Below are 57,490 nucleotides of genomic sequence, written 5' to 3' on the forward strand. Positions count from 1 at the left end.
GCCGGGCTGGTCCAGATGGAAGAAGGGAATGGTCAGCAGCCCGATCGTCGCGGCACCGAGGAACGCCGTGGCCAACGGTCCGTAGGCCAGAACGGCCAGCGGAGGCACCGCGCCGAGCAGGAAGCCGATGTCCACCGGAACGGATTCGGTGAGGGAGGCCGCACCGACCCCGACGAGCAGCAGCACGGGCAGGACCCGCACCCAGCGAGGCGGCGGGGCCCCACGCAACCAGCTCCGCCGGTACGCGCCGGTCGCCGTCTCCCTTGGCTTCACCACACCACCAGGCTCCTATGCCGGAGTACGCCGCGCACTCCACGGCAGCCGCCGCGCCGGTCCGGGGGCGGGCTGTCAGCAACGGAGAACCCGGGGAGAACGAAGCCGCTCCGGGGAGCGGCCGGGGAGCATCGACCGCACGGAGCAGCGTCACCGCGAAAGCTCCAGAAAAAGCAAAGCCGCAGGTCAGGCCACCCTCTGTAGTCACCTCTTCAGGTCGGCGCATTGAGGGCGCGAGGGATGCCGGCACCTGATCGTCGTCACTTCTCCCGGTATTTCTCGTCGGCCACGAGCACGGAGGTGAAGGAGACCGGCAGGCCGTCCTCGTCCCTCGTCACCTCCTGAGAGGTATCCCGAGTGAAGGCCAGAGTGACACCGGGCATGTAGGGGGCTCGTGGGACGGAAGCCACGCCGCGGGGCGGATCGAGGACGAACTGCATGAGGGGGCCTTTCCGGTGGGGGCGGATCGTGAGTTCTACGCGCTGTGGTCAGCACCAATCTCAGCACGGGATGGGTGAGAACAGGTGCTGACATGGGACTTCAGTCAGCACGAGGCTCAATCGTCCGGGTCTTCCCCCGTGTTCATGGCCGGCACTGGTGCGGCAGGCCGGCCACAGGCTGCGGACAACCCTTTGAAATTCTCCATTCAGGATCTTGCTACCTGTTCAACCCTATGCGAGATTCGGCGCACGCAGCACTGTCAACGGCTGCGCTGCGTCCGGGCACACCGGAATCGCTGCGGGAGAGGTCTCACCATGCCGGTCCAGCACATCCCCGGGGAGCGACTCTCGATGGAGACTCGCACCATCGAGGTCATCCCTGACGCCGAGCGGCACGGCACGCCGCGTAGCCAGTTCACCTTGTGGTTCGGCGCCAACATGCAGATCACCGCGATCGTCGACGGCGCGCTGGCCGTCGTCTTCGGCGCCGACGCGCTGTGGGCGATACCCGCGCTGCTGATCGGCAACCTGCTCGGTGGCATCGTGATGGCACTGCACTCCGCGCAGGGACCACGGCTCGGCGTCCCGCAGATGATCTCCAGCCGCGCCCAGTTTGGCGTACACGGGGCGGTCCTGCCGCTGCTGTTGGTGATCCTCATGTACCTCGGCTTCGCCGCGACCGGCAGCGTCCTGGCCGGCCAGGCGCTGTCCGAGATGCTGCACATCGACAACACGGACGCCGGCATCCTCCTCTTCGGCGCGCTGACCGCCGTGGTCGCGGTCACCGGCTACCGCCTCATCCACATCGCCGGCCGCATCGCCACCGTCGTCGGCGTGCTCGGCCTCGGTTACCTGCTGGTGCGGCTGTTCACGCAGTACGACGTCGGCGCGCACATCGGGAACAAGGGCTTCGAGACGGCGACCTTCCTCCTCGCCGTGGGGCTCGGCGCCGGATGGCAGCTGACCTTCGGCCCGTACGTCGCCGACTACTCGCGCTACCTGCCGCGCGACACCAGTACGCGTGCGACGTTCTGGTCCACGTTCGCCGGCTCCGTCATCGGCTCCCAGTGGGCGATGACGCTGGGGGCGCTCACCGCCGCCGTCGCCGGCAAGACCTTCCTCAGCGACCAGGTGGGCTTCCTCGGCGACCTCGCCGGGCCCGCGGCCCTCGCCTTCCTGATCTACCTGGTGATCGTGGTCGGCAAGCTGACGGTCAACTGCCTCAACGCCTACGGCGGCTTCATGTCGATCCTGACCACCGTCACCGCGTTCGACGGCCGCTCACGCATCTCCGCCGCCGCGCGCGCCGCCTACATCGTCGGCTTCACCGCGGTGTCGATGGTCATCGCGCTGGCCGCCAGCGACGACTTCCTGAGCAACTTCAAGAACTTCGTGCTCCTGATCCTGATGGTGTTCACCCCGTGGAGTGCGATCAACCTGGTCGACTACTACCTGGTCTCCCGCGAACGCGTCGACATCCCCGCCCTGTACGACCCGGACGGCCGCTACGGCCGCTGGAACGTCACTGCCCTGACCTGCTACGTCGTGGGGGTCGCGGTCCAGATCCCGTTCCTGGCCACCAAGCTGTACACCGGCGCGCTCACCAAGAGGCTCGACGGAGCCGACATCTCGTGGATCGTCGGGCTCGTGGTCACCGCGGCCCTGTACTGGCTGTGGGTGCGGCGCACGGCCGACCCGCCCGCCGAGACCGTCCACCCGGCCGTCACGGAGGCCGGCGACACGGCTGCGCCCGTGGGCTGACCCGTACTCACCCAACGGGCGCGACATGCGCCCCGAGGGCGGCGGCGTCGGGCGAGAGCGGTGCGACCGTTCGGCCCGACGCGTCGCCGCCCGCGCCTCACCCCCCGGGTCTGGCCGACGGCCATGACGCGCGACTCGGCCCCGTCCACCGGCCGGCCGCCTACCGCACCCGCCGGCGACACGGACTCATGGGTACGTGCAACGGTGCCTGGCGGTCCTGCCGGACCGCCAGGGCATTTAACGACTCATCGCACCGGGGTCATCCGTCAGAGAGTCGCCAGGGGGCAACGACCAGAGGGCGCTGACACAGCTGACTCACTTCTTGGAGTGTGCGTCGAAGAAGTCCCAGATGAGATCGGTCGCGGTGATGCCCGTCGCTGCCTCGCCCATCCTCGGGTCCTTGCTGCCCGGCCAGTTGTGGCCCATGTCCGGGAGGCGGTACGTCAGGATCTCCGACGTGTCGCGGCACGTCGCCCGCGTGCGCGTGTTGGCGCCCTTGACCGTCTCGGGTCTGCCCGATCTGCAACCCAGGCGTGCTGACCAGGACTTGATCCCTTGCTCGAACTGCTCGTAGTACGCGTCACGACCGCCGACGAAGGTGGCCACGGACACCGGGGTCTTCGGCACGTACGCGGGATTCTGCGCGGCCGTGCCGATGTAGCCGCCGCTGACCGGGGCGATCGCGGCCAGCGTGCCCGGGAGCTCGACGGCGAGTCTGAAGGACATGTCCGCGCCGTTGGAGATGCCGGTGGCGTAAAGGCGCTGAGGGTCGGCCTTCCACGTGTCGACCAGGCGCTTCGTCATCGCTCCGATGAAACCGACGTCGTCCTCGCTGCCACAGCAGACGAGGGCGTTGTAGCCCTGGTTCACTCCGTTCGGATAGGCGACAAGGAAGCCTTCTTCGTCGGCCTTGGCGTCGAAGCCCGTCAGTCGGGCGGCGTACGCGCCGTCGGCCGGGTAGGGGTGCATGACGACGACCAGAGGGAGTGGCTTGCTCGGCGTGTAACCGGGTGGCGCGTGGACCGTGTAGACGCGCTCCTGTCCCTTCCAGGTCATGGTGACCGTCTGATCGCCGGGACGTGGCACTTCCTTCGCCTTCGCCTTCGCCTTCGCCGGCGCCGACTGCCTACCGGAGGATGTCGGGGACGTCTCCCTTCGGCCGCCGTCGTCATCGGTGGTCGAGCCGCAGCCCACCAGCGGGAACAGCAGGGCCAGGGCGGCGATCCGCAAAGGGCGTAAGCGCATGGGGGCATGGTGGCAGCGGCGCGAGGGGTGGTCCAGAGGAACGGACGGTTCGGCGCGCAGGGTGTCTCGGTTCGTTCGATCAGCCTCCCGGACACGCACCCAGGAGAAGGTATATGCGTCGACAGCGTCCTTCGGTACAAGCAGCGTGGCCGCCCGTGACGAGCAGTGAGCTGTGGACCCGGGCGACCGCCGACCGCTACGACGTCGAGGAGACCGAGACGTCCTCGGCCCCCGTTCTCGGCCGCCGTTCTCGGACCGACTCTCGTCTTCCTCGCCGAACTCGCCGGAGACGGCCGGGCACTGGAGTTCGCCATCGGGACCGGACGCGTGGGTGTCCCGCTCCGGGAACGCGGCGTGCAGGTGGTGGGCATCGAGCTGTCCGAGCACATGGCAGCGGTGCCGCGGCGCAAGACCGACGAGGACACGCTCCCGGTAACCATCGGAGACATGGCCACCACGGTCGTTCCCGGCGAGTTCACCCTGGTCCATCTCGTCCACAACACCATCACGAACCTCCTCACGCAGGACGAGCAGGTCGAGTGCTTCCGCAACGCCGCACGCTCCGCGAAGCACATCTCCGTGTGGCGCAAGCCGACCTGAGGTCGGCCACCGGGCCGTCCACCTGAGCCGTACCTGCCCATCCGACTCGTGGGAGAAGGAACAGGGCCGACAGCCGCGCGCGACGTGACGCACAGAACGCAGATCCTGCGAGTTCGCCGGCATTTCGATCATGCGAACTACGCGCGTCGACCTGCCCGTACGCCGTTGACGGCCCCCTCCGTCTCGGCAAGACTCCTGGCCCATGCAGCCCCTGCGTGACCGCTCGGTCACCCGCGTCCAGCGCCGACACGTGGACCTCGTCCGTGTCGCGAGCGCTGTCTGTCGCTGCCCCTGACCGGCCGCTCTTCCACTCGCCCCGCACCCACGCTTCCTCCGCTCGCCCCGCCCGCCGGGCCTCGGAGGCATGCCTGCACGCCCTCCTGGAGACCTGTATGTCCACGCCCCTGTCCCGCCGTGCCCTCGGCGGGGTCGCCGCCGGTGCCGCGGCCGCCGCCGCTCTCGGAGCCACCGCGTCCGCCGCACAAGCGGCCCCCGCGGCCGACCCGCGGGAGCGGCCGTTCCGAGCCGCGCAGCCGCGCCGCCACTCACGACGGCCCAACATCCTCTTCATCCTGGGCGACGACCTCGGCTGGGCCGACCTCTCCTCGTACGGCTCCCCGCACATCCGCACCCCCCACCTGGACCGTCTCTCCCGCGAGGGCGTCCGCTTCACCGACGCCTACTCCGGCTCCGCGACCTGCTCCCCCACCCGCTTCAGCCTCTACACCGGCCGCTACCCCGGCCGTACGAAGGGCGGGCTGGCCGAGCCGATCGCCGACAAGTCCGTCGGCCTGGACCCCACGCATCCGACGCTCGCCTCGCTCCTCCGCGACTCCGGGTACGCCACCGCCCTCATCGGCAAATGGCATTGCGGCTACCTGCCCGACTACTCCCCCACCCGCTCCGGCTGGGACGAGTTCTTCGGCAACTTCGGCGGGGCCCTGGAGTACTACTCCAAGCTCGGCCTCGGCGGCGAGTACGACCTCTACGAGGGCGATGCCGAGTACAAGGACCTGCGCTACTACACCCGGATCCTCACCGAGCGGGCCGGCGAGTACGTCAGCCGCGACCACGACAAGCCCTGGCTGCTCAACCTGAACTTCACCACCCCGCACTGGCCTTGGATCGCCGACGGCGACAAGGAGGCGAGCGACGAGATCGTCCGCCGCATCAAGGCCGGAGACCGCTCCGCCCTCTGGCACCAGGACGGCGGCTCCGTCAGCAAGTACAAGGAGATGGTCGAGGACCTCGACCGCTCGATCGGGCAGGTCCTCAAGGCGCTGAAGCGCTCCGGCCAGGAGCAGGACACGCTCGTCTTCTTCGCCAGCGACAACGGCGGAGAGCGCTTCTCCTACAACTGGCCGCTCGCCGGGAACAAGGGCTCGCTCCAGGAGGGCGGCATCCGCGTCCCCTCGATCCTGCGCTGGCCCGCCAGGATCGACGGCGGCCAGGTCAGCGACCTGCCGGTGTTCACGCCCGACTGGACGGCGACCCTGCTCGACCTGGCCGGAGCCCGCCCCCATCCCGCGTACCCCCTCGACGGCACCAGCCTCGCCGGACACCTGCTCCGCGGCGCCGATGTGCCCGAGCGGGATCTCTTCTGGCGGGTGCGGGGCGAGCGGGCGCTGCGCCGCGGCGACTGGAAGTACTACCGGGGCAAGACCGGCCGCGACCAGCTCTTCCATCTGTCCGAGGACTCCCGCGAGCAGGCGGACCGGGCAGCGTTCGAGCCGGCGCGGCTCGGCGAGCTGCGGGCAGCCTGGGAGCGGATCGACGCGGGGCTGCTCCGCTACTGAGCCGTGCCGACCCGTGCTGCCGGCAGGTCGGAAACCCGGTGCACACCCAGCCGCACGCTCAGTGGAGCACTTCGCGCTCCCACTGGCCGTGCGGCTGGGTGTGCAGACGCCAGTAGTGCTCGGCGATGTCGTCGGGGTCGTACGCCGTCCCGGGTGCGACGACTCCGCCGACGGTGACCGTGGCGACGTGCACACCCGACGGCCCGTACTCGGCGTCGAGCAGTTCGACCAGAGCCCGCACCCCGGCCTTGCCCAGGGACAGACTCACGTACTGCGGCTTCATCTCGGGCATCCCTCCGGTGACGACGAAGGTTCCCCGTCCGCGCCGTGCCATCCCCGGCAGGATGTGTGCGGCGGCGGTGAGGGCGCCGAGCACGTTGACCGCGTAGGTGTCCGCGTGGTCGCGGAGCGGGAGTTCACCGACGGCGTCGGGTCGGATGACGGCCGCGTTGTAGACCACGACGTCCGGTTCGCCGAGTTCACCTGCGGCGGTGTCCAGGGCGGCGCGCAGGGCCGTCTCGTCGCCGGCGTCGGCGGTGAGGGGCACGGTCCGCACCCCCAGAGAGCCGATGGACTCGGCCGCCGCCACCACCGTTTCCTTCGTCCGCGCGATCAGGGCGACCGGCAGCCCCTCCCGGGCGAACCGCCGCGCCACCGCCTGCCCTATCCCCGGCCCCGCCCCCACGATCAACGCTCCCGCCATGACGGCTCCTTCTCCTCCGAGTGCAACGACAAGGAGGTCAACTCCGTTCGGCCACCATGTCTTCCCCGGGCGCCGTCGTGCCGCGCCGAGTGGGCCGTACGAAGGGTGATGCAGGGATTTCTGATGCTCTCTGTCACCGTGCGGGTAAAGGGGACGGGAAGTGGTGACCGACGCACTCATCGAGTTCTGCAAGGAGCCCGCCCGGCCATGCTCATCGATCTGACACGACGCACCGCGCTGGTCACCGGCTCCACCCAGGGGATCGGCGCCGCCATCGCCACCGGTCTGGCTCGGGCCGGAGCCCGTGTCGGCGTCAATGGACGGACCGAGGAACGCGTCGAGCAGGCCATCGCGAGCATGCGGGCCGAGGCCCCCGACGCGGATCTGGTTCCGGTGGTCGCCGACGTCGCCACCGAGCAAGGCGCGCGGCTGGCCGCCGAGGTGCTGCCGCACGTGGACATCCTGGTGAACAACCTCGGCATCTTCGGCGAGGCCGACCCGCTGAAGATCAGCGACGACGAGTGGCGGCGCTACTTCGAGGTGAACGTCCTGGCCGCGGTGAGGCTCATCCGCCAGTACCTCCCCGGCATGAGCGAACGCGGCTGGGGGCGGATCCAGAACATCGCGAGCGACTCGGCGGTGGTGATCCCCGCCGAGATGATCCACTACGGCATGTCCAAGACAGCCCTTCTGGCGGTCACGCGCGGCTTCGCCAAGCAGGCGGCGGGGACCGGTGTCACCGCTCCGGTCGGGATCAGGTCGTTGCGACTCCGCTACGAGCCAGCGTGAACACCCCGAGGACGATCAGGGCGATGCCCGCCAGCTGGGGCAACAGCCACCAGCCGGCCCGTACGTGCTCCTCGTACAGCAGGACGCCGAGGCTCAGGCTCACGGTGGCGTCGCCGAGAGTCAGGGCGGGCTGCGAGGCGACGAGCGGACCGCCCTGCATGGCGTGTTCGAGCAGCAGGAGGGCCGCGATCCCCGCCGCGCAGAAGGCATAGGTCTGCCAGGCCGTCAGGAAGGCGCCGATGCCGCCGTCGCCGAGGATGTGCATGGACGTCTTCATGAGGGCGGCGGTGAGCGCGTAACAGATCGCCGTCGCGGCGCCCAGACAGCCGGCCCTCGCGCGGCCGGGCGGCCTGCGGAGTCCGATGACGGCGAGGGCCACCACGGCGACGGCACAGGCCACCAGGACCGGTACCCAGCGGTCCAGTTCCACACGGGTGCGGTTGCCGGTGGGCGAGGCGGCCACGAGCGCCACTCCGAGGCCGAGCACGACCCCTGCCACGGCAGCCCAGAGCCGGGCGGGCAGTCGTTCGCGCGTCAGGAGGGTGGCGATCAGCAGGGCGAGGGGAAGTTCGAGTACGAAGAGCGGCTGCACGAGGGCCAGCGGCCCGGTCGCGAGGGCGGCGGCCTGTCCGACACCGGCGGCGATGACGGCGAGGATGCCGGCCAGCCACAGGGGGCGGTGCAGCAGGTCGAGGATCAGTCCGGGCCGGAAGGAGTCGGTCTGCGGGACGGTGAGCGCCGCACGCCGCTGCAGCACCGTGGCCAGCGCGTTGCTGAACGCGGCGAACAGCGAGAAGAGGACCGGCAGGACGACGCCCATGGCCCGATCCTCACCGGAGCGGCGGCGGGCCGAGGGGCGACACCGACGGACGCCCGTACGGAGGACCCGGTCGGGCCAACGCTCGGCCGGCACGCTCACCGGGGCCGGGCCCCGAGCAGCGGCCACGCAGGGGACCGTGACGACGTGGGACCGGCCCGGCGTGCGGGCCGGTCCGCGGCGGGCATCGCCGAGGTGGCCGGGCGGGCCGGTCCGCGGCGGGCATCGCCGAGCCGGCCGGAACGATCACGACGGTCGTCGCACCGAACCCCTCACTCTCGCCACCGTGGGAGGACCGGCCGCCTCAGGGAGAGACCCTGTCCTGGAGGGCCGACTGCCAGGCGGGGGCGGGGGTGGTGGGCTTGCTCTCGGGGCGGCGGCCTCCCTGGGCGAAGAAGTCGACCAGCGGCAGCAGGGCCGCGCCGACCGTGACCGCCTCCGGGCCGAGGGTGCCGAGACCGATGCCGGTGCGGCTGGCCGGGTACTTGAGCGCGTACTCACGCGCGTGGCCGGACACGGTTTCGAGGAAGCGGGCGCCGAGCTGGAGTCCCGCCCAGCCGCCGACCAGGATGCGCTCGGGCTGGAAGAGGTTGATGAGGTCGGCGAATCCGGCGCCCAGGTACTCGGCGGTCTCCTCCAGGACGGCGACCGCGGTGGCGTCGGGCTCCGCCTCCGCCTCCGCCGGGTACGCCGCCGCCAGCATCGCCGTCAGCGCCGTCTCCTCGTCCGCGCCCGCCGGGGGCACTCCGCCTGCCTCCCGCCACCGCTCCAGGAGGGCTTCGGCTCCCGCGTACGCCTCCAGGCAGCCCTGGGCGCCGCAGCGGCAGCGGCGCCCCCGGACCCGTACCGTCAGATGACCCCACTCGATCGCCCGGCCCGGCCCCATCGGGTCCGTGACCACGCACGCGCCGACGCCCGAGCCGAAGAGGACCACCACGGCGCTGCGCGCGCCCCGGCCGGCGCCGAACCACATCTCGGCCTGGCCGAGGGTCTTGGCGCCGTTGTCGATCCAGTACGGCACGGACTCGGGCAGGTCGACGGCGGCGCGGAGGAGGCGTTCGAAGGGGACGGCGTCCCAGCCGACGGTCTGGCCGTGCACGACGGCTCCGTCCTCGGTGGTGCGGGCGACGATGCCGGGGACGCCGACGCCGACGCCGATGAGGCGGTCGGCCGGTACGTCCGCGAGGCGCAGCACCTCGGCGATGCCCTCGCGGAGATGGTCGACGACGAGATCGACGTCGTAGCGGGCCGTGCGGGGCCCAGAGCAGGCCAACGGGCGTTCGGTGCGGGCGAGTTCGGTGAGAGTGAGGTCGAAGAGCTCGATCCTGACCCGGGTTTCGCCGATGTCGACGCCGATCATGAAGCCGCTGGCGGGAGTGATCCTGACGAGGGTGCGGGGGCGCCCGCCGGCGGAGTCGACGCTGCCGGCCTCCTCGACGAGGCCGTCGGCGACGAGTTCGGCGACCACGTTGCTGACGGAGCCCGAGCTGAGTCCGGTCGCCGGGCCGAGCATGAGGCGGCTCATCGGTCCGTCGAAGTACAGCCTGCGCAGAACGGCGGTGCGGTTCTCGCGCCGCAGGTCACGCACCGTGCGGCCAGTTCTCGCGTGCACTTTGGTCCCCGTCTCTGAAGTCGTTCGTTGCAACATACCCGCAGTACAAGCCTTGACGCGACCTTCTCATGGGGTTTAACTCACATCCTAAATTAAGCCGATGTCACGGCGAGGCCTCCAGTCGCCCACCACATCGGCCATCCCCTCGTCCCCGAAAGGGCCCAGGAGCCATGCGCAGAGTCAGAGCCGCTGTCACCGGTGTCGTCACCCTCTCCCTCGCCTTCACCGCCGCCGCCTGCGGCGGCGGTGAAGGGAGCGAGTCGGCGCCGAAGACCCTCACCTACTGGGCCTCCAACCAGGGCGCCAGCCTGGAGGTCGACAAGAAGGTCCTGCAGCCCGAGCTCGACCAGTTCGAGAAGGAGACCGGGATCAAGGTCAAGCTGGAGGTGATCCCGTGGTCCGACCTGCTCAACCGGATCCTCACCGCGACCACCTCCGGCCAGGGCCCGGACATCCTCAACATCGGCAACACCTGGAGCGCGTCACTCCAGTCCACCGGCGCCCTCCTGCCCTGGGACGCGAAGAACCTGGAGGCCATCGGCGGCAAGGACCGCTTCGTCGACTCCGCACTCGGCTCCACCGGCCTCCCCGGCCAGGACCCCGCCGCCGTCCCGCTCTACTCCATGGCCTACGCGCTCTACTACAACAAGCAGATGTTCAAGGACGCGGGCATAGCCAAGCCGCCGACCACCTGGGACGAGGTGATCGCGGCCGGCAAGAAGCTCAGCAAGGACGGCAAGGCGGGCATCGGGGTCGAGGGCTCCAACCTCTCCAACAACATCCACCAGGTCTTCGTCCTCGGCAAGCAGCACGGCGCCGACTTCTTCACCGCCGACGGCAAGCCCGACTTCACGTCCGACGGTGCCGTCGCCGCCGTCAAGCAGTACATCGACCTGATGGCCGTGCAGAAGATCGTCGCCCCCGGCAACGCCGAGTACGCACAGAACCAGTCCCTCAGCGACTTCGCCAAGAACAAGACCGGCATGGTCCTGTGGCAGACCCCGTCGCAGACCTTCTCCTCGCAGGGCATGGGCCCGGAGGAGTGGGGCGTGGCTCCCGCCCCGGTCCCGTCGGGCAAGCCCGGTCAGGGCGCCCAGACCAACTCGATGGTCGCCGGCATCAACATGGCCGTCTTCAAGAACACCAAGAACCTCGACGGCGCGCTGAAGTTCGTGAAGTACATGACGAGCGACGAGGAGCAGATCGTCCTCAACAAGGCGTACGGCTCCGTCCCGCCGGTCAAGAGCGCCCAGAAGGACCCCGGCTTCGGCGCCCCGTCGCTCGCCGTCATCCGCGACACCCTCGCCACCAGCGCCGCGGCCCTGCCGCAGGTGCCCGAGGAGTCGCAGTTCGAGACGGTCGTGGGCACCGCGGTCAAGGAGCTGTTCGCCGACGCCGCCGCCGGCCGTCCGGTCACCACGGAGTCCGTGAAGGCCAAGCTCGAAAAGGCCCAGCAGCAGATGCCCAAGAAGTAGGCCGCCGCACCATGACCGAAACCGCCGTCGCTCACCCGACCGAGCCGGCGGTGCGCAAGGCCACACCCGGAGAGGCACGCGCACCACGCCGCTCCGGGCGTCGCCGCATCGCACTGCCCTACCTGCTGCTCCTGCCCGCCCTGCTCCTCGAACTCCTCGTCCACCTCGTGCCGATGCTCATGGGCATCGCCATGAGCTTCAAGGAGCTCACCCAGTTCTACATCCGGAACTGGGGCGAGGCTCCCTGGTCGGGTTTCGACAACTACACCGTCGCGATCGACTTCGACGCCCCCGTCGGGCAGGCGCTCCTCAAGTCCTTCCTGACGACGTGTCTGTTCACCCTCCTCTCCGTGGGGTTGTGCTGGTTCCTCGGAACGGCAGCCGCGATCTTCCTCCAGGAGAACTTCAAGGGCCGCGGCTTCCTGCGGACCCTGTTCCTGGTCCCGTACGCCCTGCCCGTCTACGCCGCCGTCATCACCTGGGCGTTCATGTTCCAGCGGGACAACGGCCTCATCAACCACGTCCTCCACGACCAGCTCGGCATCGGCGACAGCCCCGCCTTCTGGCTCATCGGCGACAACGCCTTCTGGACCCTGCTCGTCGTCTCCGTGTGGAAGGGCTGGCCCTTCGCCTTCCTCACCGTCATGGCCGGCCTGCAGAACATCCCCCGGGACATGTACGAGGCGGCGGCGCTCGACGGCGCCGGCGTCTGGAAGCAGATCCGGCACATCAACCTGCCGTCGCTGCGCTCCGTCAACCAGGTCCTCGTGCTCGTCCTGTTCCTCTGGACGTTCAACGACTTCAACACGCCGTTCGTGCTCTTCGGCAAGGCGGCGCCCGAGTCGGCGGACCTGATCTCGCTCCACATCTACCAGTCGTCCTTCCAGACCTGGAACTTCGGCACCGGTTCGGCCATGTCCGTGCTCCTGCTGCTCTTCCTCCTCGTCGTCACGGGCGTCTACCTCCTGCTCACCAGCCGCGGAAGGAAGACCTCCGATGTCTGAGCACGCATCCCGACGCGCGGCTCCGCGCTCCCCCATGGCGGCGCCCCGCTCGTTCCTCTGGACCCGGCGGATCTTCCTCACCCTGCTCACCGCCTTCGTGGTGCTGCCGGTGTACGTCATGGTCTCCAGCTCCCTGAAGCCGCTGGAAGACGTGTCGGGGAAGTTCGAGTGGATCCCCTCCGGGCTCACGCTCCGCCCGTACGTCGACATCTGGGAGACCGTCCCGCTCGCCGACTACTTCGTGAACTCGATCGTGGTCGCGGGCGCGGCCACGGTGTGCTCGGTGGTGGTCGCGATCTTCGCCGCGTACGCCGTCAGCCGCTACACCTTCCGCGGCAAGCGGGTCTTCACGGTCACGGTGCTGTCCACCCAGATGTTCCCCGGCATCCTCTTCCTGCTGCCGCTCTTCCTCATCTACGTCAACATCGGCAACGCCACCGGCATCGCCCTCTTCGGCTCCCGGGAAGGCCTGATCCTCACCTATCTGACCTTCTCGCTGCCGTTCTCCATCTGGATGCTGACCGGCTACTTCGACTCGATCCCGCGCGAGCTCGACGAGGCCGCCAAGGTCGACGGCTGCGGGCCGATCAGCGCGCTGTTCCGCGTCATCGTCCCGGCCGCGTCCCCGGGCATCATCGCCGTCGCCGTCTACGCCTTCATGACCGCCTGGGGCGAGGTCCTCTTCGCCTCCGTCATGACCAACGACACCACCCGCACCCTCGCTGTCGGTCTCCAGGGGTACGCCACCCAGAACGACGTCTACTGGAACCAGGTGATGGCCGCCTCCCTCGTGGTGAGCGTCCCCGTCGTCGTCGGCTTCCTCCTCCTCCAGCGCTATCTCGTCGCCGGCCTCACCGCAGGTGCGGTCAAGTGACGTCCCTCTCCATACCCATCACGAAGAGGTTCCCCGTGTCCGAATCCACCGACTCCCGCACCACGCTCGACCTGGAGGCCTTCCCGCCGGACTTCGCCTGGGGCACCGCGACCTCCGCCTACCAGATCGAGGGCGCCGTCGCCGAGGACGGCAGGGCTCCGTCCATCTGGGACACCTTCTCCCGCGTCCCCGGCGCGATCGACAACGGCGACCACGGCGACACCGCCTGCGACCACTACCACCGCTGGCCCGAGGACATCGCCCTGATGAAGGGCCTCGGCACCGACGCCTACCGGCTCTCCGTCGCCTGGCCGCGCGTCCTCCCCAACGGCGACGGACCCGTCAACGCGGCCGGACTCGACTTCTACGACCGGCTCGTCGACGGACTCCTCGACGCCGGCATCACCCCCTCCGTCACCCTCTACCACTGGGACCTGCCGCAGGCCCTCCAGGACCGGGTGACGGACAGCCACGGGGGCTGGACCGAGCGGGCCACCGCCGAACACCTCGCCGCCTACGCCTCCGTCGTCGCCGAACGCCTCGGCGACCGCGTCACCCAGTGGGCCACCCTCAACGAACCGCTCTGCTCCGGCTGGATCGGCCACCTGGAGGGGCGGATGGCCCCGGGCCTCACCGACCTCACCGCCGCCGTCCGCGCCTCGTACCACCTGCTCCTCGGGCACGGCCTCGCCACCCAGGCCATCCGCGCCGCCGCCCCCGGCGCCCGGATCGGCCTGGTCACCAACCACTCGACCGTCGCGCCCGCCTCCACCCGGCCCGAGGACATCGCCGCCGCCGCCCGCGCCGACGGCCACACCAACCGCTGGTGGCTCGACCCGGTGTACGGCCGCGGCTTCCCCACCGACATGCGCGAGCTGTACGGAGTCGAACTGCCGGAGCAGCCCGGGGACCTGGAGACCATCGCCGCCCCGCTCGACTGGCACGGCCTCAACTACTACTTCCCGGTCACCGTCGCCGACGACCCGACGGGACCCGCCCCGTACGCCCGCGAGGTGCGCCTCCCCGACGTCCCCCGCACCGGCATGGACTGGCAGATCGACGCCGGCGGCCTGGAGGCCTTCCTGCTGCGGCTCACCGAGGACTACGGCATACGGAAGCTGTACGTCACCGAGAACGGCTCGGCCTTCCCCGACACCGTCGGCCCCGACGGCGAGGTCCACGACCCGGAGCGCACCCGCTACCTGGAGCAGCACCTCGCCGCCTGCGCCGGCGCGCTGCGCAAGGGCGTCCCGCTCGCCGGGTACTACGCCTGGTCGCTCCTGGACAACTTCGAGTGGGCCTACGGCTACGACAAGCGCTTCGGCCTCGTCCACGTCGACTACGCCACGCAGCGCAGGACCGTGAAGACGAGCGGACGCCGGTACGCGGACATCGTCCGCGCCCACCGCGCGGCGAACGCGGGCTGACCGGAAGCCCCTTCGCGATCCCCCGGAAGGCCGCCCCGGCACCACCGGGGCGGCCTTCCGGAGTCTCCACCTCCTCTCCCTCACCGCCTCCACCCCTTCCCTTCGCCAGGCATCCCCTTGGAGGAGTGCCCCCATGACCGCCAGCGCCGCGCCGTCCCCTCCCCCGGGGGCCGACAACGCCGACGAGCTCGCCGCCGAACGGCTCCGCCACGTCCTCGACCCTGCGACGGTCGTCCGGGGCACCGCCCTCACCGGTGGTCTCTACAACTCCGCCCGGCTGCTCGAACTCTCCGACGGGCGGCACCTGGTGCTCAAGACCGCGCCTCCGGCGAGCGCCCCCGCCCTCACCCACGAGCGGGGCCTCCTCGGCACCGAGGCCCTCTTCCACCGTCTCGCCGCCAGGACCGGCGCCCGGGTGCCCACCGTCCTGCACCATGAGCCCGCCGGTCCCGGCACCCCCGCCGAGTGGCTGCTCCTCTCCTACGTCGACGGCACCACCTGGGACGCAGCCCGCGACCGGCTCACCCCGGCCGATCGAGCGGGGCTGCGCCGTCAGCTGGGAGAGGGCCTGGCCCGGATCGCGACCGTCACCGGTCCCGCGTACGGATATCCGCAGCCCACCGCTGGGCTGTCGGCTCCCGGCTGGCCGACCGCGTTCACCGCCATGCTGCACGCGGTCCTCGCCGACGCGCACCGGTTCGACGTCGCCCTGCCCGCCCCCGCCGGGTTCCTCGCAGGGCTGCCGGTACGGTTCGGCCACCGGCTCGCCGAGGTGCGCCGTCCCGCCCTCGTCCACTTCGACGCCTGGGAGGGCAACGTCGTCCTCGCCCGGACCGGGAACGGCCCGTGGCACCTGAGCGGACTGATCGACGGCGAACGCGCCTTCTTCGGCGATCCGTTGGCCGAACTCGTCGGACTCGACCCGCTCGGCGCGGCCGAGGACGACGCCGACCTCCTGGCCGGCTACCGCTCCGTCACCCCCGCGCTGACCCTCGACAGCGGCGCCCGTGTCCGCCTCGCCCTCTACCGGGTCTATCTCACCCTCGTGATGCGCGTGGAGTCCGTCCCCCGCGCCTACGGCGGGGATTTCGCGGCCTGGCTCGACACCTGGTCCGCCGACCGCGTCATGGAGCAGCTCGCCGTGCTCGACGCCCTGGAGGCGTGACGTGCGGGGGCCGATCGGCGGGTACCGTCTCCGTGCTCACCGGGTCCCGCAGCACCGTCACCGCGACCGTCGCCGGGAGGGTCAGGTGGACTCGCGTACGACCAGCACCGGTTCGAACACCTTCGCGGCCGTCTCGGACCGGGCGCCGTCGAGCTGCTCGACCAACAGCGTGGCCATCGCGGCCGCCATGCGCTCCACGGGCTGGCGCACGGTGGTCAGCTGCGGCTGTGCCTTCCGCGCTGCCACCGAGTCGTCGAAGCCCACCACGGCCACCGTGCCGGGGACAGAGACCCCCTGCTCACGCAGGTACTGACAGGCTCCCTGGGCCATCAGGTCGTTGGCGGCGAACACGGCGTCGATCTCCGGGTGGTCCTTCAGGAGTCTGGCCATGGCGCGCCTCCCGCTGTCCACCGTGAACCGGCCCCGTACGACGGGAACCGACGTCACCCCGTGCGCCGCGAGCGCCTGACGGAAGCCGTCGAGGCGTTCGTCCGCCGTGGGTGCGGTGACGGGTGCGGCGATGGTGGCCGGGCGTCGCCGGCCGGTCGCCCACAGGTGCTCCGCGGCCAGCCGCGCGCCGGCGGGGTTGTCGAGGTCGACGTAGCCGCACCGCTCCCCGTCACGGGGGCGGCCGAACAGCACCGTGGGAAGGCCCGCCGCCACCAGCATCGACGGGAGCGGGTCGTTCTCGTCCAGCGGCACGACCAGGGCTCCGTCGGCGCCACCCTGCCGCAGGTACTCCACGAGTTGGGCCCTGGCCTGTTCGGACTCGGCGACGAGCAGCACCGGCTGGATCGCGCGGCGGCGCAGGACGGGCAGGACACCGTCCACCACGCGCCCGAAGAACGGGTCGGAGAACACCCGGGCGGTGAAGGACCTCCCCGTGGCGGAGAGCACCAGGGCCACGGTCCCGGTGCGTCGTGTCACGAGGGAACGGGCAGCCTGGTTGGGCGTGTAGCCGATGCGGGCGATGGCTTCGCGCACGCTCTCCTGGATGTCGGGGGCCACGTTGCGCACGCCGTTGACGACGCGGGACACCGTCGCGCGCGATACCCCCGCCTCGCGTGCGACGTCTTCCAGAGTCGGTCCTCGATTCCCCACCTGCGCACCTTAACGGTGCCGTGTGTCCGGTGGGAGGACGGTCCACGCCTGGCTGGAACCGGTTGGCGTCGACACTTAATGAAAGCCAAAAGAAAAGTCGTGCCATACGCCTTGACCGTCAACTCGCCCTGCGGGCAAGGTTTCGGGAGAGCGCTCTCCCACGTTTCCCCCATGTATCCAGAGGAGACCCCATGTCTTCCGTCGGGTCCCCGCCGGTCTTCCGGCGACCCGCCTCACGCGTCCGCCGGGCCACCGTCGGCGCACTTGTCACGTCACTGGCCGGCGGCCTGCTCGCCCTCGGTCCCGCCACGACGGCACAAGCGGCCCCCACCCTGCTCTCCCAGGGGAAGCCCGCGACCGCCTCCTCCACCGAGGGCGGCGCCTTCTCCGCCTCCGCCGCCGTCGACGGCGACCTCACCGGAACCCGCTGGGCCAGCGCCTGGCAGGACGCCCAGTGGATCCAGGTCGACCTCGGCAGCAGCGCCACGCTCAGCCACGCCGTCCTCAACTGGGAAGCGGCGTACGGCAAGAGCTACGACATCCAGGCCTCCGAGAACGGCACCGACTGGCGGACCGTCACCACCGTCAGCGCGGGCGACGGAGGCACCGACAACGTCACGCTCTCCGGCACCGGCCGCTACATCCGCATGAACGGCCTCACCCGCGCCACCGGATACGGTTTCTCCCTCTGGGAGTTCCAGGTCTACGGCACCACCGGCGGCACCGGCCCGACGCTCCCCGGCGGCGGCGACCTCGGCCCCAACGTGCACGTCTTCGACCCGTCCACACCGGGCGTCCAGGCGAAGCTGGACCAGGTCTTCCAGGAGCAGGAGTCGGCCCAGTTCGGCAGCGGCCGGCACGCCTTCCTCTTCAAGCCCGGCACGTACAACGGCCTCAACGCCCAGATCGGCTTCTACACCCAGATAGCCGGCCTCGGTCTGCGCCCCGGCGACACCACCATCAACGGTGACGTGACCGTCGACGCCGGCTGGTTCAACGGCAACGCCACCCAGAACTTCTGGCGCGGCGCGGAGGGCCTGACCCTCAACCCGGTGAACGGCACCGACCGTTGGGCCGTCTCGCAGGCCTCCTCCTTCCGTCGCATGCACGTCAAGGGCGGCCTGAACCTCGCGCCGAACGGCTACGGCTGGGCCAGCGGCGGCTACATCGCCGACTCCAAGGTCGACGGCCAGATCGGCAACTACTCCCAGCAGCAGTGGTACACGCGGGAGAGCTCCATCGGCGGTTGGTCCAACAGCGTCTGGAACCAGACCTTCTCGGGCGTCGAGGGTGCTCCGGCCACCTCCTTCCCCGAGCCCCGCTACACCACGCTCGACACCACGCCGACCTCCCGCGAGAAGCCGTACCTCTACCTCGACGGCAACGAGTACAAGGTCTTCGCCCCCGCCAAGCGCGTCAACGCCCGCGGCACCAGCTGGGCCAACGGCGCCCCGCAGGGCGAGTCGATCCCGCTGAGCCAGTTCTACGTGGTCAAGCCGGGCGCCACCGCCGCCACCATCAACCAGGCGCTGGCCCAGGGCCTGCACCTGCTGTTCACACCGGGCGTCTACCACGTCGACCAGACCATCAACGTGAACCGCGCCAACACCATCGTGCTCGGCCTCGGCCTCGCCACCATCATCCCGGACAACGGCGTCACCGCGATGAAGGTCGCCGACGTCGACGGCGTCCGCCTCGCCGGCTTCCTGATCGACGCCGGCCCGGTCAACTCGCCGGTCCTGCTGGAGCTCGGACCGCAGAACTCCGCCGCCGACCACACCGCCAACCCCACCACCGTGCAGGACGTGTACGTCCGCATCGGCGGCGCGGGCGCGGGCAAGGCCACCACCAGCGTGGTCGTGAACAGCGACGACGCCATCATCGACCACACCTGGGTGTGGCGCGCCGACCACGGCGAGGGCGTCGGCTGGGAGACCAACCGGGCCGACTACGGCGTCCGCGTCAACGGCGACGACGTCCTCGCCACCGGTCTGTTCGTCGAGCACTTCAACAAGTACGACGTCGAGTGGTACGGCGAGCGCGGCCGCACGATCTTCTACCAGAACGAGAAGGCGTACGACGCCCCCAACCAGGCCGCCATCCAGAACGGCTCGACGAAGGGGTACGCCGCCTACCGGGTCGACGACTCCGTGAACACCCACGAGGCCTGGGGCCTCGGCAGCTACTGCAACTACAACGTGGACCCGACGATCGTCCAGGACCACGGCTTCAAGGCACCCGTCAAGCCGGGGGTGAAGTTCCACAGCCTCCTGGTCGTGTCCCTCGGCGGAATGGGCCACTACAACCACGTCATCAACGACACAGGGGCCTCCACCATCCCCGCCGGCACCTCCACCGTGCCGTCCACCGTCGTCTCCTTCCCCTGACGGTCCCGCCGGGACGCCCCGCCCATCCGGGGCGTCCCGGCCCTCCCACCCCTTCCGGGCGGCGCCCAGTCCCCGCCGCGCCGCCCGGAAGGCGATCCCCCTCCCCCTCCGTCCAGGAGCCGCCATGACCGCGCCCCATGCCCCCACGACACGAAGGCGCCGCGCACGCGACCGCGCCCGTACGACAGGCTCACTCGTCTCCCTGGGTGCCCTGCTCGCCACCTCGGCGACGGCGCTGACCGCCGCCCCGGCCACCGCCGCCGAGACCCTCCTGTCCCAGGGGAAGACCGCCACCGCCTCGTCGAGCGAGGGCGCCGCCTGGGCCGCCTCCGCCGCGGTCGACGGCGACCTCACCGGAACCCGCTGGGCGAGCCAGTGGACCGACGGCCAGTGGATCCAGGTCGACCTGGGCAGCAGCGCCGACATCAGCCGCGTCGTCCTCAACTGGGAGGGCGCCTACGGCAAGGCGTACGACATCCAGCTCTCCGACAACGGGACCGACTGGCGCACCGTCAAGTCCGTGACCTCGGGCGACGGGGGCACCGACGACCTCGCGGTCACCGGCAAGGGCCGCTACGTACGCCTCCAGGGGGTCACCCGGGGCACCGGCTACGGCTACTCCCTTTGGGAGTTCCAGGTGTACGGCGGCGGGTCCACGCAGCCCGAACCCGGCGGCGCCGTCCGTGTGAGCGGCACGCAGGGCAACTGGCAGCTGACGGTGGGCGGGCAGCCGTACACCGTCAAGGGCGTCACCTGGGGCCCCGCGATGGCCGACGCCCCCCGCTACATGCCGGACGTGAAGTCCATGGGCGTCAACACCGTCCGCACCTGGGGCACGGACGCCGGCACCAAGCCGCTGCTCGACGCGGCGGCCGCCAACGGCGTCAAGGTGATCAACGGCTTCTGGCTCCAGCCCGGCGGCGGCCCGGGCTCCGGTGGCTGCGTCAACTACGTGACGGACACCGCGTACAAGAGCAGCTCGCTCACCGAGTTCGCGAAGTGGGTCGACACCTACAAGTCCCACCCCGCCACCCTCATGTGGAACGTCGGCAACGAGTCGGTCCTCGGTCTGCAGAACTGTTACAGCGGCGCCGAGCTGGAGGCCCAGCGCAACGCGTACACGACCTTCGTCAACGACGTCGCCAAGAAGATCCACTCCATCGACCCCGACCACCCCGTGACCTCCACGGACGCGTGGACCGGCGCCTGGCCCTACTACCAGCGCAACGCGCCCGACCTGGACCTCTACTCGATGAACGCCTACGGCGACATCTGCGGGGTCCGCGAGGACTGGGTGGAGGGCGGCTACACCAAGCCGTACATCATCACCGAGACCGGGCCGGCCGGCGAGTGGGAGACCCCCAAGGACGCCAACGGCGTCCCCGACGAGCCCACCGACGTGCAGAAGGCCGACGGGTACACCAAGGCCTGGAACTGCGTCACCGGCCACCAGGGCGTCGCCCTCGGCGCGACCGTCTTCCACTACGGCATCGAGCACGACTTCGGCGGCGTCTGGTTCAACCTGCTCCCCGACGGCCTCAAGCGCCTCTCGTACTACTCCCTCAAGAAGGCGTACACCGGCTCCGTCGCCGGCGACAACACCCCGCCGGTCATCAGCAACATGACGGTCACCCCCGCCGGATCCGCCCCGGCCGGCGGCGAGTTCACGGTCCGCGCCGCCGTCCGCGACCCCGACGGCGACCCCGTCACCACCAAGATCCTCCTGAGCGGCAACTACGCCAACGGCGACAAGCGCCTGATCGACGCCCCGTACCGCTCCCTCGGCAACGGCACCTTCGCGGTCACCGCGCCCGAGAAGCTCGGCGTGTGGAAGGTGTACGTCCAGGCCGAGGACGGCCGCGGCAACGCCGGCATCGAGACGAAGTCAGTCAAGGTCGTCGCCCCGCCGGTCGCCGGCACCAACATCGCCCTGAACAAGCCCACCACCGCCTCCTCCGCGCAGGCCTCCTACGGCGACTGCCCCTGCCCGGCGACCAACGCGACCGATGGCAACACCACCACCCGCTGGGCCAGCGACTGGAGCGACCCGCAGTGGATCCGGGTCGACCTCGGCTCGGTCCGCTCCTTCAACCGGCTCCAGCTGGTCTGGGACCCGGCCTTCGCCCGCGCCTACGAGGTCCAGGTCTCCGACGACGGCGACACGTGGCGGACCATCCACGCCACCACCACAGGCAACGGCGACATCGACACCATCGAGACCGGTGCCACCGCACGGTACGTCCGGCTCCAGCTCACCGCGCGCGGCACCGGCTGGGGCTACTCGCTCCACGAGTTCGGCATCTACAGCTGACCCCCTGAGGAGAACGAGGAGATCACGATGAGAATCCGCGGCCGGACCCTGTCCGCCTTACTGCTCAGCGCCGCCCTGGGCGTCTCCGCCCTGACGGTCGACACCTACACCGCGGCCACCGCCCACGGGGAGACCACCGCCCCGGCCGCCGCCCACGGGGCGCACGCGGCGGGCGCGGCCCAAGGCCACGTCATGGCGGCCTCCGCGCTCCCCTCGGGGGACGACGCCGACGGCGACGGCTACATCCCGGCCGTACCCCAGGTCACCGGTGTGACCCCGTCCACGGCCACCCCGCCCCCGGCCTACCATCACGAGTTCCAGGCCGGCTGCTCGGTCACCCACACCGCGCCGGACGACCCGATCGTCTACCCGGGCCAGTTCGGCAAGTCCCACGACCACACGTTCATGGGCAACACCTCCACGAACGCCGCCAGCACCACCGGCTCGCTCTACGGAGGCAGCACCACCTGCAAGGCGCCCGCGGACGCCTCCGCGTACTGGATGCCCTCGCTGTACAAGGGCGACCAGAAGATCCTGCCCGTCGGCCCGCAGGTCATCTACTACAAGGCGGGCGTCACCGACTACCGGAGCGTGCGGCCCTTCCCCAAGGGTCTGCGGTTCGTCGTCGGCAACCCGATGCAGACCGCCGAGGAGTTCCGCAGCCACAAGGGGTTCGTCGAGGGCTGGGAATGCGGTGACAGCTTCTTCAACACCGACATCCCGGCGAGCTGTCCGAGCCGGCCCGACGTTCAGCTCAACCTGCGCATGCAGGCCCCCAGCTGCTGGAACGGCCTGTACCTCGACACCCCCGACCACAAGAGCCACATGGCGTACCCGGTGGTCAAGCCCGGCACCAACGACAACATGTGCCCGGCCTCCCACCCGGTCGCGCTGCCGATGATCGAGTTCAAGATGGCGTGGCCGGTCAACGGCGACATGAGCCAGGTCCGCCTGGCCAGTGGCCGCGGCTACTCCTTCCACTACGACTTCTTCAACGCGTGGGAGGAGCGCACCCTCAAAGCCCTCGTCGACCACTGCATCGTCGGCGGCCTGCAGTGCGACACACGGGGCTTCGACCTGTACCGCCCCGAACGCGGTGTCGTGCTCGACGAGAACCACCGCCTGCCCTGATCCGTCTCCCGCACCCGGCCCGGACGCCCGCGAGGGCGGCCGGGCCGCTTTCCCGTCCGCCGCCTCGACACAGGAGCACCCCATGACCGCGCCCGCACCGTCCGCCACCGCCCACCACGACGCGCTCATCGACCTCCTCCCGCCGCACTTCCGCTTCGGCGCCGCCACGTCCGCCTTCCAGATCGAGGGGGCCACCGCCGAGGACGGGCGCACCCCGTCGATCTGGGACACCTTCTGCCGTATCCCCGGCGCCGTCGACAACGGCGACACCGGAGACGTGGCCTGCGACCACTACCACCGGATGCCCGAGGACGTGGCCCTGCTCGCCGCCCTCGGCCTCGACACGTACCGCTTCTCCGTCTCCTGGTCCCGCGTCCAGCCGCACGGGCGGGGGCCGGCCAACCCGGCGGGGATCGGTTTCTACGACCGCCTCGTCGACGAGCTCCTCGCGCACGGCATCACCCCCTGGCTCACCCTGTACCACTGGGATCTGCCGCAGGAGCTCCAGGACGCGGGCGGCTGGCCCGCCCGCGACACCGCCCACCGGTTCGCCGACTACGCGGAACTCGTCCACGAGCGGCTCGGCGACCGCGTCACCCACTGGACCACCCTGAACGAACCGTTCTGCTCGGCCGTCCTCGGCCACGTCGAAGGCGTCCACGCTCCCGGGGGCCGCTCCTTCGCCGACGGGGTGCGTGCCGTGCATCACCTGCACCTCGCCCACGGACTCGCGGTCCAGCGCCTGCGCTCCGCCGCCCGCCGCCCCCTCGACCTGGCCGTCACCCACCTCCTCGGCACCAGCCGGCCCGCCACCGAATCGGCGGCCGACCGCGAGGCCGCGCGCCGGGCCGACGCCCTCGGATTCCGCTTCTACCTCGACCCGATCCTGCGCGGCCGGTACCCGCAGGACCTCGTGGACGACCTGGCCGTGCGGGGCCTGGAGATCCCGGTCAAGGAGGGCGACCTGGAGATCATCTCCAGCCCTGTCGACACCCTGGGCGTCAACTACTACCGCTCGATGCGCACTTCGGGAGTCGACGAGCACGGCGCCACCGCGGACGCACACGGCATCCCCGTCACCCGGAACCTGCCGCACGGCGGCCTGCCGGTCACCGGCCTCGGCTGGGAGGTGATGCCGCACGACCTCACCGACCTGCTGCTGCGCATCTCCCGCGACTATCCCGCCACACCGATGGTGATCACCGAGAACGGCGCCTCGTACGAGGACGTTCCCGACGCCCACGGCTACGTCGAGGACTCCGACCGCACCGCCTACCTCGCGTCCCACCTCGCCGCCGTGGCCGAGGCCCGCACCCGGGGCGCCGACGTCCGTGGCTACTTCGCCTGGTCGCTCCTGGACAACTTCGAGTGGGCGTACGGCTACGACAAGCGCTTCGGTCTCGTCCGCGTCGACTACGCCACCCAGACCCGTACACCCAAGCGCAGCGCCCTGTGGCTGCGCGACACGGCCCACCGCGTCCGCACCGGCGCACGGGAGACACCCCTGGGGTGACTCGGGGGGCCTGGGTCACGGAGGGGGGTGAAGACCGGTGCTCCGACGGACAGTCGCGGCGGCCCCGTTCCGGCGACAAGACGGTCCGGCCGTCCCATACGGCGCGAAAGCGCCTTGCTTGCCCTGCCCCGGTACCGCTTGAGTGCAAGATCGGCAGGCAACCGGTCGGCGGTGCCGCCTGGCAGAGGGGCGCACCCGTGGGACGTCAGGAAAAGCCACTGGACCCCGATACGGGACCGGTGGCCCGGCTCGCCCATGACCTGCGCCGACTACGCCAGGAAGCGGGTGGCCCCACCTACGCCGCGCTGGCTCGCAGGGCCGGTTACTCGGTGGCGACCTTGTCACGGGCCGCGGCGGGCGAACAGCTGCCCTCGCTGCCGGTTGTGCGGGCATACGCGACCGCCTGCGGCGCGGACCCCACCGTCTGGGAGGGACGCTGGCACGCCGTGTCCCAGGAACTGGCCGTACGGGAGCACGAGGACGACACCCCGTCCCCGTACCGAGGTCTCGCCCGGTTCGAACCGGGCGATCAGGACGTCTTCTTCGGGCGCGACCGGCTCAGCGACGATCTCCACGCTCTGGCGCACGAGCACCGCGTGGTCGCCGTGCTCGGTCCCTCCGGAAGCGGCAAGTCCTCCCTCCTTCGCGCCGGCCTGATCCCCCGACTCCGCCGGCCCTCCCACCCGGAAGGCACCGGTCCACGCGTAGCGGCGGTCCGGATCCTCACCCCCGGAGCTCACCCCCTCGACACCCACCTGCCGGCCCTCGTCCCCGCGGACGGCGAAGGTGACACCTGGGTGATCGTGGATCAGTTCGAAGAAGTCTTCACCCTCTGTACCGTCCCCGACCAGCGCGCCGCCTTCATCGCCGCCCTGCTTGCCGCGGAGCGGGCCGACAGCCGGCTGCGCGTGGTCCTCGGCATCCGGGCGGACTTCTACGGCCCGTGCCTCGAACACCCGGAGCTGGCCGCCGTGATCCGTGCGGCCGGCCTGCCGGTCGGTCCGATGAGCGAGTCGGAACTGCGTCAGGTGATCACCAAACCGGCTGCCGCGCACGGTCTGATCGTCGAGCGCGGTCTGACGGCCCGTCTCCTCGACGAGGTCACCGCGGAACGCACCGCCCTCCCGTTGCTGTCCCACGTCCTGCTGGAGACCTGGCGTCGACGCCAGGGTCGTACCCTCACCCTCGACGCCTACGAACTGGCCGGCGGACTGCGGGGATCCATCGCCCAGAACGCGGAATCCGTCTACGCCCGGCTCGACGAGGACCGGCGGGATCTGGCCCGCAGGATGCTGCTCCGCCTGGTCACGCCGGGCGAGGGCACTCCGGACACCCGGCGTCCCACCACCCGCGTCGAAGTCGACGACCTCGGCCCTGAGGCGAGGGAAGTCCTCGCCCACCTCGTGCGCGGCCGCCTCGTCACCCTCGATCACGAAGGCGTCGATCTGACGCACGAGGCGCTCATCACCGGCTGGCCCCGCCTCGCCCGGTGGATCGAGGAAGACCGCGACCACCTCCGCCTCCACCGCCGCCTCACCGAGGCAGCGGAGCTGTGGAACGCGGTGGACCGCGACCCGGGCGCACTGCTGCGCGGCACCCGGCTGACGGCTGCCACCCAAGCCTTCGCGCCGCCCGAACGGAAGAGCGAACTCATCGGAGTCGAAAGTGCGTTCCTGGAGACGAGCGCACGGGCCAGGCGTCGGCAGATCCGCATCACGCGCGCCACCACCGGCGTTCTCGGCGTCCTCGTGATCCTCTCGATCCTGGGAACGGCGATCGCCCTGCAGGAGAACCGCGCCAAGAACGAGCAACGGGCGCAGAACGCGGCACGTCGCACCGCGACCGTCGCCGACAGCCTGCGCACCACCGACCCCACACTGGCCGCACGGCTCAGCATCGCGGCATGGCGCCTCGGTCCCACCCAGGAGAGCCGCGCCGCCCTCCTCGCGACCCTGGGACAGTCGAGCGAGCCGGACTTCACCCCCCTCACCCGGAACACCGAGACCTCCCACGCGTCCCTGAGCCCCGATGGAACGACCCTCCGGGTGCAGCAGGGCGAGCACGTGCAGGAATGGAATACGGCCACCCACGCGAGACGGGCCCCGTACTCCCTTCGCGGCGCGGCGACGGCGTACACCGGCGACGACCCCCGTTTCGTCGCGTCCGCCGCGGGAATCCCGACATGGAGCCCGGACGGTCGGCGGGCCGCTGCCGCGTCCTCAGGGGTCGGCGGGATCGCGGTGTGGGACGTGCCGACGGGTGTACGACGTGTCGTTCCGGTTCCGGAGGCCGACGGCACCCAACAGATCGCCCTGGATCGCGGGGGCCACCGCATCGCCTTCGCCCTGGGCGGCCGTTCGGAGGTCTGGGACGTGCCGGGCAAGCGGCGCCTCCTGACCCTCCCGGGCGCTCGGGACGTCACAGAAGCCGTCGCCCTGAGCGAGGACGGCCGCCTGCTGGCCCGGTGCGGTACCGGTGACCGTGTCGAGATCCGGCACCTGCCCGACGGGAGACTCCGTCCTCTCGAAACCCCGGCCGTGCCGGAGGAGGTCCGCAGACCGCCGTGCCGACCCGGCTCCCTGCGATTCAGCCCCGACGGCAGAACCCTGGCCGTGTTGAGGGATTCCGGCGTCGAACGGATCGACACCGTCACCGGGGCGACCCTGCCGGAACTCGCGCAGAGCGGGCTCTCGGAAGTCTCCTTCAGCCGGGACTCCCGCTTTCTCGCCGGCCTGACGAACGACGCACTCCTGTTGTGGCGAAACACCCGCGACCCGGACGACGTGCCGGACGCCTTCGACGGCTCTCAGGGCGTGCACGTGCTGAGGGTGGCCGTTCCTCAGGACAAGCCCTACGACGTACGCGTCGACACCACCGCCGGGGTCATCCGGTACCTGGGCGCGGCCGGGCGGACCGTGCGGACCGTGAACGCACGCAGCGTCCTCACCGCCCCATGGCAGGACGGAAACGGCGACCCGGCCCGGCTCAGTCCCGACGGCGACGTCGTTGCCATGGCGAGGATCGACGGCCGACGTCTGTGGTTCGAACTCCGTACGACCAAGGGCGGCAGGCTGCTGGGCAGAACGCCGGCCGTGGGCTTCGACCACGCCCGGGCCCTCCGGCCCGTCGCGTCCTTCAGCCCGGACGGAAGATTCTTCGCCTTCACGGTCTACGCCGAGGGCTCCGGCGCGCGAGCGGTACGCGTCACCCCTCCGAACGTCCAGATGTGGGACGTCCGGGCCCGCCGCCCGATGCCGGCCGTGCCGTCGACCCCCGGGCGGGAAGCACCCGATTCCCTCGGTGTCCTGAGCGGCAAGGGAACCCCGGTCGTCTACGGCATCGTCGCCGGGTCCGTCTGGGACCTCACCCACTCCAGACGGCTCACGGACTTCCGGGAAGGGTCCGCCGCGACACGACTGACCGTCCACCCGACCCGGCCGCTCATCGCACTCAACGACGGAATCGTCCTGCGCCTGCCACAGGCCCAGCAGGTCCGGGAGAGAACGGAGAGGGACTTCGGCGACGCCATGGCCTTCAGCCACGACGGCGACATCCTCGCCGTGGCCGACGGGTCGGGCCGCGTCCGGCTCTACGACGGTGCGATGAAGTCCCCGCGAGGTGTGCTGAGCGACGGCCTCTCCGACGGCCCGGACAGTTCGCCGACGCCTGTCACCGCCCTCGCCTTCTCCCCCGACGGCCGCACACTCGCGGTCGGGACGCGGACAGGCCGTATCAGGTTGTGGGACGTTCCCTCCCGCGCTCCCCTCGGCGCGCCCCTGCCCACCGGTGGTGACAGGGTGAGAGAGCTCGCCTTCTCGCGGGACGGCGAGACCTTGTACACCCAAGGAGCACACACGCGTCTCGCCGCCCGGGCACTGGCCCCCGAGCGACTCGCGACCGATCTGTGCACCCGCTTCGGCCCGCTCTCACCCCGGCAGTGGGCCACTTACATCCCGGACCATCCACACCGGGCGACCTGCTGAGCGGGCAGGGCGGCCTCACCCGGCCCACGGGCCGGTAGCGGTGATGACGGCCGACTCGGATGAGGCACACAGGGGCGGCTCCTGTGCCGCGGTGGGGTCGCACGCGTCCGTGCGACCCCACCGCCCCCCGTCAGGCCGTGTTCAGGACTTCCAGGACGAGCACCCCTTGTGGTCCTCGCACACCCGGAACCGCTTCACGTCGACCGACGCCCAAGTACTGTTGCCGACGTTGTCGTGCCCGGTTCCGTCCCAGAGGCGGTTACCGGTCTGACCGTTGACGAGGTCGTACTCCGCGTAGACACCGTTGCCGTCACGCTCGCCGTCGTACACGTACACGTACCGGCCGTCCACGTAGGCGTAGTCGTCCCCGTGGGCCTTCGATCCGGTGACCGCGGACGCCGGCGCCGCCCCGAGCGCCGCGACGGCCAGCGCGCCGAGCGCGACGACAGCCATCCGGACGGACGTCCTCGCACCGGCCGGAATCCTGGAGGTGCGCTGTGCAGTGAACATCTCGTTCCCCTTGTGAAGTGAAGGCGCTTCAGTGCGCCGGCAGGACCGCCAGTCGGCCCGACGACCCCAGTCTTCAACCGGGCGGTTTTGTCTCGCAGCCCTGTTCAGAGGCGTGAAACAATCACTGGCGACCTGCGCGGGTGCACGGGAGGGAGACCTCCGGTCACACGGTCAGGGGGTGACGATCGGGAAGCTCGGGTCCGGCTTCGCCACGTACGAGAAGAGGCGGGCCAGCAGCTCCGGGTCGCCGTCGACGACCACCCCGTCCACGCCCTTCCCGGCCAGGACACCGAGGAGCCGTGCCTTCGTCAGGGTGAGGGTCAGACCGGCGGGAGTCCGGGGTTCGCCCTCCACGGTCCGATGGGTGAGGGCGCCGTTGTGCAGGGTGAGGCGATGACGGGCGTTCTCGTCGATGAGCACGAGATCGATCGTGATGTCCTCGTCCCAGGCGCGCGGCCCGTCGACCCGGATGGCGATCGAGTCCACGAGCATGGGGACCGTGAGCGCCATGAACATCTCGGGGTTGGACAGGTCGACGATGTCGGAGGACGGGCCGTCACGGAGTTCCTTCGCCCCCGTCAGGTAGAAGTTCCGCCAAGTGGCGTTCTCGGCACCGTGTCCGAGCGCGTCGTACACCCCGGCGAGAGCGGTCTTCGCCTCCGCGTTCTCCGGATCGGCGAAGACGAGGTGGTTGAGCACCGTCGCGGCGAACCGCAGATCACCGCTCTCGATGTACGTGCGCGCCTTGGCGAGTGCTTCGGCGGGGCCGCCGGCCAGGTCCACGTACCGCACCGCGAGTTCCACCGGCGGGTGCTCCCAGAGGTGGGCGGGGTTGCCGTCGTACCAGCCGAGGTAACGCTGGTAGATCGCCTTGGTGTTGTGGCTGAGTGAACCGTAGTAGCCGCGGGCGTGCCAGGACTTCTGCAGGGCGGGCGGCAGTTCGATCCGCTCGGCGATCTCGACGCCGGTCAGGCCGTCGTTGAGCAGCCGCAGCGTCTGGTCGTGCATGTACGCGTACAGGTCACGCTGCTCGGAGAGGAACCGCACCACGTTGTCGTGGCCCCAGGTCGGCCAGTGGTGGGAGGCGAAGCCGACGTCGTAGCGCCCGTGGAAGTACTCGATCGCCTCGTCGAGGTAGCGGGCCCAGATCCGCGAGTCGCGGACGACGGCGCCGCGTAGGGTCAGGACGTTGTGCATGTTGTGCGTGGCGTTCTCGGCCAGGCACAGGGCGCGGTGGTCGGGGAAGAGGAAGTTCATCTCGGACGGCGCCTCGGTGCCCGGCGTCAGCTGGAAGACGATCCGCACCCCGTCGACCGTCTCCTCCTGGCCGGTCTCGGTGATGTCCACGGTCGGCGGGACGAGGGCGATGACGCCGGTCGAGGTGGCCTGCCCGAGGCCCACGCCGATCTGGCCCGCCGGCGAGGTGGGGAGCATGACGCCGTACATGTAGCCGGCGCGGCGGCCCATGGCGTTGCCGGCGTAGACGTTCTCGCTGACCGCGTGTTCCAGGAAACCGGCCGGCGCGAGGATCGGTACACCCTCCTCGGTGCCGTGCGGGAGCACGCCACGGGCGCCGCCGAAGTGGTCGCCGTGCGAATGGGTGTAGATCAGCCCGGTGACCGGGCGGTCGCCACGGTGCTCCCGGTAGAGCGCGAGGGCCGCGGCGGCGGTCTCGGCGGAGATGAGCGGGTCGATGACGACGATCCCGCGCTCCCCCTCGACGATCGTCATGTTGGAGAGGTCCAGGCCGCGAACCTGGTAGATGCCCTCGGTGACCTCGTACAGGCCCTGTCGGGCGCAGAGCTGCCCCTGGCGCCACAGGCTCGGGTGCGCGGTGTCGGGGCAGTCGCCCTTGAGGAAGGCGTAGGTGTCGTTGTCGTAGACGACACGGCCGTCCGCCGCCTTGACGACGCCTGGGACGAGAGCGCTGATGAACCCCCGATCGGCGTTCTCGAAGTCCGTCGTGTCCTCGAACGAGGGCAGGGTGCTCATACGGCCGCTCCGTTGCGTGGTCTGGCGCACTGTCGCTCCATAGGATCATTCCTTTGCAATCCGTGCATATTGCGGCAAATGCCACCCTTGCGCCCCCGCCCGTCGCATCAGATTTCGGCCCACACCGTCTTTCCGTCGTCGGCGTAGCGCACGCCCCAGTTCTCCGCGACGGTGGCGCAGATGAGCAGTCCGCGGCCGCCTTCGTCGACGGCTCTGGCGTGCCGGAGATGCGGGGCGGCGGCGCCGGCGTCGCTGACCTCGCAGATGAGCCCCACTGAAACAGCTGAATCCGCGATGAGTCGGAGCGTGATGGGGGCCGCGCCGTAGCGGATCGCGTTGGTGACGAGTTCGCTGGCCACCAGCGTCGCCGTGAAGGCGTCGGCGGGGTGTCCCCACTGTCGGAGGCGCGACTCGACATGACTCCGTGCGGTGGCGACGGCCGAGAAGTCGAAGGGAACGGTCCACTCGGCCAGTTCGCTCGGCGGCAGGTGGCGTGTGCGGGCGACCAGCAGGACCCGGTCGGGGGCCAGGAGCCGGTCCACGTCGTCCGCCATGGCCTCCGGGGTGCGTTCGGGGTGGACAAGGGCGTTGACGACGGCTGCCGTTGACGGGCCGTCGTCGACGGATGCCGCCGCGGAGGCCATGCAGAGGATGCTTCCTGCGGGCAGGAAGTGCGAGGAGCAGGCGAAGGGCGGCCCCTCGGCCCCGAGCAGGGGGCCGTCGTCGACCGGCTCCGTGTCGACTGTTCCGTCGGGGTGGACGACGACGAACAACGAACGGCCGGCACGTGCGATGTCCAGCCGCCCGCCGACCGGGTCGTGGACGGCGATCGTGCAGCTCGCGGTCGGGACGCCCGCGTCGGACGGATCGTCCTGTTCGGCGGCGAGCCGGAGGGTGGTGGCGTGGAGCCGAGCGAGCAGTTCGTGCGGGTCGAGATCGAGGGTGGTCAGACTGTTGACGGCGGTCCGCAGCCGGCTCATGGTGGCGACGGAACTCAGTCCCGCGTGCTCGACCTGGCCCACGACGAGCGCGACTCGCGCCCCCGGAAGGGGGATGACGTCGAACCAGGAGCCGGCGCCGCGTCCGCCGGACCGGTGCCGCTGGGCGACTTCGACGGCCCTCTGGGTGATCCGCTCGGGGCGCAGCGGCCAGCTCTGCAGCGCCGTCATCACGATGTGCTCGCGGGTGAACCGCAGGGCGTTCTCCAGGCAGGTCACCGTACGGGCGGCCATGCCGTCGACGAGATCGAGGTCGTCGGCCCGGTACGGCTCGGCCCCTGCCGGGCGGTGGAAGGCGACGGCACCGAAGATCTGCCCGCGAACCGCCAACGGCGCCGCGATCCCGGTACCGGTGTCGCGTCCGCCCGTCACTGACAGGATCGAGGAAGCGGTCGCGGACAGGGCGTCTCCGAAGACACCGGGAAGCAGGATGGCTCCTGCCTCCGGAACGGGCATGTCCCCGCCCGCGCTCCCGGCCGCCGCGCAGCGCAGGAGCGGCACGCTGTCCTGTGCCTGTAGACCGGGCTCCTTTCCCTGCAGTACGGCGTCGGTGAGGGCGACGACGGCCCAGTCGGCGAAGTCGGGCACCGTCACATCGACGAGTTCCCGGGCCGTGCGCTCCACATCGAGGCTGGAGCCGATCCGTTCGCGGGCGCTGTGCAGCAGTCGAAGCCGGTCCTGTGCGCGTTCGCGCTCGGTCACGTTCGTGCTCGTGACGACCACCCCGAGTGCGTGCCCCGCACGGTCTTCGAGTCGGTGCGCGGACTGCGAGAAGACCCGCCTGCTCTGCGGATCGGCAGGAGGACGGCTCGTGACGAGTCGTTCGATCACCGGGCGTCCCGTGGCGAGGACCTCGCGCAGCATGGTCCCGTCGACACGGACCCCGACAGGGGCATAGGCCTCCGCCGCCGGCAGCCCGACCATGCGCTCCGCCTGGACGCCGAGCAAGCCGAGGGTGACCGCGTTCACGCGGACGATCCGCAGATCCGTGTCCAGGACGTGGAGTCCCACGTCGGACTGTGCGAAGACGGCGTCGAGGATCGCCTCGTCCCACACACTCCGTCGGCCGCGTTCCGCGTCGGTGGCGTCCGGTTCCGGTCGGCTACGTCGCCCAGGACCGTCGCGGCCCCCCTGTTCGCGGGGTTCTTGGGGGTGTGCGTTCACCCGTCCCTCCCACCCGTCACGACGTGCGGGCACAAGGACCGGGACAGATCGTCGCCGATCGAAGCGCCTCGCTGGGCTCATCGCCTGGACCTGCCGACTCGGCCGGCGCGCTCCTCCCGGTGGTGGCCTGGGGTGCGTGGGCCATGCGTCTCCCTCTCCGAGGTGCGGCCGCGCCGGGCGACTCGACGCGGCCCTGATCCCGAGCCTGGCGCAGGACGGGCGCCCTCAGCGAGGTGGACGGGGCCGTTCGAGTGAATGAGTAGTCAACGATCTTCTTACGGATCCGTGACGCGCGGCCCGTCGGGCGCCTCGCCGGAGACCCGCGGAACGTCTACGCCACCACCAAGCTCGCCCAGGAGCATCTGGCGGCCTCGTGGGCCCGCGCGATCGGCGGACGCGTGATCTCTTTGCGTTACCACAACGTCTACGGGCCGGGGATGCCCCGCGACACTCCGTACGCGGGCGTGGCCGCCCTGTTCCGGTCCGCGCTCGCGCGAGGGGAGGCGCCGCGCGTCTTCGAGGACGGGGGGGCAGCGGCGGGACTTCGTCCACGTACGGGACGTGGCCTCGGCCAACGCCGTGGCGCTGGACGTCTTGGCGGATCGGCCGGGCTTCGCGGCGTACAACGTCGGCAGCGGCGACCCGAGGACCGTCGGCGACATGGCCGAGGCGCTGGCCGCCGCGTGCACGGGCCCGGCCCCGGTCGTCACCGGCGAGTATCGGATGGGCGACGTCCGGCACATCACCGCCGACTCCACGCGGCTGCGCCGCGAGCTGGGCTGGCGACCGACGGTGCCGTTCGCCACCGGGACGGCCGAGCTCGCGCCCGGCACCGCGGACCCGCCCCTCCAGGCGGCTGGGCTCGTTTCTCATCCGAAAGAGACGGGCTAGCCCTCCGGCGCGGGCAGGGTCAGTTCGAAGCGGCAGCCGCCGGAGACGTTACGGACGTCCGCCCGGCCGGAGTGGGCCTCGACGATGCCCCTGACGATCGCCAGGCCGAGGCCCGTCCCTCCATCTGGCCGACCTTTCCTACGGGCGGCGGGTGACGATCGGCAAGCGTGATGACCACCCCGGCGGAGCCCGCGGGAAGGGCTGACTTCCCCGGAATGGACGCCCCCCTGACCGGGGCGGCAACTCTGCCTCCCCTCCGGGGATTTGGCCCGTGTGATACTCGCCGCGTGAGGTCGATCTACCGCAGCACAGCCGGTCGGGATGCCGTTCGGCACTGGTGTGCCGAAATGCTGGCATCTTGGCGCGTTCCCCATGAGCGGCTGACGTTCGAGGCCCATGGTGCAGACACCCATGTGGTCGTCGCGGAGGGCAGTGGCCCGACCGTGGTGGTCGTACCCGGCACGAACTTCAACGCGGCCACGGTCCTCCCGCTGGCGACAGCGCTCGCCCGTCGGTACCGGACCGTGCTCGCCGACGTCCCGGGGCAGCCGGGACTGAGCTCGGACGAGCGCGGTCTGGCCGAAGGCCGGCTCGACTGGTACGGAAGCTGGCTCTCCGAGGTCGTCGAGAAGTGCGCGGCGGGGCCGGGTCCCGTGATCGTGCTGGGCCACTCCTTCGGCGCGGCGATCGCCCTGTCCAGCGCCTCCCCCCGCATCGACGGACAGGTACTCGTCTCCCCCGGCGGTCTGACCCGGCTGCGTCTGACACCCGGTGTGCTGGGGGCCTCCGCCGCCTGGCTCGCACTACCGCGGCCCCGGCACAGCGCTCGGCTCCTGCGCACCATGTACGCCGGCAGCGGCACGCCCCGGCCCGAACTCGTGGACTGGATGACGCTCGTCGCACGTCACGCCAGGTCCAGCGGAGCCCCGGGACTGGCCACCGTGCCCGACCGGCGCGTCCCCCGCCGGGTCGTCACGGGCGAGCACGATGTCTTCCTGCCACCGCGCCGCCTCGAAGACGCGGTACGGCGACGACTCGGAGTCGAGCTCGGCATCGTCGAAGGCGCCGGACACCTCGTGATCGAGGAGGAACCCGACCTCCTCGCCGATCTCGTGGGGCGCGTGACCCGCTAGGTTCCGTCCCGGGCGAACCGTCCCAGCGGCGGTCGTGGCGTCAGGGCGACGGCAGGATTCCACCGGATGGGCGCCGTCGATGCCCTCCGACGTCCGGGCTTCCCCCTTGGACGACTCACTTCGCGACATGGGCTGCGGGCTGACGCTCCTGCTGATCCTGTTCGGGGCGGTCACGGCCTGGAGAAGCGCGATGGGGCCGGCGGTGGGGCCGTCCGGTCCGCGACCCCCTCGTGATCGCGGACCGGGACGGCCCACCGGTCGTACAACCGTCGTCGGTGTGGTGGTGACGGTCCGGGCCGTCGTATCCGGACCGTGCGCGTCACCGGTGGTGGTGACCACCCATCCTGCATGAGGCGGGCTTCCCGCTGCCCAGAACTCTGGACGTCCTCTACTCGCTGACCATTTTCGTCGTCGGGCACACCACCGCGCAGGCGGGCCATGTCGGCGGGGCCGACAGCATGGCCTCGCTGGACCCTGACACGTACCCGCCGCTGGTCGCCGCCCGCGAGTCGGGCGAGAACGCCGCCCCGGGCGCGCTTCGACTGCGCACTCGACGCGCTGCTGTCCGGGTTCGAGAGCGAACTCGCCTTCGCCGCCTCCCGCCGGGGCGACAGCCGCGGCGATCCGCGCCCCCTGAAGTCCCGCCGATCATGCCTCCGGTCGAGCGCGAATGAGGGTGTCGAGTCGCCGCCAGGCCGGGGACGAGGCGTTGACCGTCGCCTGGACGAGTGCGGGGATCTCGGAGGCCGGGTCCAGCTCGGGCAGCTCATCGGGGCCGCTTCCGTAGCGTTCCCGCGTCGCCTCGACGATGCGTTGGGCGAGTTCGTCGATGCGCGGATCCCGGGCGTCGAGGTCGTGCGCGCGGTCGTAGTCGAGGAAGAGCTGTCGCAGCGCCGGGTCGGCGAGGGACTCCGACTGGTCGCGAAAGAGAGCGCCCGCGTGCTCCGGCTGGGTGGCGAAGACCAGGATCCACAGATCGCGTTGGAGCTCCACCCAGCGCGGGGTGAATCCCCAGTCGGCCAGCTGCTCCAGGTGGGTGGCGACCTCGGCAGGCACGGCTGCCGACTCCCCCGCGGCGAGTCGGCGCAGGCGCCCCTGTGTCGCCCTCAGGTCACGGATGCGGGCGGTGAGCTCCTCGTCGATCCCGTGCAGCGCCTGTCGGAACTCCTCATCGGTCGCTGACTTCAGGTCCTGGATGCGGGCCAGGGGGACGCCTGCCTGGGCGAGCGTCCGGATCTTGATGAGGTCGATGACGTCGTCGGCGCCGTATCGCCGGTAGCCGGACGCGTCCCGGTCGGGCTCGGAGAGTAGTCCCTTGTCGTGGTAGACGCGGATGGTTTTGATCGATACTCCGACGTAGCCGGCCAGCTGCCCGATGGTGATCACCCGACCATCGTCCCACTTGACCTTTCCCCTGGGGCAGGGTCGCATCATGGCGACATGGAGAACGTGAACATCGATCGGGAGACCCTGCGCGAGCTCGCCGACGCGGGCAACGAATCCGCGCTGGACCGGCTGGCCGACCTCGTGGACGCAGCCGGTGACCTGGACGAACTGAGCGAACTGCTGGACGAGGGATCCCCGCGCGCCGGGTTCCTCCTCACCCGCCGCGCGGCCGCGACCGGCGACCTGCGCGAGCTGCAACGTATCGCCGACGCCGGGTACGACGAGGCCGGAAGCGAGCTGGAGCGGCTGCTGAAGGCATCGGGTGACGGGCACCGGGACTGACGGCCGCCGGGACGTCCGCGTGCCCCAGGACACCGCCCGACGGCATTGACGCGGTCCTGATGCTCCGCCGGTCCGATTTGACGGGCCCTTGACAGTAAGAACCAACGTCCGTCAGAGGGCCGTAAATTCGGGCGCTCCAGTGCCGCCGACGGCTTCCCGTGGGCCTAGTTTTCTTCTCGGTCGCTCACCGGCCCGTGGACGTCAGTGGCCTGATCGTCCCCGGACCGCGGGGGCACGGCAGTCCTCCCATCCGACTCCTGTGCCCCCGCTCCGCGAGCGTCGCTGTCCGTCCGCAGCCGTCCCGTGGGCCTCGGAGAATCTCCGCGTGCCCACGGGGCGCGGACGAGGGCGGCCCTGCCCTGCTCTCCCGGCCTGCGCCGATCGGGCGCGACGGCCGGGCTTCATCAGAAGGTCTTCCGCGATGCATTCCCCCGCGCCCCAGCAGGCGCCCTCCGCTCCCCCGACGCCGAACGCGCCGTCCGCTCCTGCCGCGCCGCCCCGCTACCCGACCCCCGCACCGAAGCGGCGGCGCTCGGCGCAGGGTGGGCTGCTCGACCCCGTACAGCTGGTGACGTGCTTCCCCGATGCCGTGCGCAAGCTGCATCCGCGGGCCCTGGTACGGAATCCGGTGCTGTTCGTCGTCGGCGTCGGTTCGGTGCTCACCACACTGTCGGCGGTCTTCAACCCGTCCGTGTTCACCTGGGTGATCAGCGTCTGGCTGTGGCTGACGGTCATCTTCGCCAACCTCGCCGAGGCCGTGGCGGAGGGCCGCGGGAAGGCGCAGGCCGAGTCGCTGCGCAAGGCGCGTACGGACACGGTGGCGCTGCGGCTGAAGCACTGGCGGTACGGCACGGACCTCGACCGGGCCGAGACGGAGGCCGTAGCCGCCACCGACCTCCAGCTCTTCGATTTCGTGCTGGTCGAGGCGGGCGAGCTGATCCCGGCCGACGGCGATGTCGTCGACGGCGTCGCGGCGGTCGACGAGTCCGCCGTGACCGGCGAGTCCGCGCCGGTCATCCGCGAGTCGGGCGGCGACCGGACGGGAGTGACGGGCGGTACGACGGTGCTGTCGGACCGGATCGTCGTACGGGTGACCTCGCGCCCCGGCCACTCCTTCATGGACCGGATGATCGCCCTGGTCGAGGGCGCCTCCCGGCAGAAGACACCGAACGAGATCGCGCTGAACATCCTGCTCGCCGCGCTCACCGTCGTCTTCGTCCTGGTCGTCGTCGCGATCCAGCCCATGGCCGCGTACGCCGGCGCGGCCCCCTCCACCACCGTCCTCGTCGCCCTGCTCGTGACCCTGATCCCGACGACGATCGGCGCGCTGCTCTCCGCGATCGGCATCGCGGGCATGGACCGGCTCGTGCAGCGCAACGTCCTCGCCATGTCGGGCCGCGCGGTCGAGGCCGCGGGCGACATCAACACCCTCCTCCTCGACAAGACCGGCACCATCACTCTCGGCAACCGCGAAGCCGCCGACTTCGTCCCGCTGCCCGGTGTCGAGGAGGCACAGCTCGCGAACGCCGCGCAGCTGGCCTCCCTCGCCGACGAAACACCCGAGGGCCGGTCCGTGGTGATCCTCGCGAAGGAGCGGTACGGGCTGCGCGCCCCGGCCGAGGGCGAGTTGTCGAACGCCCGGTTCGTGGAGTTCAGCGCACAGACCCGGATGAGCGGTATCGACCTGCGCTGGGACAACGGCGCCGCCTGCCACATCCGCAAGGGCGCGACGGCGCAGGTCATCGCCTGGGTCGAGATGTACGGCGGGAGGGTGCCGGGCGAAGCGCGTGCCTGGAGCGACCGGATCTCCGGGGCCGGCGGCACGCCGCTCCTGGTCGCCGTCAACGACTGGGACGGCCCGCGCGTCCTCGGGATCGTCCACCTCAAGGACGTGGTGAAGGACGGCATCAGGGAGCGGTTCGCGGAACTGCGCCGCATGGGCATCCGTACGGTCATGATCACCGGCGACAATCCGCTGACCGCGCGCGCCATCGCTCACGAGGCCGGGGTCGACGACTACCTGGCCGAGGCGACCCCCGAGGACAAGCTGGCGCTCATCAGGAAGGAGCAGGCCGGTGGCAAGCTGGTCGCGATGACCGGTGACGGGACGAACGACGCCCCGGCCCTCGCGCAGGCCGACGTCGGTGTCGCGATGAACACGGGCACATCGGCCGCGAAGGAGGCCGGCAACATGGTCGACCTCGACTCCAACCCGACCAAGCTCATCGAGATCGTCGAGATCGGCAAGCAACTCCTCATCACCCGGGGCGCGCTGACGACCTTCTCGATCACCAACGACGTCGCGAAGTACTTCGCGATCATCCCGGCCATGTTCACGGGCGCCTATCCGGGCCTGGAGGCGCTCAACATCATGGGGTTGCACAGCCCGACCTCGGCGATCACCTCGGCCATCATCTTCAACGCCCTGATCATCGTGGCCCTGATCCCCCTCGCCCTGCGCGGTGTCCGGTACCGGCCCGCCTCCGCCCACGACCTGCTCCGCCGCAACCTCACGGTGTACGGCCTCGGCGGACTCGCCCTGCCCTTCCTCGGGATCAAGGTCATCGACCTGATCGTCTCCACCGTCCCCGGCCTCGGGTGAAGATTCGTCAGGAGGGCGTCAGAGAAACGTCGTTCGGGTTGTCCGGGAGGTCCGCCGCGGGTTCGATGGGAAGCATGAACAGCGCGTGGCTCCTGCTCGACCGGCCGCCCCATCGGGCGCCCCGTCGTGAGCCCCGCTGTCCGGAGACGTCCGCCCACCGCTGACGTAGCTCCGCTTCACCCCGGGGCGTCGTGACATCCCTTGTCCGGCGCCCCTTCTTCGTACCCGTACACACCTTTCACTCCTGAGGGACTGACCCGTCATGTCCGTATCCGACCTTTCCTCCCGCACCGTCCTGGTCACCGGCGCCACCTCCGGCATCGGCTACCAGACCGCCCGGCTCCTCGCCGAGCGCGGAGCCACCGTCCTCGTCCACGGACGCACCGCCGAGGAGGCGCACGCCGCCACCGACCGGCTCATCACCCTCGCCGACATCGACGGGTCCCGTCTGTGCGCGCTCGGCGCGGACTTCACACGACTGGAGGAGGTCGAGCACCTCGCGACCCGGGTCCTCGCCGAGCACCCGCGCCTCGACGTCCTCGTCAACAACGCGGGCATGGCCGCGCCCGAGCGGCACACCATGACGGCCGACGGCAACGAGATCGCCTTCCAGGTCAACTTCCTCGCCCACTACCTGCTCACCCACCTCCTGGAGCCCGCGCTCACCGGCGGCACGGGAGGCCGGGTGGTCAACGTCTCGTCCTCCCTGCACCGCACCGGCTCCATCCAGTGGAACGACCCCAACCGAGTCCGCCGCTACTCGCGCCTCGCCGCCTACGCCCAGTCACAGCTCGCCCTGACCGTGTTCGCCGCCGACCCGCGCGTCACCGCCGTCTCCGTCCACCCCGGCATCTGCACCACCAGCCTGCTCCCTCTTTACGCCCACGAGGGCGTCGCTCCGGCCGAGGGCGCCGCGCACGTCGTACGGCTCTGCGACCCGGCCGTCGAGATCGTCAACGGCGCCTACTACGACCGCGAACACCGCGTCGCCCCCGCACCCGCCGCCTCCGAGGAGCGCACCGTCAAGCGCCTCACCAAGCTCGCCGACCTCCTCGTCGGCCAGAGCGCCTGAGGCCCGAAGTCCTGAAGTCCTGAAGGGAGCCCTCGTCATGTCGAAGCGTGCACGGAAGCGGCGGGACCGCCGCAAGAAGAAGGCGAACCACGGCCGCAAGGCCGGACAGCGCTGACCCACGGGGGCGGCCCGTGCCCGCAGGCCGCCCCCGTTCCCCTTCCCACCTGGAGATCCCGTGATCCCGCACCCGTCCGACCAACCGCCTGCCTCCGCCCGGGCGTTCCCGTCCGGTGCTCCCGGCACCGCGGCTCTCGCCGAGCACGTCGTCGCCACCGGCCACGGACAGTGGTGGACCGAACGGGCCGACCTTCCGCGTGTGGTGGCGGTCTCGTGCGGCGATCACGTCCTCCTTGCCGGCGACCCCACCGCCGTGACCCCGACGGAGCTGGCCCCGCTCGCCGGGCACTGCATCGAGACGGCTGACCGCTTCCTGCCCGCCCTCGGCGCGGCCTTCGAGCAGCTCGTCACATGGGAACGCATGCTCTACGTCCACAGCGCCAAGGCCGTCGCGCCCCACGTACCGCGTGGTGTGACCGTACGCCGCGTCACCCCCGAGGATGCCCCGGCACTCGCTGCGCTGGACCCCTCCATGGCCTGGATCCACGGCAGCTGGGGTGGCCCCGTCGCCCTGGCCTCGTCCGGCGTTGCCTGGGCCGCCTTCCGCAGGGGCCGCGCGGTGGCCCTCGCCTGCACCCGGTTCCTCGGCAGCCGATACGAGGACGTCGCCTGCGCCACCGCGCCCGACGAGCGTCGTCAGCACCTCGCCCTGGCCTGCGTCTCGGGGCTGACCGCCGACATCTCGGCGCGCGGCCACCGCGCCAGCTGGTGCTGCTCCCGCGACAACCGCCCCAGCCGCCTCCTCGCCTGGACGGCCGGATTCCGTCTGACCCACGAATACGTCCACCACGTCGCCGGACCCGTCAGCCGCGCGTCAAGGTTGTCCGAGGCGGCATAGGTACCCCGTCAAGAGAGACCGGCAGCTGCCCGCTCCGGTTCTAGCGTCCGTTCCATGGAGCCACGATTCGTCCCGCTGCCAGAGCCCGGTGACCGCACCGTTCACCACACCGAATGGGCCGGCGAGGCCCGGGCCGCCGTCGGCTGCGCCGGCCTCCTGCTGGCCCTGTCGCTGGCCGTGGATGCCGGAAACCAGGGGCTGGCCCTGCCGAGCACGATGCTGTGGATCGTGCTCTCCGTCGTGCTCTTCGCGATCCTGCTGCCCGACAGGGTCGTCGCGTCACCGGGCCGGGTGACCGTCCAGGGCCTGTGGAGCCGGAGGACCGTGTACACCGACCGGCTGTCGGCCGTCCGCTGGCCTGAAGGGATCGAACAGCGTCTCGTGCTCACCGACACCGACGGGAGCCGGGCCCAGATCCAACTGCGCGTTCTCCTCGCCAACCCCTCCCTGTGGCTGCTCCTTGAGGCCGACGCGCGGGCCTCCCGCACGAACGGAACCCTCCGGGAAGGGGTGCGCGACCTCGACCGGCTCGCCCACCGTGTCGACAGGGACACGACCCACTCGGTCTTCACGGTCTCGGGCCTGCGCTGACCCTGTCTTCGTCCAGCGCGGCAGCGGCCTGAGCGGCCAGGTCGGCGGCGACCAGGCGTGCCTCCAACGGCGGCGGCGCGGAGCCGGGTTCCGGGGTCAGCAGGAAGCGTCCCTGGTACCGGCCGAGGACGATGGCGCGCAGTTCGGTCTCGCCCTCCGGCCAGCCCTGCCGCTCCAGGTCCCAGATCCAGCCGTCCACCTTCACCGTCCCGTCCGGGTCCAGCCGCGGCGGACGCCCGATGAGCGTGCCGTACTCGAAGCGGCATGCCCTCAGCTCCAGCACCGCGACGAGTTCGTGCCGCACGCGTCGGACGACGTCGTCGGTGGAGGACGTGCCGGCCCGGGCCAGGCGGGTCGTGCCGTGCAGCCGCTCCAGGTGCGTGGCGTCGATGACCGCCGCCTGCCTCATCGTCCGGGCGTGCGCGGCCAGCTGGGAGACGATCAGGCCTACGGCCAGGAGCAGGACAGCGGTCTCGACGTCCGCCCGGTCCTCGATGTGGAAGCTCCCGTACGGCTCGGTGTGGAAGAAGTCGAACCATGCGGCGGCCGACAGTGCGGCGAGCGCGCCGGCGAACCGATTGCCGAACGCCGAAACGGCGACGACCACGACGACCAGCAGCAGCGCGAGATTGGTGTGCGTGACGGACGTCCGCAGCGGCATCAGCACCAGAGCGGCGGCGAACGGTGCCAGGACTCCGGCGGCGACGGCAGCCACGTCCCGAAGCGGAACCCTCATGATCCACCTCGCAGGATCCGGCCCCCCGCTGTCCCCCGACACGTCAAGCCTCCGCCCGGTGCGGCGTAGACGGCACCGGGCGGAGGGGTCCTTGACGGATCTCTGACGGTCACCTGCGGAAACGGTCAGGGGCAGAGGTGGTCAGAGCAGATGCCGTCAGGGGGAGAGGTGGTCAGCAGCGGAAGCGGAGCCGGCAGACGACGGCGTTCGTGTCGCGGCGGACGGCGTGGGCGACGACGGCACCGCGCTGGTTCTGCAGGGCGCGCTGCCACAGGTGCTCGGGTTCGGCCTCGGCGACGAGGACGGTGACCCGGGTGTCCGGTTCGGTCGACTCCAGGTCGCGTACGTACGCGGTGATGGGCCGGCCGAGCGAGCGGCGCTCCGAGGGGAGCCGTACGAGAGGCACACCCGGGTTCCACAGGGCCCAGTCGCGTTCCAACGCCTCAGTGGCCTCACGGTCCTCGGGGTCGGGGTGGCACACCGTCACGGCCCTGACCTCGTCACCGAGGGAGACGGCGGCCGTGAGGGCCTCGCTGGTGAGGCGGGTCAGGGACGAGACCGGGACGAGGACGAGGGAGCGCTCGCGGTGCGGGGGTTCGGGGATCCGGCCGACGCCGAGACGCTCGCCGATCCTCCCGTACGCCCGGTGCACGGCCTCGAAGGCGAGGACGAGGACCGGCAGCGCGATCACGATCAGCCAGGCTCCGTCATGGAACTTGGTGGCCGTGACGACGACCGCGGAGACCCCGGTGAGGACGGCGCCGAGACCATTGAGCAGGGCTTTCGCCGCCCACTTGGGTCCACGCTCGCGGTTCCAGTGCAGGACCATGCCGGTCTGGGCGATCGTGAAGCCGATGAAGACGCCGATCGCGAAGAGCGGGACGAGCGTGTTCGTGTCGCCGCCGGAGAAGACGAGCAGTCCGGCCGAGACGACGGCGAGCCAGACGACACCGTGGCGGTGGACCTGGCGGTCGGCCTTCAGGCCGAAGACGTGCGGCAGGTAGTTGTCGCGGGCCAGGAGCTTCAGCAGGACGGGAAGGCCGCCGAAGGAGGTGTTCGCGGAGAGCGCCAGCAGCACCATGGTGGCGAACTGGACGACGTAGAAGGCCCAGTTGTGGCCGAGGGAGGCGTCGGCGAGCTGAGCGAGGACCGTGACGCCCTCGACCGGCTGGAGACCGAAGCGGGAGATCAGAACGGACAGGCCGATCAGCATCACACCGAGCAGCGCGCCGAGCGCGACCTCCGCACGCATCGCCCGGCGGGCCGCCGGGGCACGGAACGACGGCACGGCATTGGCGATCGCCTCGACACCGGTGAGAGCCGAGCAGCCCGAGGCGAAGGCCTTCAGCAGGAGCAGGGCGCCGACGGTGGTGGCGTTGTCGGCGAGGACGGACGCGTGGCCGGCGGACGCGGTCGTGGAGACCGGGCCGTCGCGGAAGAGACCGACGGCGATCATGACCAGGATCGCGCCGATGAAGACGGCGGTCGGAGCGATGAACGCACGGGCCGAGTCGACGATCCCGCGCAGGTTCACGCCCGTGATGAGCACGAGGACCGCCAGGCAGATCCATAGCCGGTCGCCGTACAGCTCGGGGAACGCCGAGGTCAGGGCGGCGACGCCGGCCGTGACGGCCACGGCGACGTTCAGGACGTAGTCGAGGACGAGCGAACCCGCCGCGACCAGGCTGGTGCGGCGACCGAGGTGCGTCTTGGCGACCGCGTACGATCCGCCGCCGTCGGGGAACGCGGCGATGACCTGCCGGTACGAGGCCACGAGGACGGCCAGCAGGCCCGCGATGGCCAGCGTGACCGGGAGCGTGAAGCCGAGCCCGTATCCGCCGGCCGCCGCGAGGACCAGGACGATGGCCTCGGGGCCGTACGCCACCGAGGCCATCGCGTCGAGCGAGAGCGCGGCAAGCCCGGTGACGGCCGTCAGCTTGTGGCGCGCGCCGGTGTCCGGGGGCTCTTCGACGGTGGACGCGGCACCGTTCTCGGTGGTCAGAGCGGACATGCGGGGGTTCTCCTTCGTGCTCAGGTCCGCTCAGGGTGTGCCCTGGCCGACGCGCTCCCCAGCGTTCCTGGCGGCTTCTTGGCGCCCGGCCGCGTTCTCTTCACACCTTCTTGACGCGAGCGCACAGGACCCATGGGCGCCCGCGGGTCTACGGTCGTCCCATGAACCCGATCAGCGAGCGGTCGCCCGCCGACAACCGCATGCGACGCATGTCGCTGTCGCTCGCCGTCGCGGCTCTGCCCGTCTGCGTCCTGGGCGTCCTCTTCGACGCCATGTGGATACTCGGCACAGGAGCCTGGCTCCTCATCGCGGCTGTTCTGATCGAGCTCGTCTACCGCCCATAGCGTCGCCTCCGGGGCCCGCCACCAAGAGCTACTGCTCGGTTCCCGCTGGAAACACGCCCGGCGCATCCCGGTACCGCAATCGCCGACCCTCGATCGGTCAGCCCGCGGATGAGCCCGACCGGTGCATCTTGACGCTTTCCTGACGCGCCCGCCCTGATCGGTCGTTGACGCGTTGCTTACGCTGGCCCGGCCCGCCCGCACGATGGGCGGAACCCCTCATCCAGCAGCTCAGGAGCACCCCCATGGCCACCACCCCGGACGCGCACACCGGACGACTGCGCGCGTGGATGCTGGAAGGCCTCTCCGACATGGGAAAGGGCAAGCCCTCCCGCCCCGTGGAGTCGGCTCCCGACGCCGGGCACAAGGGCCAGCCGTGGTGGCGCGTCATGTGTCTCACGGGTGTCGACTACTTCTCGACCCTCGGGTACCAGCCCGGCATCGCTGCCCTGGCGGCCGGGCTCCTCTCCCCCGTCGCCACCATCGTGCTGGTGATCGTGACCCTCGCGGGCGCACTGCCCGTCTACCGGCGGGTGGCAGAGGAGAGCCCGCACGGTGAGGGCTCGATCGCGATGCTGTCGCGCCTGCTGTCGTTCTGGAAGGGCAAGCTCTTCGTCCTTACGTTGCTGGGCTTCGCGGCGACCGACTTCCTCATCACGATCACCCTCTCGGCGGCGGACGCCTCCACCCACCTGGTGGAGAACCCCCACCTGGAGTCGGCCCTGCACGACAAGCAGGTCGTGATCACGATGATCCTCATCGCGCTGCTCGGCGCGGTGTTCCTCAAGGGCTTCCTGGAGGCGATCGGCGTCGCCGTAGCGCTGGTCGGCATCTACCTCGCGCTCAACGTGGTCGTCGTGGTCACGGGCCTGTGGCACGTCCTCACCGAGGGCCACGTCGTCACCGACTGGACCGCCGCACTGACCGCCGAGCACGGCAATGTCTTCGCGATGATCGGTGTCGCGCTGCTCGTCTTCCCCAAGCTCGCCCTCGGCCTCTCGGGCTTCGAGACCGGCGTCGCCGTCATGCCACACGTCAAGGGCGACCCCGGCGACACGGAGGCCAAGCCCGCCGGCCGGATCCGTGACACCAAGAAGCTCCTGACGACGGCCGCGCTCATCATGAGCGTGTTCCTGATCTCCACGAGCTTCATCACCACCGTCCTCATCCCGCACGAGGAGTTCGAGTCCGGCGGCCAGGCCAACGGCCGTGCGCTCGCCTACCTCGCCCACGAGTACCTCGGCAACACCTTCGGCACCGTCTACGACGTGTCGACCATCCTCATCCTGTGGTTCGCCGGTGCCTCCGCGATGGCGGGGCTCCTCAATCTGATGCCGCGCTATCTGCCGAAGTACGGCATGGCCCCGCACTGGGCCCGCGCCGTCCGCCCCATGGTCATCGTCTTCACCCTGGTCGCCTTCCTGGTGACATGGATCTTCGACGCCGACGTCGACGCCCAGGGCGGCGCGTACGCCACCGGTGTCCTCGTCCTGATCTGCTCGGCCGCCATCGCGGTGACGATCGCCGCGCGCAAGGCCGGGCAGCGCGGCTGGACGGTCGGCTTCGGCGTCATCTCCGTCGTGTTCCTCTACACCACCGTCGTCAACATCTTCGAGCGCCCCGACGGCGTGAAGATCGGCGCCTGCTTCATCGCCGGCATCGTCCTCATCTCGCTCCTCTCCCGGCTCGGCCGGGCCTTCGAGCTGCGCGTCACCCACATCGAGCTCGACGAGATGGCCGAGCGCTTCATCCAGGACATCTCCCGCCGTACCCCGCGCTTCATCGCCAACGAGCCCGACAACCGGGACGTCGCCGAGTACCGCGACAAGATCGAGCAGATCCGTGCCGACAACGATCTGCCCACCACGGAGGACTTCGTCTTCGTCGAGGTCACGGTCACCGACCCCTCCGAGTTCGAGGCGGGCCTGACCGTACGCGGCGAGGTCATGCACGACCGCTACCGCGTTCTCACCGTCGAGTCCTCTTCCATCCCGAACGCGCTGGCCGCGCTCCTGCTCCACGCCCGGGACCTCACCGGCGTGAGCCCGCACATCTACTTCGAGTGGACCGAGGGCAACCCCTTCGCCAACTTCCTCCGCTTCTTCCTCCTCGGCCAGGGCGAGGTCGCCCCGGTCACCCGCGAGGTCCTGCGGGAAGCGGAGTCCGACCGGAACCGCCGCCCGCGCGTCCACGTCGGCTGATTCCCTGCCTCGGCCCAAGAAGCGGAAAGAACCGGCAGATCACGGCGCCGGTGCCCCGACGCACCGTGTGGCGACGCCCCCACTCCATGGTTCGGGAGCAGCCTCTGCCACAGATGCTCGGACTCCGCCTCCAGTACGAGGACGGTGACCCAGGTGTCCGGTTGAGCGGGCATGCGGCGGGGGGTACTACTTCTCGGCCGTGCCGGCTTCCCTGCTGAGGGACTCCTGGTAGACGTCCGCGTACGTGCGCGAGTCCTTGATCAGGTCGTCGCAGAACGCGGCGACATCGTCGCCGATGAGCTGCAAGACCCCCTTGCCCGAGGCGACACCCTCCTCGAAGAAGTCGACGATCCCGGGGAGCAGGGGACCGTCAGGAAGGTCGACCGGTCCGACCTTGAAGAAGTACTTCTCCATCTCCTTGTAGACGATCCGGTAGTCCGCCGGGAGCGCCTTGACCCGAGCCTTGTGCGCTCGCCACTGCTTCTTGCCCTCGATGATGTCCTGGATGCCCACGTCAGCCTCCCAGCCGGCTCAGTTTCCTTGCGACGTTCCTGTTCAACTGCTCGCGCCACCGGTCGCGATAGGTGCGAGCGCCCGCTCCACCGGCCAGCGCCGTGCAAAAGCCTCGGATGTCGCCGCCGAGGACCTCGTGGATGCCCTGCCCGTCCGCCGCCGCCTCTTCGAGCAGCCCCAGGGCGGCGTCGAGGATCGGCATCAGGTTGCGGCCGGTGAAGTCTCCGTGGGGGACGAGGTGGCCCTTGATCTGTTCCCACGCCGCCCTGTGGTCGTCCGGCAGGACCGCGGCCCGGGCTTCGAACGCCTTCCATTCCCTGGTGAGATCACTGCCCGTGACGGTCTCCCAGAAGTTCATCTCCCGCCCTCCTTGAGCCTGTCGATGCGTGATGAGACGTACTGCCACTTCGCCCAGAACTTCGCGAGTTCCTCGCGCCCGGCGTCGTTGAGCGCGTAGAACTTGCGCGGCGGACCGACGCCGGACGGTCGCTTCGTCACCTGGACGAGCCCGTTCCTCTCCAGCCGCAACAAGATCGTGTACACCGTCCCCTCGACGACGTCGGCGAAGCCGAGCTCGTTCAGCTGACGGGTGATGGCGTACCCATAGGTTTCCTCGCCGCCGATGATTTCGAGCACGCACCCTTCGAGCGTGCCCTTCAGCATCTCCGTCAGGTCATCCATCGCGAGCCCTCCTCGGCCTAGCGGTACTGCGTAGTACCGAGTACTGCTATACGGTACCACCGAGTAGTGGAGGTGGGCAGCGATCGAACACGGAGCGGACGCGAGCGACCGCGCAACACGGCCACGGCCCAAGCCAGGCCCCCCAAGGAACCTACTGACGAACTCAGGGGTCGAGCGCACGACTTCGAGCTTCCTCCCCCGCCGCCCGGCGAGTTCCTCCTCATGGACGAGCCCCAGCACAGTCGCTACCGGAAGCCCCTGGTGGGCAGGTTCACCGTACGGCGGATGCGACAACTCACCGAGCGCATCGAGCAGATCACCGCCGAACGCCTGGACGCTATGGAGCAGTCCGACACATCCGCGGACCTGGTGACCGCGTTCGCCAAGCCCATCCCCATGATCGTGATCTGCGAGATATTGGGGGTGCCGTACGAGGACCGGGCCTCCTTCCAGGAACAGATCGACGCCTTCATGGGCGGGGAGGTGAGCGACGAGGAGCTGATCGCGGCGTACACGGCGAACCAGGAGTACCTCGCGCAGCTGGTGGCGGCCAAGCGCGCGAACCCCACCGACGAGGAGCTCAAGGGGATCAGCCTGATCCTTTTGGCGGCCGGATTCGACACCACCGCGAACATGCTGGCCCTCGGCACCTTCGCGCTGCTTCAGAATCCCGAGCAACTGGCCGCGCTGCGCGCCGATCCCGCGCTCACCGACGGGGCGGTGGAGGAGCTTCTGCGGTATCTGAGCGTCGCAAAGACCTTCCACAGGACGGCGCTGGAAGACGTCGAGGTGGGCGGTCGGACCATCAGGGCCGGCACGACAGTCGTCCTGTCGTACAACACCGCCAACCGCGACCCCGAGCGCTTCGCCGACCCCCACGTGCTCGACCTCCAGAGGGCAGGCCGGCGGCCACCTGGCCTTCAGCCACGGCATCCACCAGTGCCTCGGCCAGCAGCTGGCCCGCGTCGAGATGCGCGTCGCGTTCCGCGCGCTGGTCGACCGCTTCCCCACTCTGCGCCTGGCCGTCCCGGCCGGAGTAGTCAGTCTGCGCCCTGAGACCGCGGACAACTTCGGGTTGCAGAGCCTCCCGGTCACCTGGGACAAGGCATGAGCACGGCGCGCCTGAGCGTCGACCGTGAGCGGTGCATCGGCGCCGGAATGTGCGCGATGACCGCACCCGAGGCCTTCGACCAGGACCCCGATGACGGCCTCGTGATCCTGCTGCACACCGAGCCGCCCACCGCGCGGCCGCACGGATGGCCACCGGTGCCTGCCCCTCCGGGGCGATCACCCTCCACGAACCGGAGTCCAGCGGCTCCTAGCGTCGGGACTACCGCATCCGAACCGAGCCCCCGCCGCAAGCCGGAGGCCAGGATTCGCCAGGTCCGGGCGACGGCCGACGCCGTGAGGGTCTCCCCCGCGATCACGTCGGCGGCCTGAGCAGCTCCGGAGGGCGAGGCTCCGCACCGGCGCGCCACCCAGGTGCGCGTGCCCCTGTCGGAGCCAACCCGGCACTGGATGTCGCTGTCGGCCCACGCGCGCTGGGCGGACACCCTCATGGCCACGGCTGCTGCCACACTGCCTGCCGACACCGCAGCGCTCCAGGTCCGCCCTCCTCACGAGGCGCCCTCCACCCCACGCCGGCGCGCATCGTTGAGCCCCTGCTCACGTGAGTGTTCCGTCGGTCCATCGGTAGGGGCGGCTGCCGGTGTAACGTCTGGGGTAGCTGTCGTGGTTCCGAAGTACCGGTCGCCCGTGCGTACGCTCACGGGCGACTCTGCTGTTCACAGTCTCTGAGGACCAGGGCGATCACCTCCGGTTCCCGCACGGTGCGGGAACCGACTTCTAGTCCCCTTGGAGGGCACAATGGCCAGCGGAACCGTCAAGTGGTTCAACTCGGAAAAGGGCTTCGGCTTCATCGAGCAGGACGGCGGCGGCCCCGACGTCTTCGCCCACTACTCCAACATCGCCAGCTCCGGCTTCCGTGAGCTCCAGGAAGGCCAGAAGGTGAACTTCGACGTCACCCAGGGCCAGAAGGGCCCCCAGGCGGAGAACATCACCCCCGCCTGAGCCTCTGTATCCCCACGGCACCCGCCCAGCGACGCTCGCTGGGCGGGTGCCGTGCGCCCAGGCCTACAAGGCCGGGCCCATACGTCGCCTGCGGCCACTTATGCGCGGCGCGGCAGCGAGCCTACGGGGCCTCGGCGTACGCACGCTGGACGGCCGCCACAACAGGCGAGACCCGTGCCACGGTTCGCCAGGGCGACCGGCGCCACAAACTGAACCTTCCCGTTCCCACGACCACGAAGGTGAGCTCAGCCGCCGAAGGCCCAGCGATGCCACCGTCGAATTCAGCCGCTGAGGGGACGTGGCACTGCCCGGCGAGGTGGGCGCGGGCTCGGGGATGACGGCGACGATGTCGACTGCGGCCTCTGTGGTCTCGTCCTCCACCCCACCGAGAACTCACCTCTTAAACGAGCCGGAGGCCCCCCGGACATTGGGGGGCCGCCCCGCCCAGGTGGGCGCCGGTGAGGTTTGCCCGGGCGTCACGCGGGGCCGCATCCTGGCGAGACCTGGGCGTCCGTCATCCAAGGCTCGTTCGGGTAGACAAGCAGGTCAGAGCGATCAAGCTGCGTACCTTCCTTTCCCGTGGATGTCGTCCACTTGGTAGCCGATATGGCGCCTGTACGGTCGATGGACCAGGCACGCCCTGCAGGGTCTTGGAACCTGAGTTGGAGGTCCGCCAGGTCGGACTCGGAAAGGGACAGGTTGGGGAGTTTCTCGTGCATCTCGGAAATCAGCGAGTCATAGGGAATCCAGACTTGCTTGCAAGGCTCTGGTCCTTGCAGATCCCACCACACCTGCTTCGAGGGGAGCACGAGACGCATGGGCATGAAGTGCGTGCTGCCGTTCGCGACCGCCGCCTGGTCCCCTGTCCGGTAGAAGCCGACTTCGTTCGCGTACAGACGCTCCCGGTCCTCCACCCGGTCCTGCACCCGGTCCTGCGCTTCTGCTGTCTCCCTGTCGTCACTCCGGAACGTCAGGTACAGGGTGGCGCCAGCGACGATCAGCGTGAGGAGGGCTATGAGTGCCCCGCCGACGGCGAGGACCGAGGCGGGAATTGCCTGTGTCTCACTGGACGGGGTGTCGCCGTCGCCGGTGGTGGGCGACGGGGTGTCGCCGTCGCCGGTGGTGGGCGACGGGGTGTCGCCGTCGCCGGTGGTGGGGACGGAGTCTGGTGAGTTGCTGTTCGTTAAGTCCTCAGCCATGGACAGCAGGTTAGAGATGATTTTCAGTCGGTATAGGTGAACTCGTCGGTAGCTGAAGGTCGAAGCCCTTCATCGCACGGCCACGCGCCCGTACCGCCGCCCGTAGCACCGCGCTGCCTTCTGCCACGGCCAGTACGTCACCGAGCGGGATTCCGGAACCTGGAGCACCAGGTGGCCGAGGACGCCCGCCGCGAGCAGTGGTGGGCGGTGTCGGCGCCCCGTACGGACCAGGGTCGGCCGATGCTCGTGTACGCCTTCCACTCCACCGCCCCCTCCTCCAGGTGCGGCGCGCAGAGCACGAGGCAGCGCCACGAGCCGTCCAGCCGAAGTCGAACACCTCGACCAGGCGCCTCAGGAGCGGCCGGACGGCGGCGAACCGGCCCACCAGCAGGTGAGCACGGGTGCTGACATGGGGTTTCAGTCAGCACGAAACCAGCACGGGAGTCAGCACGGTGGCGTCATACCATCCCCGATCGACGCAACACGGACAGGCACGCATTTGACTGCTCCGCCGGGATTAGCGGGGCCATGATGCAGGGCCATGGCGGTTGGGTGCATGCGGGGGCGTCGAACTATGGTGTCCCACCACATACGACCCTGACCTGCGACTTCCTACGGTGTGGCGACACCGAAACGTCCCCGTACCTGCCTGGAAGTGGTGCACATGGCCGCCGCAACACCCTCCCCGACGCCACCCAACTCCCTCAAGAAGATCGTCGCCGCCAGTCTCATCGGCACCACCATCGAGTGGTACGACAACTCATCGGATCAGAGCTACGACCTGCTGTTTTTGCCCCATTGACCCTCCGAAGTCAGCACCGAACCAGCACCGGAGGATCTCGTGCTGGGTGGCGAACGAGGGTGGGCCCGCTCTGACTGACTGCCGGCCTGACGATAGGCACTCAGGATGGTCACTCACCGTAGCGGACCTGAAGAACACCGGGACGCCCAGCCGCGCGTCGGCCCCGAAGCCGTCCCGGAACGGCGCCTGGATCAGCACCACCAGGAACAGAGCCGGCAACCACACCGCCCACCGCCGGGCCGCGATCCTGGATATGGCCTTGGGGAGCCCCCAGGCCCGCTCGCACACGCGGGCCATGGCGCGGCTGAAACGGGTGGCCGACACCAACGCCACAAGCGGGCCGACGATTCCGGTGGTCTCTCGGGACTCGTCGGAGGCGGACCGGTCCAGGACCTGTTGGAGCTGCTGGTCGGACGGCCCGGTCAGGCCGAACATGGCGCGCAGGGATTCGTGCAGTTGATCGCGTACGCCGAGCGGGGCGAAGGCCGCCAGGGCGAAGAACAGCGGCACAGCGGGGAGGAACGCCTGGGCGGCGAGCCGGGTGCACGCGTCCAGAAGGTTCCCGCTCATCAGCCTGCTCGTCAGTTCCGTGAGAACGGGATAGCGGCTCTCGGCCCCGCTCCGGATGCCCCGCAACCGGTCCGCCCACGTCATCCTGCCTCCCGCCCCGCCCCATCCAATCCATCGGACGCAACGTCGGGCTCCGGGGCGAGTCCGTCGACCCGTCCGGGGCTACACGGCAGCCGGAAGGCATCCGGCCCCTCCCTCCGGATCTCACGAGGGGCCCCGCCCCCGGTCGGCTTGCGGGACGGCGGCGACGGTCGCATAGTCCGAGGTATGGACGCGCGTGAGGCGGCGCTCCGACAGGCGTACGACCATGCTGTCCGGTGGCTGGCGAGCCTGCCCGACCGCCGGATTCCCGCCCGCGCCTCGGTCGACGAGATCGTAAGCGCGCTCGGCGCCGAACTGCCTGCCGGCCCCAGCACGCCCGCCGACGTCGTCGACCTGCTGGCCACGGCCTGTGAGCCGGGGCTCACCGCGTTCCCCAGCGGCCGCTTCTACGGGTTCGTGGTCGGCGGCACCGAGCCGGCCGCACTGGCTGCTGACTGGTTGGTCAGCGCCTGGGACCAGAATTGTGTGATGCGCACCGTCTCGCCCGCGTACGCGGCGGCGGAGGAGATCGCCGGCGCATGGTTGCTCGATCTGCTCGGCCTGCCGAGGGACAGCTCCGTAGGCTTCACCACGGGTGCGACGATGGCGAACTTCACGTGCCTCGCCGCCGGGCGGGACACGGTGCTGCGGCGCACCGGCTGGAACGTCGCCCGCGACGGCCTCACAGGTGGCCCGCACGTGCGTGTCGTCGCCGGCGAGTCCCGGCACATGGCCATCGACCTGGCCCTGCGCTACCTCGGGCTCGGTCGGCCCGACCTGGTGGCGGCGGACGATCAAGGACGCATCGAGCCCGAGGCCCTGCGGAAGGCGCTGACGGCCGACGGACAGAGCCCCACGATCGTGATCCTCCAGGCCGGCGACATCCATTCCGGCGCTTTCGATCCCTTCGCCGCGAGCATCCATGCGGCGCGCGAGGCAGACGCCTGGGTCCATGTCGACGGCGCGTTCGGACTGTGGGCAGCCGCCTCACCGCGCTGCGCCCACCTGACGGCGGGCTGCGCGGACGCGGACTCCTGGGCGACGGACGCCCACAAGACGTTGAACGTCCCCTACGACTGCGGACTCGCGATCGTGCGCGACGCGTCCGCGGTCCGGGCGGCGATGGGCCAGCGCGGCGACTACCTCATCCAGCACGAGCACGGCGACCCCATCGACAAGGTGCCCGAACTCTCGCGGCGCGGCAGAGCGTTCACCGTGTGGGCCGCCCTCAGGTCCCTCGGCCGATCAGGCGTCTCCGACCTCGTCGAGCGGCTGTGTCGCCACGCCTCCGCGTTCGCCGCCGGCATCGCCGAGATCGACGGCGCGACCGTTCTCAACGAGGTCGCGTTCACGCAGGTCTGCGCCGAGTTCGGCAGCGACGGACGCACCGACCGGGTACTCGCCCGGCTGCTCGACGACGGCACCGCGTGGATCAGCGGCTCCACCTGGCACGGCAGACGCGTCATGCGGATCTCGGTGAGCAACTGGTCGACCACCGACGACGATGTGGCGCGCACGCTCGACGCGATCCGGCGCGCGGCCGCAGAGGCCTGACGACAATCGAACCGCCCATCGCGCGCCCCTGCACCAGGAGTGGCACGAGCTGGAGGAGGCAAAGGGGTCCGCCGCCACTCCGAAGGCGGTGTTCGAGAAGCTCCGCAGCGCCCGGAGGCGAGCGGGGGTAACGGGCTGGCGGTCGAACCATGAGGCCCCGCCCGACAGCGCACGCAGTCGCAGCGTCCGTAGATCCTCAGTTGTCGACGGACCACGCGGGTCCCTCTCACTGATCACCGGGGAGGCAGACACCTGACCGCTGTCAGTTGGCCCGGTACTTCTCGTCGGCCACGAGCACGGAGGTGAAGTAAACCGGCAGGCCGTTCTCGTCCCTCGGCACGTCCTGGGAGGTGTCCCGGGTGAAAGCCAGGGTGACAGCGGGGATGTAGGGGGCTCGTAGGTCGTCGTTGTTGACCTGCCAGCCCTTGCGGGTGGCGTGGGCGAGGATCTCGTCGGCGGGGGTGCGGAAGAAGTCCAGGGCGTCCAGCAGAACCTGGACGTCCGGGTTCTCGTCCTCGTCCGGTCCCCAGATCGTGACGGCGGTGACCTGGTGGTCGCGTTCGAGGGCTGCCTGGAAGCCGATGCCGTCGTACTCGGTGGAGACCAGGTCGAAGTCGCGCACCGCGTCGGCCGGGTACACCCGTGGCGCGCCCCACGCCGAGACCGCGGCGACCGTTTCGTCGAGCGTCATTCCCAGCCGGACGGGAGCCACGCCGCGGGGCGGATCGAGGACGAACTCCATGAGGGGGCCTTTCTGGTGGGTTGGATCATTTCAGTATGTCGTCGTCGATCGTCCAACCTCGGCGCTCCAGCATCGCCTGGAACTTTCGGTCGAGGACATGTCCCGGTGGTCGGCCTTCTCCAGGCGGATCGCCGGTCCCATCCCGGCGTCGTTGATGAAGCCCTCCTCGTCGAGGTGCGCGTAGCAGGCCTTGGCCGGGATGTGGTTGATCTCCATCCTGACCGGGCACTTCGGGTTGCCGTCGTCGTCCTTGAGGTTGGCCGGGAGCATGCCGCCCCACCAGCCGCCGTCCTCCGTGCACCCCTTGGCGATGAGGCCCAGGTCGACGGGCTCTCCGGGTCCGTCAAACACGCCCTGGAAACGCAGGACCCGTGGCGGCTTCCTGACGCCCCTGACCGAGCCCGCACCGAACGGACACGGACACGGACAGGGTCTGCCGGCGGGGAAGACGCTCAGGCGAGGGCGTTTACCGCCAGGGCGAAGGCGCGGGGAAGCCGGGCCGCGGTCGGCACGATCTTGTTTGCCAGTCGGGGGCGTTGCCGAGCTCGCAACAAGCAGTCGGTCAGGAGCCGGTGCCGGAGGGTCGCCTGCTTCCATGCAGCCTCATACGCGCCGGGTGAGCCGCGACGCAGCTGATCGACCAGGACCCTGGCACCGGCGAGAGCCAGTGAGACGCCCTCGCCGGTCAGCGCATCGATGTAGCCGGCGGCATCGCCCACCAGCAGGACCCGCCCTTGGACGCGCGAGCGGACCTTCTGGCGGAGGGGACCCGCACCACGCACGGCGCCGACCGCGGCCTGGCGGGGCAGAGCGGCCGCGAGCTCGGGGAAGCCGGCCAGCTGTTCGTCGAACGGCGCACGCAGTGAGGTCAGGAGCGCGACGCCCAGGAGCTCTGACCCGAGTGGGGTCACATACGCCTCGCCGTGGGGACCCCAATGGACCTCGACGTACGAGGAAGGCGGCGCCACGGCGTAATGCCGGCGCAGCCCGTAGCGCGGGACGCCCTCGCCGGGCATGCCGAGCCCCAGCGAACGTCGCACCGGCGAGTGCAGTCCGTCCGCGGCGACGAGCCACCTGGCGCGCACACCCGTGGCACTGTCGGAGACGCCAGCGGCGTCCTGACACACGTCCCGCACGCGTACCGGCAGGACAGGGACTCCGGCGGCGACGACGGCCGCGTGCAGGGCGGCGTGCAGGACGGTGCGCCGCACTCCGAGGCCGGGGCCGTGCCGGAACTCCGCCTGGGCGTGGTGAGGGCCCTGCCGGTAGCGGATGCCGACGATCGGCCGGCCTGGCACGTCCAGTCCCAGCGCGCGCAGTTCCCTGACCGCCCCAGGCATCAGCCCCTCTCCGCAGGCCTTGTCGACGGGCAGGCCTCGCGGCTCCGCCAGGACGACGTCCAACCCCGCCCGCACCGCGTACAGCGCGGTGGCCAGCCCCGCGGGGCCGCCGCCCGCGATCAGCAGATCGTGCGTGCGGCTCACGCCACGCTCACCCGCCCCAGGGCGGTGTTCTCACACCGGATGCGGACGGCGAGCAGGGCCGCGTTGGCCGCGGTGAAGACGGTCGCGGTCAGCCACGCGGAGTGCACCAGGGGCAGCGCCGCGATCTCCGCCACGACCGCGACGTAGTTCGGGTGGCGCGCGAAGCGGTACGGCCCGGCCCGCACGAGACGGGCGCCGGGGACCACGATGACCCGCGTGTTCCAGTACGGGCCCAGGGTCGTGACACACCACCAGCGCAGCGCCTGGGCCAGGACGACGACGGCCACCATGGTCCAGCCGAGTACGGGCAGGAACGGCCGGTGGGCCAGCCAGGCCTCGGTCAGGCAGCTCGCGAGCAGAGCCGTGTGCAGGGCCACCATGACCGGGTAGTGACCGCTGCCGTACTCGACCCCGAGACGGGCCAGGGTCCAGGCCGCGTTGCGTCGCGCCACGACGAGTTCG

General features: G+C 70.5%; 46 protein-coding genes and 6 pseudogenes (2 of these 52 running past the window's edge). 28 read left to right on the forward strand and 24 right to left on the reverse strand.

Features of this window, described 5'->3' with window-relative positions:
* A protein-coding gene (locus OG514_RS36265) for a PP2C family protein-serine/threonine phosphatase (protein ID WP_266902115.1) crosses the window boundary here: on the reverse strand, positions 1–276 show its 5' end (the start). It extends 828 nt beyond the left edge of the window; 276 of the gene's 1,104 nt are visible here — the first part of the coding sequence; the start codon lies at positions 274–276; its stop codon lies off the left edge, out of view.
* Positions 277–533: 257 nt separating this feature from the next.
* On the reverse strand, positions 534–656 hold the full coding sequence (locus tag OG514_RS36270) for a hypothetical protein (RefSeq protein WP_266902117.1): 123 nt from the start codon (positions 654–656) through the stop codon (positions 534–536).
* 372 nt (positions 657–1,028) lie between these two features.
* Here OG514_RS36270 and OG514_RS36275 point away from each other — a divergent pair, with 372 nt between their 5' ends.
* Positions 1,029–2,474 (forward strand): cytosine permease, encoded by a 1,446-nt coding sequence (locus OG514_RS36275; protein ID WP_266902119.1) that lies wholly within the window; start codon positions 1,029–1,031, stop codon positions 2,472–2,474.
* Positions 2,475–2,789: 315 nt separating this feature from the next.
* On the opposite strand, the gene OG514_RS36280 is transcribed toward OG514_RS36275, so the two are convergent.
* Positions 2,790–3,719 (reverse strand): PHB depolymerase family esterase, encoded by a 930-nt coding sequence (locus OG514_RS36280; RefSeq protein WP_266902121.1) that lies wholly within the window; start codon positions 3,717–3,719, stop codon positions 2,790–2,792.
* 155 nt (positions 3,720–3,874) lie between these two features.
* Here OG514_RS36280 and OG514_RS36285 point away from each other — a divergent pair.
* From OG514_RS36285 to OG514_RS36290, 3 genes and pseudogenes are all read left to right on the forward strand, one after another.
* Positions 3,875–4,280, forward strand: a pseudogene (locus OG514_RS36285) (methyltransferase domain-containing protein); the annotation flags it as partial.
* A 241-nt stretch (positions 4,281–4,521) separates the two neighbouring features.
* Positions 4,522–4,614, forward strand: a complete 93-nt coding sequence (locus OG514_RS39555; RefSeq protein WP_353962716.1) for a putative leader peptide — start codon at positions 4,522–4,524, stop codon at positions 4,612–4,614.
* Positions 4,615–4,711: 97 nt separating this feature from the next.
* Entirely contained in the window at positions 4,712–6,115 is a 1,404-nt protein-coding gene (locus OG514_RS36290) for a sulfatase (RefSeq protein ID WP_266902123.1), read from the forward strand.
* Positions 6,116–6,173: 58 nt separating this feature from the next.
* On the opposite strand, the gene OG514_RS36295 is transcribed toward OG514_RS36290, so the two are convergent.
* Positions 6,174–6,818 carry an SDR family NAD(P)-dependent oxidoreductase gene (locus tag OG514_RS36295; protein ID WP_266902125.1) on the reverse strand — a complete coding sequence of 215 codons (645 nt, stop codon included), beginning with the start codon at positions 6,816–6,818 and terminating at the stop codon, positions 6,174–6,176.
* A gap of 207 nt (positions 6,819–7,025) precedes the next feature.
* On the opposite strand from OG514_RS36295, the pseudogene OG514_RS36300 reads away from it, so the two are divergent.
* Positions 7,026–7,559, forward strand: a pseudogene (locus OG514_RS36300) (SDR family NAD(P)-dependent oxidoreductase); the annotation flags it as partial.
* A gap of 13 nt (positions 7,560–7,572) precedes the next feature.
* On the opposite strand, the gene OG514_RS36305 reads toward OG514_RS36300, so the two are convergent.
* On the reverse strand, positions 7,573–8,427 hold the full coding sequence (locus OG514_RS36305; protein ID WP_266902127.1) for a DMT family transporter: 855 nt from the start codon (positions 8,425–8,427) through the stop codon (positions 7,573–7,575).
* Positions 8,428–8,728: 301 nt separating this feature from the next.
* Positions 8,729–10,036, reverse strand: a complete 1,308-nt coding sequence (locus tag OG514_RS36310) for an ROK family transcriptional regulator (RefSeq protein ID WP_266902129.1) — start codon at positions 10,034–10,036, stop codon at positions 8,729–8,731.
* 170 nt (positions 10,037–10,206) lie between these two features.
* Between OG514_RS36310 and OG514_RS36315 the strand changes: the two genes are divergently transcribed.
* The 5 genes from OG514_RS36315 to OG514_RS36335 all read left to right on the forward strand — a co-directional run bounded on the left by OG514_RS36315 (position 10,207) and on the right by OG514_RS36335 (position 15,981).
* Positions 10,207–11,511: an ABC transporter substrate-binding protein gene (locus OG514_RS36315; protein WP_266902131.1), complete on the forward strand. Its 1,305-nt coding sequence runs from the start codon at positions 10,207–10,209 to the stop codon at positions 11,509–11,511.
* Positions 11,512–11,522: 11 nt separating this feature from the next.
* A complete protein-coding gene (locus OG514_RS36320; protein ID WP_266902133.1) occupies positions 11,523–12,515 on the forward strand; it encodes a carbohydrate ABC transporter permease in 993 nt (330 codons plus the stop codon).
* Between the two features lie 34 nt (positions 12,516–12,549).
* Positions 12,550–13,389, forward strand: coding sequence for a carbohydrate ABC transporter permease (locus tag OG514_RS36325; RefSeq protein ID WP_323181684.1), 840 nt, complete (start codon positions 12,550–12,552; stop codon positions 13,387–13,389).
* 35 nt (positions 13,390–13,424) lie between these two features.
* Positions 13,425–14,816 carry a GH1 family beta-glucosidase gene (locus OG514_RS36330; protein WP_266902137.1) on the forward strand — a complete coding sequence of 464 codons (1,392 nt, stop codon included), beginning with the start codon at positions 13,425–13,427 and terminating at the stop codon, positions 14,814–14,816.
* Positions 14,817–14,949: 133 nt separating this feature from the next.
* Positions 14,950–15,981 (forward strand): phosphotransferase family protein, encoded by a 1,032-nt coding sequence (locus OG514_RS36335; protein WP_266902139.1) that lies wholly within the window; start codon positions 14,950–14,952, stop codon positions 15,979–15,981.
* A gap of 81 nt (positions 15,982–16,062) precedes the next feature.
* Here OG514_RS36335 and OG514_RS36340 read toward each other — a convergent pair whose 3' ends face one another.
* The gene (locus OG514_RS36340) at positions 16,063–17,082 is read right to left on the reverse strand and encodes a LacI family DNA-binding transcriptional regulator (RefSeq protein ID WP_266902141.1); all 1,020 of its coding nucleotides are present in this window, start codon (positions 17,080–17,082) and stop codon (positions 16,063–16,065) included.
* 191 nt (positions 17,083–17,273) lie between these two features.
* Between OG514_RS36340 and OG514_RS36345 the strand changes: the two genes are divergently transcribed.
* The 5 genes from OG514_RS36345 (at position 17,274) to OG514_RS36365 (ending at position 28,407) form a co-directional block, all read left to right on the forward strand.
* Entirely contained in the window at positions 17,274–19,469 is a 2,196-nt protein-coding gene (locus OG514_RS36345) for a discoidin domain-containing protein (RefSeq protein WP_266902143.1), read from the forward strand.
* A gap of 124 nt (positions 19,470–19,593) precedes the next feature.
* Complete coding sequence (locus OG514_RS36350) at positions 19,594–21,780, forward strand: discoidin domain-containing protein (RefSeq protein ID WP_266902145.1); 2,187 nt, start codon at positions 19,594–19,596, stop codon at positions 21,778–21,780.
* Positions 21,781–21,807: 27 nt separating this feature from the next.
* Positions 21,808–22,911, forward strand: a complete 1,104-nt coding sequence (locus OG514_RS36355) for a DUF1996 domain-containing protein (RefSeq protein ID WP_266902147.1) — start codon at positions 21,808–21,810, stop codon at positions 22,909–22,911.
* Between the two features lie 82 nt (positions 22,912–22,993).
* The gene (locus OG514_RS36360) at positions 22,994–24,424 is read left to right on the forward strand and encodes a GH1 family beta-glucosidase (protein WP_266902149.1); all 1,431 of its coding nucleotides are present in this window, start codon (positions 22,994–22,996) and stop codon (positions 24,422–24,424) included.
* 197 nt (positions 24,425–24,621) lie between these two features.
* Positions 24,622–28,407 (forward strand): helix-turn-helix domain-containing protein, encoded by a 3,786-nt coding sequence (locus OG514_RS36365; protein ID WP_266902151.1) that lies wholly within the window; start codon positions 24,622–24,624, stop codon positions 28,405–28,407.
* Positions 28,408–28,548: 141 nt separating this feature from the next.
* On the opposite strand, the gene OG514_RS36370 is transcribed toward OG514_RS36365, so the two are convergent.
* The 3 genes from OG514_RS36370 to OG514_RS36380 form a co-directional block, all read right to left on the reverse strand.
* Positions 28,549–28,917: a hypothetical protein gene (locus tag OG514_RS36370; RefSeq protein WP_266902153.1), complete on the reverse strand. Its 369-nt coding sequence runs from the start codon at positions 28,915–28,917 to the stop codon at positions 28,549–28,551.
* Between the two features lie 171 nt (positions 28,918–29,088).
* Positions 29,089–30,909, reverse strand: a complete 1,821-nt coding sequence (locus OG514_RS36375) for an alkyl/aryl-sulfatase (protein ID WP_266902155.1) — start codon at positions 30,907–30,909, stop codon at positions 29,089–29,091.
* A gap of 107 nt (positions 30,910–31,016) precedes the next feature.
* A complete protein-coding gene (locus OG514_RS36380) occupies positions 31,017–32,963 on the reverse strand; it encodes a SpoIIE family protein phosphatase (protein WP_266902157.1) in 1,947 nt (648 codons plus the stop codon).
* 425 nt (positions 32,964–33,388) lie between these two features.
* Here OG514_RS36380 and OG514_RS36385 point away from each other — a divergent pair.
* Positions 33,389–33,962, forward strand: a pseudogene (locus OG514_RS36385) (NAD-dependent epimerase/dehydratase family protein); the annotation flags it as partial.
* Here the strand turns inward: OG514_RS36385 and OG514_RS36390 are convergent.
* A pseudogene (locus OG514_RS36390) lies at positions 33,959–34,081 on the reverse strand (ATP-binding protein); the annotation flags it as partial. The pseudogenes OG514_RS36385 and OG514_RS36390 sit on opposite strands and share 4 nt — an antisense overlap.
* A gap of 228 nt (positions 34,082–34,309) precedes the next feature.
* Between OG514_RS36390 and OG514_RS36395 the strand changes: the two are divergent.
* Complete coding sequence (locus OG514_RS36395; RefSeq protein ID WP_266902159.1) at positions 34,310–35,095, forward strand: alpha/beta fold hydrolase; 786 nt, start codon at positions 34,310–34,312, stop codon at positions 35,093–35,095.
* A 648-nt stretch (positions 35,096–35,743) separates the two neighbouring features.
* Here OG514_RS36395 and OG514_RS36400 read toward each other — a convergent pair.
* Positions 35,744–36,481: a MerR family transcriptional regulator gene (locus OG514_RS36400; protein ID WP_266902161.1), complete on the reverse strand. Its 738-nt coding sequence runs from the start codon at positions 36,479–36,481 to the stop codon at positions 35,744–35,746.
* A 54-nt stretch (positions 36,482–36,535) separates the two neighbouring features.
* Here OG514_RS36400 and OG514_RS36405 point away from each other — a divergent pair, with 54 nt between their 5' ends.
* The 5 genes from OG514_RS36405 (at position 36,536) to OG514_RS36425 (ending at position 42,043) form a co-directional block, all read left to right on the forward strand.
* On the forward strand, positions 36,536–36,823 hold the full coding sequence (locus tag OG514_RS36405; RefSeq protein WP_266902163.1) for a hypothetical protein: 288 nt from the start codon (positions 36,536–36,538) through the stop codon (positions 36,821–36,823).
* 421 nt (positions 36,824–37,244) lie between these two features.
* Positions 37,245–39,425 carry a potassium-transporting ATPase subunit KdpB gene (gene kdpB / locus OG514_RS36410; protein WP_266902165.1) on the forward strand — a complete coding sequence of 727 codons (2,181 nt, stop codon included), beginning with the start codon at positions 37,245–37,247 and terminating at the stop codon, positions 39,423–39,425.
* A gap of 262 nt (positions 39,426–39,687) precedes the next feature.
* The gene (locus tag OG514_RS36415) at positions 39,688–40,497 is read left to right on the forward strand and encodes an SDR family NAD(P)-dependent oxidoreductase (protein WP_266902167.1); all 810 of its coding nucleotides are present in this window, start codon (positions 39,688–39,690) and stop codon (positions 40,495–40,497) included.
* 175 nt (positions 40,498–40,672) lie between these two features.
* Complete coding sequence (locus OG514_RS36420; RefSeq protein WP_266902169.1) at positions 40,673–41,452, forward strand: GNAT family N-acetyltransferase; 780 nt, start codon at positions 40,673–40,675, stop codon at positions 41,450–41,452.
* 54 nt (positions 41,453–41,506) lie between these two features.
* Positions 41,507–42,043 (forward strand): hypothetical protein, encoded by a 537-nt coding sequence (locus OG514_RS36425; RefSeq protein ID WP_266902170.1) that lies wholly within the window; start codon positions 41,507–41,509, stop codon positions 42,041–42,043.
* On the opposite strand, the gene OG514_RS36430 is transcribed toward OG514_RS36425, so the two are convergent.
* Together OG514_RS36430 and OG514_RS36435 are read right to left on the reverse strand one after the other, a co-directional pair.
* Entirely contained in the window at positions 42,021–42,779 is a 759-nt protein-coding gene (locus OG514_RS36430) for a DUF4118 domain-containing protein (protein ID WP_266902171.1), read from the reverse strand. The genes OG514_RS36425 and OG514_RS36430 overlap by 23 nt on opposite strands.
* Before the next feature lie 172 nt (positions 42,780–42,951).
* A complete protein-coding gene (locus OG514_RS36435) occupies positions 42,952–44,790 on the reverse strand; it encodes an APC family permease (protein WP_266902172.1) in 1,839 nt (612 codons plus the stop codon).
* 161 nt (positions 44,791–44,951) lie between these two features.
* On the opposite strand from OG514_RS36435, the gene OG514_RS36440 reads away from it, so the two are divergent.
* Together OG514_RS36440 and OG514_RS36445 are read left to right on the forward strand one after the other, a co-directional pair.
* Positions 44,952–45,134, forward strand: coding sequence for a hypothetical protein (locus tag OG514_RS36440; protein ID WP_266902173.1), 183 nt, complete (start codon positions 44,952–44,954; stop codon positions 45,132–45,134).
* 242 nt (positions 45,135–45,376) lie between these two features.
* The gene (locus OG514_RS36445; RefSeq protein ID WP_266902175.1) at positions 45,377–47,332 is read left to right on the forward strand and encodes an APC family permease; all 1,956 of its coding nucleotides are present in this window, start codon (positions 45,377–45,379) and stop codon (positions 47,330–47,332) included.
* A gap of 186 nt (positions 47,333–47,518) precedes the next feature.
* Here the strand turns inward: OG514_RS36445 and OG514_RS36450 are convergent, their stop codons facing one another.
* Genes OG514_RS36450 through OG514_RS36460 form a run of 3 tightly spaced genes read right to left on the reverse strand, consistent with a single transcriptional unit; the run spans position 47,519 to position 48,526 of the window.
* Positions 47,519–47,845: a DUF1048 domain-containing protein gene (locus OG514_RS36450; RefSeq protein WP_266902177.1), complete on the reverse strand. Its 327-nt coding sequence runs from the start codon at positions 47,843–47,845 to the stop codon at positions 47,519–47,521.
* A gap of 1 nt (position 47,846) precedes the next feature.
* Entirely contained in the window at positions 47,847–48,203 is a 357-nt protein-coding gene (locus OG514_RS36455) for a DUF1048 domain-containing protein (RefSeq protein WP_266902179.1), read from the reverse strand.
* Complete coding sequence (locus OG514_RS36460) at positions 48,200–48,526, reverse strand: PadR family transcriptional regulator (protein ID WP_099280359.1); 327 nt, start codon at positions 48,524–48,526, stop codon at positions 48,200–48,202. The genes OG514_RS36455 and OG514_RS36460 overlap by 4 nt, the downstream gene beginning before the upstream one ends.
* A gap of 180 nt (positions 48,527–48,706) precedes the next feature.
* Between OG514_RS36460 and OG514_RS36465 the strand changes: the two are divergent.
* From OG514_RS36465 to OG514_RS36475, 3 genes and pseudogenes are all read left to right on the forward strand, one after another.
* Positions 48,707–49,637 (forward strand): annotated as a pseudogene (locus tag OG514_RS36465) (cytochrome P450); the annotation flags it as partial.
* Positions 49,634–49,848, forward strand: a pseudogene (locus tag OG514_RS36470) (ferredoxin). The pseudogenes OG514_RS36465 and OG514_RS36470, both read left to right, overlap by 4 nt.
* Before the next feature lie 544 nt (positions 49,849–50,392).
* On the forward strand, positions 50,393–50,596 hold the full coding sequence (locus tag OG514_RS36475; RefSeq protein WP_010982331.1) for a cold-shock protein: 204 nt from the start codon (positions 50,393–50,395) through the stop codon (positions 50,594–50,596).
* 476 nt (positions 50,597–51,072) lie between these two features.
* Here the strand turns inward: OG514_RS36475 and OG514_RS36480 are convergent, their stop codons facing one another.
* The 3 genes from OG514_RS36480 to OG514_RS36490 all read right to left on the reverse strand — a co-directional run bounded on the left by OG514_RS36480 (position 51,073) and on the right by OG514_RS36490 (position 53,251).
* The gene (locus OG514_RS36480; RefSeq protein ID WP_266902182.1) at positions 51,073–51,795 is read right to left on the reverse strand and encodes a hypothetical protein; all 723 of its coding nucleotides are present in this window, start codon (positions 51,793–51,795) and stop codon (positions 51,073–51,075) included.
* Positions 51,796–51,864: 69 nt separating this feature from the next.
* On the reverse strand, positions 51,865–52,056 hold the full coding sequence (locus tag OG514_RS36485) for a hypothetical protein (RefSeq protein ID WP_266902184.1): 192 nt from the start codon (positions 52,054–52,056) through the stop codon (positions 51,865–51,867).
* Positions 52,057–52,555: 499 nt separating this feature from the next.
* Positions 52,556–53,251, reverse strand: coding sequence for a hypothetical protein (locus tag OG514_RS36490; protein WP_266902186.1), 696 nt, complete (start codon positions 53,249–53,251; stop codon positions 52,556–52,558).
* A 183-nt stretch (positions 53,252–53,434) separates the two neighbouring features.
* On the opposite strand from OG514_RS36490, the gene OG514_RS36495 reads away from it, so the two are divergent.
* Positions 53,435–54,802 carry a pyridoxal-dependent decarboxylase gene (locus OG514_RS36495; protein WP_266902188.1) on the forward strand — a complete coding sequence of 456 codons (1,368 nt, stop codon included), beginning with the start codon at positions 53,435–53,437 and terminating at the stop codon, positions 54,800–54,802.
* Positions 54,803–55,064: 262 nt separating this feature from the next.
* Here OG514_RS36495 and OG514_RS36500 read toward each other — a convergent pair whose 3' ends face one another.
* The 4 genes from OG514_RS36500 to OG514_RS36515 all read right to left on the reverse strand — a co-directional run.
* A complete protein-coding gene (locus OG514_RS36500) occupies positions 55,065–55,544 on the reverse strand; it encodes a hypothetical protein (RefSeq protein ID WP_266902190.1) in 480 nt (159 codons plus the stop codon).
* A 30-nt stretch (positions 55,545–55,574) separates the two neighbouring features.
* Entirely contained in the window at positions 55,575–55,895 is a 321-nt protein-coding gene (locus OG514_RS36505; protein WP_266902192.1) for a hypothetical protein, read from the reverse strand.
* A gap of 101 nt (positions 55,896–55,996) precedes the next feature.
* On the reverse strand, positions 55,997–57,028 hold the full coding sequence (locus tag OG514_RS36510) for an NAD(P)/FAD-dependent oxidoreductase (RefSeq protein WP_266902194.1): 1,032 nt from the start codon (positions 57,026–57,028) through the stop codon (positions 55,997–55,999).
* Positions 57,025–57,490 carry the 3' portion of an isoprenylcysteine carboxyl methyltransferase family protein gene (locus OG514_RS36515; RefSeq protein ID WP_266902196.1) on the reverse strand. It continues 50 nt past the right edge of the window, so 466 of the gene's 516 nt are visible here — the last part of the coding sequence; its start codon lies beyond the right edge, outside the window — the gene reads right to left on this strand; it ends in the stop codon at positions 57,025–57,027. Before OG514_RS36515 ends, OG514_RS36510 begins: the two co-directional genes overlap by 4 nt.

This window comes from Streptomyces sp. NBC_00572 (assembly GCF_026341815.1).
In the GTDB taxonomy this organism is placed as follows: domain Bacteria; phylum Actinomycetota; class Actinomycetes; order Streptomycetales; family Streptomycetaceae; genus Streptomyces.

What these genes read in the sequence shown, in the direction of transcription:
- OG514_RS36445 (WP_266902175.1), top strand. Translation starts at nt 45,377, where the DNA reads ATGGCCACCACCCCGGACGCGCACACCGGACGACTGCGCGCGTGGATG.
- kdpB (WP_266902165.1), top strand. Translation starts at nt 37,245, where the DNA reads ATGCATTCCCCCGCGCCCCAGCAGGCGCCCTCCGCTCCCCCGACGCCG.
- OG514_RS36460 (WP_099280359.1), bottom strand. Translation starts at nt 48,526, where the DNA reads ATGGATGACCTGACGGAGATGCTGAAGGGCACGCTCGAAGGGTGCGTG.
- OG514_RS36335 (WP_266902139.1), top strand. Translation starts at nt 14,950, where the DNA reads ATGACCGCCAGCGCCGCGCCGTCCCCTCCCCCGGGGGCCGACAACGCC.
- OG514_RS36305 (WP_266902127.1), bottom strand. Translation starts at nt 8,427, where the DNA reads ATGGGCGTCGTCCTGCCGGTCCTCTTCTCGCTGTTCGCCGCGTTCAGC.
- OG514_RS36405 (WP_266902163.1), top strand. Translation starts at nt 36,536, where the DNA reads ATGGAGAACGTGAACATCGATCGGGAGACCCTGCGCGAGCTCGCCGAC.
- OG514_RS36495 (WP_266902188.1), top strand. Translation starts at nt 53,435, where the DNA reads ATGGACGCGCGTGAGGCGGCGCTCCGACAGGCGTACGACCATGCTGTC.
- OG514_RS36345 (WP_266902143.1), top strand. Translation starts at nt 17,274, where the DNA reads ATGTCTTCCGTCGGGTCCCCGCCGGTCTTCCGGCGACCCGCCTCACGC.
- OG514_RS36360 (WP_266902149.1), top strand. Translation starts at nt 22,994, where the DNA reads ATGACCGCGCCCGCACCGTCCGCCACCGCCCACCACGACGCGCTCATC.
- OG514_RS36280 (WP_266902121.1), bottom strand. Translation starts at nt 3,719, where the DNA reads ATGCGCTTACGCCCTTTGCGGATCGCCGCCCTGGCCCTGCTGTTCCCG.
- OG514_RS36290 (WP_266902123.1), top strand. Translation starts at nt 4,712, where the DNA reads ATGTCCACGCCCCTGTCCCGCCGTGCCCTCGGCGGGGTCGCCGCCGGT.
- OG514_RS36435 (WP_266902172.1), bottom strand. Translation starts at nt 44,790, where the DNA reads ATGTCCGCTCTGACCACCGAGAACGGTGCCGCGTCCACCGTCGAAGAG.
- OG514_RS36490 (WP_266902186.1), bottom strand. Translation starts at nt 53,251, where the DNA reads ATGACGTGGGCGGACCGGTTGCGGGGCATCCGGAGCGGGGCCGAGAGC.
- OG514_RS36430 (WP_266902171.1), bottom strand. Translation starts at nt 42,779, where the DNA reads ATGAGGGTTCCGCTTCGGGACGTGGCTGCCGTCGCCGCCGGAGTCCTG.
- OG514_RS36475 (WP_010982331.1), top strand. Translation starts at nt 50,393, where the DNA reads ATGGCCAGCGGAACCGTCAAGTGGTTCAACTCGGAAAAGGGCTTCGGC.
- OG514_RS36375 (WP_266902155.1), bottom strand. Translation starts at nt 30,909, where the DNA reads ATGAGCACCCTGCCCTCGTTCGAGGACACGACGGACTTCGAGAACGCC.
- OG514_RS36355 (WP_266902147.1), top strand. Translation starts at nt 21,808, where the DNA reads ATGAGAATCCGCGGCCGGACCCTGTCCGCCTTACTGCTCAGCGCCGCC.
- OG514_RS36415 (WP_266902167.1), top strand. Translation starts at nt 39,688, where the DNA reads ATGTCCGTATCCGACCTTTCCTCCCGCACCGTCCTGGTCACCGGCGCC.
- OG514_RS36275 (WP_266902119.1), top strand. Translation starts at nt 1,029, where the DNA reads ATGCCGGTCCAGCACATCCCCGGGGAGCGACTCTCGATGGAGACTCGC.
- OG514_RS36370 (WP_266902153.1), bottom strand. Translation starts at nt 28,917, where the DNA reads ATGTTCACTGCACAGCGCACCTCCAGGATTCCGGCCGGTGCGAGGACG.
- OG514_RS36350 (WP_266902145.1), top strand. Translation starts at nt 19,594, where the DNA reads ATGACCGCGCCCCATGCCCCCACGACACGAAGGCGCCGCGCACGCGAC.
- OG514_RS36480 (WP_266902182.1), bottom strand. Translation starts at nt 51,795, where the DNA reads ATGGCTGAGGACTTAACGAACAGCAACTCACCAGACTCCGTCCCCACC.
- OG514_RS36500 (WP_266902190.1), bottom strand. Translation starts at nt 55,544, where the DNA reads ATGGAGTTCGTCCTCGATCCGCCCCGCGGCGTGGCTCCCGTCCGGCTG.
- OG514_RS36425 (WP_266902170.1), top strand. Translation starts at nt 41,507, where the DNA reads ATGGAGCCACGATTCGTCCCGCTGCCAGAGCCCGGTGACCGCACCGTT.
- OG514_RS36320 (WP_266902133.1), top strand. Translation starts at nt 11,523, where the DNA reads ATGACCGAAACCGCCGTCGCTCACCCGACCGAGCCGGCGGTGCGCAAG.
- OG514_RS36395 (WP_266902159.1), top strand. Translation starts at nt 34,310, where the DNA reads ATGCTGGCATCTTGGCGCGTTCCCCATGAGCGGCTGACGTTCGAGGCC.
- OG514_RS36325 (WP_323181684.1), top strand. Translation starts at nt 12,550, where the DNA reads ATGGCGGCGCCCCGCTCGTTCCTCTGGACCCGGCGGATCTTCCTCACC.
- OG514_RS36295 (WP_266902125.1), bottom strand. Translation starts at nt 6,818, where the DNA reads ATGGCGGGAGCGTTGATCGTGGGGGCGGGGCCGGGGATAGGGCAGGCG.
- OG514_RS36440 (WP_266902173.1), top strand. Translation starts at nt 44,952, where the DNA reads ATGAACCCGATCAGCGAGCGGTCGCCCGCCGACAACCGCATGCGACGC.
- OG514_RS36455 (WP_266902179.1), bottom strand. Translation starts at nt 48,203, where the DNA reads ATGAACTTCTGGGAGACCGTCACGGGCAGTGATCTCACCAGGGAATGG.
- OG514_RS36270 (WP_266902117.1), bottom strand. Translation starts at nt 656, where the DNA reads ATGCCCGGTGTCACTCTGGCCTTCACTCGGGATACCTCTCAGGAGGTG.
- OG514_RS36315 (WP_266902131.1), top strand. Translation starts at nt 10,207, where the DNA reads ATGCGCAGAGTCAGAGCCGCTGTCACCGGTGTCGTCACCCTCTCCCTC.
- OG514_RS39555 (WP_353962716.1), top strand. Translation starts at nt 4,522, where the DNA reads ATGCAGCCCCTGCGTGACCGCTCGGTCACCCGCGTCCAGCGCCGACAC.